The sequence below is a fragment of the Brevibacillus centrosporus genome, assembly GCF_046622605.1.
In the GTDB taxonomy this organism is placed as follows: Bacteria; Bacillota; Bacilli; order Brevibacillales; family Brevibacillaceae; genus Brevibacillus; species Brevibacillus centrosporus.
Genome location: NZ_CP176856.1, coordinates 479,168 through 535,738, shown reverse-complemented (window position 1 = coordinate 535,738; position 56,571 = coordinate 479,168). Strand labels below are relative to the sequence as shown.

Below are 56,571 nucleotides of genomic sequence, written 5' to 3'. Positions count from 1 at the left end.
GCCATTTTCAACAGGTCCCGCTCTACAGAAGGAACAAACTCTCCCTGAACAGTCGGCACTTCTATTACAAGATGCTCCGTTACGATTTTGTTGGGAATGATGCCGATGACATGCGCCTTTTCGTTTCGAACGGGTATGGCAAACCTTTCTTTGGTCAGTGGCTGGATCCGAACGCTTCCGGTCAGCTCCTCTGCTTTGGCAGCCACTTCAGCCGACTGCGGAGGAAGCATGTCTTCTACTACTCTTCCTCGATCCGCTACGAGTCTGCCGTTTTTAAAAACCTGATGGATCGCGACCTGCTCCAGATCGTCCAGCAGGAGAAAGTCGGCTGCAAAACCTGGCGCAATCGCTCCCTTGTCATACAGCCTGAAGCATTCCGCCGCGTTCAGTGACGCCATCTGAATCGCAGTAATCGCCGACAAACCTCGCTCGATTACCATCCGCACATGATGATCGATGCTTCCTTCCCGGAGAAGCTCATCCAAATGCTTGTCATCCGTGACGAACAGGCATCTGCGCGAGTTGCGTTCGGTGACAACCGGCAGCAATGCCTCCAGGTCCTTGGCAGCTGTTCCCTGACGCAGCATCACGTACATACCGCGCTGCAGCCGATCTTTCGCCTCCTGGACAGTGACGCACTCGTGATCCGTTTTGATTTGTGCGGTCCGGTATACATTGATCGCCTGCACATCAAGTCCCGCTGCATGCCCATCAATCTGCTTATTTTGTGCCATCGTCGCGGTCAGCTTATCCAGCATGCCCTCGTCCGCATTCATAACGGAAGGGTAGTCCATGACCTCTGCCAATCCCAGTACACGCGGATGGGACAGAAACGGGTCAAGATCTGCCTGCGTAAGTACCGCACCCGCATTCTCAAAGGAAGTCGCCGGAACACAAGAAGGAAGCATCACATGCACATCAAAGGGAAGGCCCTCCGAAGCTGCCAGCATAAACTCGATTCCACGCGCTCCCGCCACATTGGCGATTTCATGCGGATCCGTAATAACCGTTGTGACGCCGTGCGGCAATAGCACTCGCGCAAATTCAGCAGGAACCACCATCGAGGACTCGATATGCACATGTCCGTCAATAAAGGCAGGCGAGATGTACTTGCCTGCCGCGTCGATTACCGTATGTCCTTCGTACGCTCCGATCCCAACAAAGACACCGTCCGCAATCGCTACATCCCCTTGCAGCAGCTCCCCGTTGAAAACATCAATTATGGTTCCGTCTTTTATGACGATGTCGGCTTTTTCCCTGCCAGCCGCAACAGCAATACGTTTTCGAAGATGTTCCTTGGAGACAGTCACGGATGCCACACCCTCTTCCTCGCGATATTTTTAATCCACTACCCTGACGTAGTTTTTCCCATTAAACAATATCCGCTACCGAAAAGGAAGACATCATTCCCGGTTGATCTCAAAAGTCACATCAAACACCGCTTTCGGAATGGCAAACTTCGCCGTTTTCAAGGGATTTACCATCTGGGATACACGCAAGTCACCGCTGATCCCCATCAAGCAGACTATTTCATTCGCCTCATAGCCTTCAAGCCTTTCCCGCAAAAATTCAAACATGTACTCCGTTGCAAGCTGGCAGGCCTCATCCATCGTCGTGGCGGAAGCGACCACATAAAATTGCTCCCGATCCTCCACTACAGGTGTCACGAAGCATTGCCCCTTCACCACTTCAACCTTTACCCGGACGCGACCGCCGATCTCCACTCCGCAAACGGGAGCTTCCCCATCCCCCATGAGTGCGTGCAAATCCCCGATCGCCAAATTGGCGCCATCGACAGATACCGGCAAGTAGACGACTGCCCCTTCGACAATTTCCTTGGTGTCCATATTGCCGCCATGCGTCCCAGGAGAGTAGGTAGTGATATCCCCACTCTTCGGGGAAACGCCAATGACTCCAATCATCGGTTTGACTGCGAGTGCATGCTTTTCATTAAAATGCACCTTGCCGCCTTCGACTCGAAACTTTTTCACTTCAGGTTCAGCTACATACTTACGCAGAATACCGGCACCCGGCCGCAGATACATAGTTCCTTCCTCATCCAGGTCGATCGAAATCACGGTGATCTTCAGAGTATCGCCCGGAACAACGCCGTGAACGGCAACCGGTCCCGTAGCCGGATTCAATCCCTGCAGGGCAACCATCTGATTTCTGGAGGGCGCTTTCAACTGCTCCCGATAGCAATCGTACGTTTCAAACACGACTTCATCCCCGGAGGCTACCGTAAGCACTGGTTTGAGATCAGGGGAAAATGAATAGATATGATGCGTTTTCGCGACGACTTTCATGTCAAGCCTCCTTTTTTATCTGTGAAAGCTGCGTTTTCTCTCTTTAAATAAAATCCTGCATGCATGTCCTTCCATTTTGACTATAACAAGAACGAAAAAGCCCCACCAGTAGATTTTGGGACTGACCCCATAAGGTCAGTCCCTCTCCTACTGCTGGAGCTTTTGCTGTATCGGGCTTATTATTCTGTGACGGTTGTTTTTTCAGCGTTATCCTGCTCTTTTTCTTTTCGTGGGAAGGCTACTTTTTCAAAGGTTCCTTCCACTACTTTTTGGGCGATCGTCGCAAATTCTTCGCTGCGCTTGTCCGCTTCTTCCTGTGTAAGCTTGCCCGCTTTCACTGCTTCTGCCAGCTGCTCTTTTTGTTTGCTCACGAGCAGGTCAATGACGTCCTGCTTGTCAACGCCTTGAGCCTCTGCAATTTCCGCCAAGGATTTGCCTGCAGTCAGCTCTTCTTTGAATTTGGTTTCATCCAGCTTCAGCAGGGTGAGGAGCTCCTCATTTTTGCCGAAGCCAAATCCAAACATCATTTTCCCGTGACCGCGATCTTGATGTGTGTTTTCCACCATGGCTTTTACGCGCTCTGCGGAGTTCTCCGTCATTTTATCTGCTTGCTCCTGCGTCAGCTTGCCAGCTTTCACCGCTTCTGCGAGCTTTGCTTCCTCTTGTTTAACCAGGAGAGCGATTACGTCGTCTTCATCGACTCCCTGCGCTTCTGCGATCGCTGCCAGCGTCTTGTCTGCTTTGAGCTCCTCTTGCAGCTTGGTGGCATCCAGCTTCAACAGGGTGAGCAGCTCTTCGTTGCTGTCAAAGCCAAAGCCTTTGCCAAATCCGCGCTCAGGGCGAGTGTTTTCGACTTGTTCTTTCACACGGTCGGCTGCGTTTTCAGTCATTTTGTCTGCTTGCTCTTGTGTGAGCTTGCCAGCCTTTACTGCCTCGGCCAGTTTCTCTTCCTGCTGCTTCACCAGAAGCGCGATCACGTCGTCTTCCTCCACGCCCTGTGCCTCAGCGATCGCTGCCAGCGTTTTTCCGGCTTTCAGCTCTTCGGAAAGCTTCGTCGCATCCAGCTTCAGCAAGGCCAGCAGCTCTTCGTTTTTCTCATAGCCGAAGCCAAATCCGATGCCGCCGCGATGCCCCATGTTGCCTTTGAAATTCACTTCTGCAGGTTTATTCAAATCTTTAGCTTGCGTTTGCGTTTGTGTCGTGTCGGCTGCCATTGCGCTTCCCAGACTTCCGATACTCAGCACGGCTGCCATTGCTCCCAAGAGCATTCCCATTTTTGCTTTGCTAAACATATATTCTCCATCCTTTCAACGCTTGGTTTCTTGTTTTGTGTACATTCTTCTCTTGTACAAGACCTAGTTTACTTGTACTTTCTTAGATTCCCGTTTGAGAAAAATGGAAAACTGAAGGGAAAGTTAATTTTGTTTTTCCATATTTCCACCTTGGGCAAAGGTACCCTCTACCATGCTTTTCACTCTTGCTTCCAGATCGGCACCGCGTTTGTCTGCTTCCTCTTGAGACAGTTTGCCGGAAGCTACCTCAGCGGCCAGCTGGTCCTTTTGCTGCTTGGTCAGCAGTGCCACTACTTCTTCTTTTGCCACTCCCTGCGCACTCGCCACATCCGCCAGCGTTTTGCCCGACTTGAGCTGCTCTTGCAGCTTGTCTGCATCCAGCTTGAGCAGGCTGGCGAGCTCAGCGTTCGAGTGAAGATTCACCACGAAGCCCATGCCCCCTCGCGCCTGTGTGGTGCGTTCGATCTGCTCCTTGATCCTCTCGCTCGCGTTCCCTTTCATGCTGTCTACCTGCTCTTGTGTCAGCTTGCCCGCCGATACGGCTTCTTTCCATTTCGCTTCCTGCTGCTTTACAAGCAGATCGATCACGCTACTTTCATCCACGCCTTGTGCTTTGGCCACCTCTGCCAGCGTAAGTCCCGCTTTGAGCTGTTCATCCAGCTTGGCCCCATCGAGCTTCAAAAGGGTCTGCAAGTCGGCATTATCCTTGTAGGTGATGCCGCCACCAAATCCGCCTCGCTCCATTCTGCCTGCTCCTGGTCCTCCTCCGCTCCTGTCTCCCCCGTGCTTGCCTGCTGCGGCAGCCTGATCATTCTGGCCTGTTTCGGTGCCGCTCGCACTGTTCGAGCAACCGATTGTTCCTAACGTGCACATTGCCACCACTGTTCCGAGCAGCATTCCCTTTTTCATATGACTGAGCATACGTCGTCCATCCTTCCATTGCCTCATTTCATTTGATCTTCCCGGCATTCGATACGTTACCGCGATTTTTTTAGATTTTCGTTTGAGCCAGATGGAAATTTGGAGGAAAAACAGACAGAAAGAAAAAAGCAGAAGCTGATTTGCTCCTGCCTTTTCGTATTTTTGATTATTCTGCTGTCGTCTTCTCAGCCTTTGGTTGATGCTTGCTTTCTACCATTTTTTTCGCGAATACCTCCAGCTCTTCGCTGCGCTTGTCCGCGTTTTCTTGCGTCAGCTTGCCTGCCTCTACTGCCTGTGCCAATTTATCTTTTTGCTGTTTGACGAGAAGCGCGACTACCTCATCCTCCGAAACTCCTTGCGCTTGTGCTACTTCCGCCAGTGATTTCCCAGCTTTCAGCTCTTCTGTCAGCTTCGCTTCGTCTAGCTTCAGCAGCGCGAGCAGGTCTTCGTTTTTACCGATCCCGAAGCCCAACCCTTTGCCGTGTCCACGATCCTGATGGGTGCTTTCTACCATTGCTTTTACTCGCTCGGATGCTTTTTCGTTCATTTGATCCGCTTGCTCCTGTGTCAGCTTGCCCGCTTTCACAGCCTCTGCCAGCTTTTCTTCCTGCTGTTTGACCAAGAGAGCCACAACGTCATCCACAGCTACTCCCTGTGCTTCTGCTACGGCAGCCAGCGATTTATCTGCTTTCAGCTGTTCCGAAAGCTTATCTGCATCCAGCTTCAAAAGGGACAGCAGCTCTTCGTTTTTGTCATAGGCAAATCCGAAGCCTTTAGCAAATCCCCGTGCTGGATGCGTGCTTTCGATTTGCTTTTTCACACGGTCTGCTGTGTTTTCATTCAGTTTGTCCGCTTGCTCCTGCGTGAGCTTCCCTGCTTTCACTGCTTCGGACAGGTTCTCCTCATGCTGTTTCACCAAGAGAGCAATCACGTCGTCTTCATCCACGCCCTGCGCTTCTGCGATCGCTGCCAGTGTTTTGCCCGCTTTGAGCTCTTCCGAAAGCTTGGCTGCATCCAATTTCAAGATGGACAGCAGCTCTTCATTTTTGTCATAGCCGCCAAACCCAAACCCACCTTTGTCCTTATGGGTGTTCTCGAGCTGTGCTTTCACACGATCCGCGGCGTTTTCATTCATTTTATCCGCTTGCTCCTGTGTCAGCTTCCCTGCTTTCACAGCCTCTGTGAGCTTCTCTTGCTGTTGTTTGACCAGCAGTGCGATGACATCGGCTTCGTCCACGCCCTGTGCTTCCGCGATCTGCGCCAGTGTTTTGCCTGCCTTCAGCTCTTCGGAAAGCTTATCTGCATCCAGCTTCAAGAGGGACAGCAGCTCCGTGTTTTCCTTGAAGGAAGCCCCGAAGCCAACGCGGTGGTGCCCCATTTTGTCTCCAAATTTCACATCTGCTGGTTTATTCAAATTTTGTGTTTGCGTTTGTGTTTGTGTCGCATCGGCTGCAAAAGCACTTCCGAAGCTTCCGATGCTAAGTACAGCTGCCATCGTTCCTAAAAGCATACCCATTTTCGCTTTGCTAAACATATCGTCAATCCACCCTTTCATCGCTCGGTAAGTTTCTTGCACCTCTTTCGGTACAAGGCTAGTTTACTTGGGCTTTTTTAGATTTCCGTTTGAGAAAAGTGGAAATGTGACGGGAAAGTCATGGCGAGTATGTAGAAACGAGATCCATAAGAAAACCTCTATCGATGCCTGTTCAAGGAGGAGCGACCGCGTTTTAGCGGATAGTTTTACCGAAGTAATGCCAGAAGCGGACGCTGAGGCACTTCGTCATGCGCTCCGGAATTCATAAGCGTAAACACTTATAAATTCCTATCGTTCAGAAAAAAGCAAAGAGGACGGCAGTGACCGTCCCCTCTCCCCAGCTTATTTGCCGCCGATGCCGTACGTAGACTGGGCGACTTTCACCATCTCTTCTTCTGGCAGGTCTCCCGCCATCATAAACTCTACGCCGTCCAGCTCCCATGTGAGGTAGCGGCGATTGTCGTTCGTCTGTGCCAGGACGCCGATCGTAAAGCCCAGATCAATCGGCATGCCCTGCTCATAGGATACAGAAGCTTCTGTCGGACGCGCCTCGGTCAGCTTGTAGTTATAGGCTCCTTGGTAGCTGAGGACGACTGTCCGCACACCGTCTCTCGTCACAGGCTCGATGTCGCCTTGCTGTACGCCCTCTGGAACGTAGGTCGGTACGATGACACCGAACTGACTGGACGGCACCTGTGCGACTTGCCCATTCGGCTGTGCCATAGTTGGGATCGAAGGCAGCGAGCTGGTCGTCATATTGCGGTCTTTGTCAAACGCGTCCTTGTCGAAGGATGGATTGAATACAAACTCAGAAAAGTCAATCTTCACCAGCGGATTCATGCTCGAGTCCATAATTTCAGCGTGCGTAGGTTTGAAATCTTCCGTCAGCCAGATTTTTTGCTTGGTCAGGGAGCGATTGCCGCTGTAGTTTGCTTTGACCTCAAACACATACTGCTTGTCATCCATTTTCATCTGACGCTCAGCATCGTCAATGATGCTGCGGATGAGCGTTTCGTACAGGTAGAGCGGTCCGTTGTTTTCAGGCCAGCCGCTTTGGAAACGGAAGCTCTTGTTCAGATGTGGCGTGAGGACGAATACCCCTTCACTGTTCCGCAGGATAATCTGGGTGATGCCACGCTGCTTGGAGGTCAGTGCTACCCGATAATTGGTCGGTTTCTCGTACCATACCTGAACATCGTACTCCATGGGAGTCGAGCCAGTTTGCATGGTCAGCACTGCTTGAGACTTGTAGCCAGCCATTTTGTCCAGCGTACCGCTCAAGTCACTCACCACATCTTCGGGTGTTTTTTGACCAAAGCAGCCGCCGAGCAGCAGGGTGAAGACCAACAATAACACCAGTGGAAAAGCTGCCCGTTTCATTCAATGAACTCCTCCTTGTCAACTTTTTCGACAAAGAAGGGCATCCCTGTCTATTTCCTGGGAAATCTGTCAGTCTTTCGCCTCTTGGAGCGCACATCTTGTCATGGACAGGCACATTCTTCTAGGTGAGGATGTGATATCGCTTGGATCGGCTTCAAGACTTACCCTTCCTGTGTAAGAGCAGGTAGTCCCTCCTGATCTACGCGATATAAATGTATGTCCATCCTCGTCCCAATATGCAGACAAGTTTACAGCTTTTCCAATACAACCTGTGCAACCGCATGTGACTGGCTGTGGGTAATACTCAAATGGACTCTCACCTGTGCTGCGTCTAATCCCACTCTGCTGTAAACGGCTGCGTCAAACGTCATCTCAGGCTTGCCGCCCGGGGCTGGCAATACCTCCATGTCGAGAAAGCTGACTCCCTCTCCGATCCCGGTACCTAATGCTTTCGCACCTGCTTCTTTCGCTGCATACCGTCCTGCGACGAATTCCGTTTGTCTCGTCAGCGATTTACCCGCAAGCAGCTCTTTCTCGCGAGGGGTGAGAAAACGGCTTAACGCTTTCGGCTGTCTTTTTAGCAGCTTGTCTATACGTTCGATTTCAATCATATCCAGTCCGATTCCTATAATCATTGTTCCATAACGCTCCTGTCTTCTTCTACTGCAGTCAACGTACCACTCCCCATCATTGTTGGCAAGCCACTTTGATGCCAACCCTTATTTACCTGAGTAACGAAAACAACCCCCGCATATCGCGAGGGTTGATTGCCGTGAGCTACTACTCAGTAGCTTGGCCAGCTTGTTGACCAGATTTCGCAGCGGATTGTTGGTTCTGACGGCGAACCTCAGACACGTTAGTCTCGCTTGCGAATTCAGTAGCTGTATTTTGCGCTGCTTGCGCGTTTTTCGCTTGATTCATACCAGCTTGTTTGTTTTGTTTAGGCATCGTTCCATTCACCTCCTCGACGTCACTGAATATAATTTGTACCGCTCCCCCCTCAGGTATCCGCCCCTGTTTTTTCCAGTTTACAGGCAAAAAAAGAACGAATATGTGCAAGCTAAGTGTACAGGACATCTGTGGAAGTGCCGACGCAGGCAGGAATTGTCCCGTAAAAGGCGAAAGAATGTTTTCGATTTCGATTCTACACGTTGGAAAGGAGTGTCGTCCCATGGCGAACACCGTTATCATTTACACACAAACTACCTGCGGACCATGTCAGGAGGAAAAGATGTGGCTCACCAGCCAGCAGGTTGCCTTCGAAGACAGAGACATTCGGAAAAACGATGCCTATTTTCAAGAAGCCATTAGCCTCGGTGCCAGCATGACGCCTGTTACTCTGATAAAAAAAGAGGATGGTGAGGATATCATCATTCACGGCTTCGACAAGGAAGCACTGAAAGAAGCTTTATCGTTGTAATTTCTAAAGGGGAGCGACCACACTCGGTGGTTTGCTCCTCTTTTACGTTCGCCTGTAAATTCTTCCTCAGTCCTTTGTTGATAAATAAAAAAAGCGCAGGATCGGGTAGATCCAACGCTTTCCAAAAAAGACCGATCAGCCGAAAGAAGGCTCGTTCTCGACTGATTTTTGTTTGATGACAGGCGACATGTCCGGTAGATGAGAAAGAATCTGCTGAACTGCTGGAGCGCACTCCGTATTAACTGAGTAGAAAACCCACGGTCCTTTACGGCGTTCTTTTACCAAACCATGTGTTTTTAACTTCGCTAAGTGCTGAGAAACAGAGGGTTGGGAGGTTTGCAGAATCTCCACGAGATCACGGACACACAAGGACTGAACTTGCAGGAGAGCCATGATCGTCAGTCGCGTCTTGTCACCAAGCAGCTTATAAACCTCGGACAAAAACAGTACCTGCATTAAATCCATTTCCATACTAACCCACCTTTGCCTTGCTTATCTGTTTCCCAGTATACAATATGTTTTGTTCGGTGGGGAAGATATGAACGTAAAAGTTCCGTGAAAGCTCATGAAAGATCCTGCCTTTTCATGGCCTCAATCAGCTTGTCCGCAGTGCGTGCAGCCAGCGCCATTACTGTGTTTGTCGGGTTGCTTGCCCCCGATGTTACGAAGGTCGATGCCCCCGCTATGAAAAGGTTGGAAATGTCGTGAGCTTGTCCAAATTCGTTGACGACCGAGCTCGCCGGGTCATTCCCCATCCGGCACCCCCCCATTAGATGAGCCGTATCTGAGACGACATGCTCCGGGGTTCCCCCCATCGCTTCCACAATCTGTTTCATTTGCCCAATCGCATGTTGATAGAGCAGACGGTCATTTTCCTGGTAGCTGAATGTAACCTTGGGAATCGGCATGCCGTACTCGTCTTTTTCCCCGCTTAGCGTAACCGCATTGCCTGGATGAGGCAGCACTTCCCCTACCAGTGTCACACGTGCGTACATGTTGTAATCCAGCATGGTTTCCCGCAGCTGTTTCCCCCATAAAAACGATCCATCCTCGCGCTCCGCCGCAATCGCCCCAGCCATCCCCACCGGCCTCGCACCGTGTGCATTCAGTGTATAGCCACGGGCAAAGCCTCTGTCGCGATCTGTTTCATAGAAATGCTGGGTCAACGCTAGAACAGGTGTCCCTTTGTACGGCCGAACCTCTTTGGGCAATCTGCCATACACATCGTGACTGGAGTGAGGCATAATCGCTTTTCCTACCCAGCCGCTGGAATTAGCCAACCCGTTTGGAAAACGCGAGGTCGCAGAGTTCAGCAGCAGCCGCGGCGTCTCGATCACGAACCCGGCCAAAATGACGACACGTGCCATTTGGCGGTGCGTCAAACCATCGTGGTTGAAAAGAACACCACTCACCCGGTCTCCAGCCATCAAAATTTCCGTCACCATACAGTCAGACAGAACCTCTGCCCCCTCTGCAATAGCTTTGGGAATATGGTGAACCAACCCGCTGTATTTGGCATTCGGCATACAGCCTTGGTTGCAGAAGCCGCGGTTAATGCAGGGCGGTCGCCCATCAAATGGGGCAGACAGGATCGCAAGCGGCGCCACTACGCTCTCGTACCCCAGCTTTTCACAGGCTTCCCGGAATAGCTGGGAGTTGGCACTGATCGGCTCGCGCACCGGGTACGGATACGGCCCCTGAAAAGCGCCCCACGGAAAATAGGACGGGCCGGATACCGCGATTTCCCGCTCGATTTTGTCGTAATACGAAGCGAGATCGTGGTAGGTAATCGGCCAATCCTCTCCTACCCCGTCCACCGTCTTGGTCTTAAAATCACTTTCATGAAAACGGAGGAACACACCGGTAAAATGCACGGTCCCCCCTCCCACTCCACGGCCTGAATTGTTATGCCCAAGCCTGAGAGGATCCTTTCCCGTTACGAGCCGGGTCTCTTGCCAAGCCAGCCTGCGCATGGAAAGCTCATCACTGGCAAAATCGCTCTGCGGGTCCCAGAATGGCCCAGCCTCGATGACGACGACGCGCAATCCCGCTTTCGCCAGCTCATGGGCAAGTACGCCTCCTGCCGCTCCTGCGCCGACAATGCACACATCGCATTCCTCTGCATATTTGCGGTTATCCAAGCTGCTCGAGCGATATCCGTCGTAATGATCGCTGTGGTGCATGACCCGGTCGTCACTTGCCATTTGCCTTCGCCTCCCATGGATCAGTCAAACCTTTCTCCACCCGGACGTACCCGCGTGGATACGCTGGACCGCCATAGCCGATATCGGACCAGACCAACGGGTGAGAATAATAAGCGGATACCGTATCGTGCAGAAGTTGTTTGAAAAAATCAGAGGGGACTACTCCCGCCCACGCTTGTGGATCCTTGGCCTGTCCTTTGGAAACAGCTTGCAAAACAGCCTGCTGCTCCTCGTGCCCAGCTCCCATGAAGCCTTTCCCATACATCGCGTGACTCTCCGCATCTACCCCTGCCAAGCCGAGTCGATACAGCTGTTTTTTCGGCGGTACCCCGACTTTTCGTTGTGACTCTCCGATGGGACTCGCTGCCGAATCATCCAGATGCTGCGTCACGAAGGTCAACACTTCCAGCCGATGCTCGTTGACCAGTACGCCGACAAGGGTTTGCAGGAGGAACGCTTCCTCTTTGGTAAAAAACTGATGGGCCACCTGCGGCGTTTTTCGGGAGCCTACGATTTTCTTGGTGTGACCGTCCCATTCCGTGTGCTGATCCCACACGTCATATGTCGGGTAGCGACTTTCCTCAGCCATTTACTGTCACCCCCAATACAGGGCAATAAGCCCCAGTGCTGCAACTGCCGTCATCAAGAGCGGCAAGATAATCGGCGGACCCACCTGGAAATTCTGCCCTTGCGAAAATCCGCCGACGCGCTGCCCGACACCGACCGTATGCAAATAGGCTCCAAAGACTCCCCCTGCCATCCCTACGACCATCATGAATGCAAACAGCCACCGCAGCCATCCGGCATTTTGGAACGATAGAATAATAGCTGTCACCGCAAACAGCGGCAGCTCAATGACGGGCAGCCACATGGCCCAATGGCGGAAATTTTGACGGGAGTGAAACAGCGTGACTTGAACAGCAATCATGGCAAAAGCAAGTCCTGTAAACAAAATGAGGACACGTTCGATTGGCCAACCATGCCACATGGAAACTTCCTCCTTTACTGAGTTGTGCCTATTTTTTCCTTGGGTTGTGTTTCCTATTCTTGGGGGCGGGGGAGGAAAAAGAAGAAAAAAACTGCGGCTAGTAGGGATACTGCATAGGGGATTCACTGGCCGGTTCCGTTCAAAAGAGGAACCGCGTCCAAAAGCAGCCTGCTCTGGACGCGTTCGCACGTTGGACGCTGACTGTTCCTCTTTTGGCACTTCACCTCGGGGGTGTCCCTAATGCCTCCGTTTTTTTCTTCTTTTTCCTGGCGTACTTATCGTTTTGTGGGTGTCTCATAGTAGAGAAAGGACAAAAAAACTGCGGCTAGTACGGACACTGCTTGGAAGATTCACTGGCCGGTTCCGTTCAAAAGAGGAACCGCGTCCAAAAGCAGCCTGCTCTGGACGCGTTCGCACGTTGGACGCTGACTGTTCCTCTTTTGGCACTTCACCTCCGACAAACAAAAACCCGCTGACTCGTTTCGCCAGCGGGTTTGCTCCTAGTAAAACCATTTCAATGTCAAGTACAGCCCAAGCAGGGTGATCAATAGAGTCGGCACGGTGAGGACGACTCCTGTTTTGAAATACTGCCACCACGTGATTTTGACATCTTTTCTGCCGAGGACGTGGAGCCAGAGCAGGGTGGCCAGCGAACCGATCGGGGTGATTTTGGGGCCAAGGTCGCTGCCGATCACATTTGCGTATATCATCGCTTCGCGCATCACGCCTTCTGCTCCTGTAGATCCGATCGCGAGGGCATGAAACATGACCGTCGGCAGGTTGTTCATCACAGAGGATAGGATCGCTGAAATGAAGCCCGCCCCGACCGTTACAGCTAATAGACCATGATCCATAAGCACATCCAGCAAATCCTTGACCAGATCCGTCAGCTTCGCATTGTGCAATCCCCAGACAACCACGTACATGCCAATCGAGAATATGACGACGACCCACGGCGCTTCTTTGACGATGCGGCGCATTTGGATCACCGGACTGTTTTTGGCAGCCAGACAAAAGATGAGCGCGGCTCCCGTGATAATAAAGGACACAGGTACGTGAATCGTCTCGCTGAAAAAAAATCCGACCAGCAGCATAGCGAGAATTGGCCAGGACAATCGAAACAGCTTGAAGTCGCGAATCGCTTCTCTCGGACTTTTTAGCAGGTTCAAATCCACCTGAGCGGGAATGCTCTTGCGAAAGAAAAGAAACAGAACAGCAAGACTCGCACCTGCTGAAAACAGCGTTGGCAAAACCATCCGTGACGCGTATTCGGCAAAGCCGATCCCAAAATAATCGGCGGACACGATGTTGACCAGGTTGCTCACTACGAATGGCAGCGAGCTCGTATCCGCAATAAAGCCACTCGCCATCACAAAAGCCAGCACCATCTTCGGATTGAGCTGCAGGGCTCGCACCTGCGCCAGTACGATTGGCGTCAAAATCAGTGCCGTCCCATCATTGGTAAACAGGGCGGAAACGATGGTGCCCAATAAAATCACGTAGACGAACATCAGGCGTCCGTTGCCTTTTGCCAATCTGGCCATGTGCAGAGCCGCCCACTCGAAGAACCCGATCTCATCTAAGATAAGAGAAATGATGATGATTCCAACCAGGGCGAAGGTTGCGTTCCAGACAATCGAGGTAACTTCCCCGACATCCGCAAATGACACCACTCCCGTCGCAAGAGCCAGGATCGCTCCCCCGACAGCAGGATAACCAATCGACATTCCGCGCGGCTGCCAAATGACTAAAGTCAGCGTTGCTAAAAAGATAAGAATTGAGATCCAGACCACTTACTATTTCCCCTCTGTTTCACTCTCTCGTTTCATTTCGGCCATACCATTAGAAAACTTGGCTATACCAAGCCTTCTGGCGGGTCCTTAGTTGCCCTTATACTGAAAAAGAGCAGGCCTCAAAGAGCCCACTCTTCCTACCTTACTACAATTCACATTTATCCGAAACGTCCAGTAATGTAATCCTCTGTACGTTTATCGCACGGATTTTGGAAAATCACAGGCGTCGCGTCAAACTCGACCAGCTCTCCATTGAGGAAAAAGGCCGTCCTGTCAGAGATGCGTGCCGCCTGCTGCATGTTGTGCGTCACGATGACGATCGTGTAGATGCTCTTCAGCTCTTCCAGCAGCTCTTCGATTTTCGCCGTCGAGATGGGGTCGAGTGCCGATGTCGGTTCGTCCATCAGCAAAATTTGCGGCTGCACAGCCAAAGCGCGTGCAATGCACAGACGCTGCTGCTGCCCACCTGAAAGACCTGTCGCAGGTTTTTTCAGCACGTCTTTGACTTCATCCCACAGAGCGGAGGCCCGCAGACTGTTTTCCACGATTTCATCAAGCTTATACCGATCGGTCAGCCCATGCAGCTTGGGACCGTACGTGATGTTGTCATAAATGCTTTTCGGGAACGGGTTTGGGTGCTGAAACACCATCCCGATGTTTTTACGCAAGCGTTCTACCTCGACACCCGAGCTGTAGATGTCCTCGTCAAACACTTTTACGCTACCTGTAATCTTTGTATTGGCAACCGAATCGTTCATCCGGTTCAACGTCCTCAAAAAAGTGGATTTCCCACAGCCAGATGGACCAATCAAGGCAGTGATGGAGTTTGGTTCCACATCGAGATTTATATCGTAGAGGGCCTGCTTATTACCGTAGAAGAGGTTTAACTCTCGAACTGCAATCACACTCATACGGTCTTCGCTCCTTCGTCAATGGCGTCATTCGTTACTCATTCACTATAGCTTGCCTTTGTTATGGCTATGTAAGGTCTGTATTAAGTTTTCTTAAAGATTTCAGCCCAGGTAAAGATCTGGTAAATATTACTGCCAAACCATATACGCTCTACCCGGCAAATCCTACAATAAGGCTGAACGTTTTGTCATATAAGGGGAGAGCACGTGATGCTGAGAAAAAAACGTAACGGCAATTCGTCTATTCATTACCGCTCCATCTTCACTCGGCTGTTTTTCGGAACAATGGCAATGGTCGTCGGCATGATGGCCATCGCAGCATTTTTTATCAGTTCTCAATCCGAAGCCATGCTGAATGAAAAAACTCGCCAGCAGTTGCTAGACGCCACCAACACCGCCATGCAGAAAGCCAGCAGTCGCGTTCATACCATCGAATCTGCCCTGCAATCCTTTGGTTCCTCGTACAAAAACAGCAAGCTGTCAAACGGCCAGATGTTTGGTATCCTGACCGACATCGTCACGGCCAACCCAACGATATCAGAAATCCAGGTAGCAAAAACCGATGGAAGTTACTTAACGTTTCCCGGATCCCCACTGTCGAGTGATTACGACCCGCGCAAAACGGACTGGTTTGCGGGAGCACTAGAAAAGAAATCGACCTTTGTTTCAGACGTCTTTCAGTTTTCCCAAACGGAGTTTCCCAAGATCGCCGTCTCCCTCCCACTGCTTAACGAGAATGAAGAGTCTGTCGGTGTGATTGTCGCGTTCCTCTCCGTTCCCAAGCTAAGTGAGTTCATCGGGGAGATCAGACTAGGTGACACCGGCTATGCCATGATCGTGGATCGACTGGGCAAGCTCGTTGCCCATCCGGACAAGACTTACGCACTCAAGCGACCCGCGATGGACCAGCTCAGCATCGTCAAAGATATGCTTTCCGGTCAAGCGGGCTTCGAACAAGTGACCCTGCAAGGAGCCGAGTACTACGGCGCCTACCAATTCGACAGCTCCCTCAAATGGGGAATGATCGTCGTCCAATCGGTCGCAGAGATAAAGCGTGAGGTCCACACTCTGCAGCTGACGATACTCGCTGTCTCAATCGTCGGAATCGCGGCACTGGCTGCCCTCCTCTACGTATTCGTCCGCAAGATTGTCACACCGGTGAAAGAAGTTCAACAAAAAATGTCGTCTTTCAGTAAGGGAGAACTATTCCAAACGATGCAAGTGCAGACCAATGATGAGATCCGCCAGCTTGCCGACAGCTTTAACAGCATGAGCAGCCAGATCCGGTCGATCATCGGCAAAATCCAGCACGTCATCGTAGACGTCAAACAGGTGGCTCATCATGTCGGCAACGGTTCTCGCCATTCCCACGCGATGCAGAGCGAAGTCGTGGCTGTCTCGGAGCGCCTTTCACAGGAAATGGATCAACAGCAGCTGCAGATAGAGGGTATCCATACGACCATGTCCGGCATCACAGCGGAAATATCCCGGATCACGGAATCGATGGAAGCGGCCGTCCTGCAAAACCACGAATCCCGCAAGCAAAGCGTCAAAGCCTCTTCTTCTATCGATGCTTTAAAGGAAAACATGCAGAAGATTTCAGACGACATGAAATCCTCGCTGCATGCGATGTCTGCCATGAAGGATAGCATGGTGGATATCCGAGACATTCTCCACTTGATTTCGCAAATCTCCAAAAGAACCAAGCTGCTGTCCTTCAATGCTCGGATTGAAGCATCGCGTGCGGGTCAAGCCGGTTTGGGCTTTGGAGTCGTAGCAGATGAAATCCGACAGCTGTCCGAGCAAACGGAAGAAGCAACCGCACGTATTGAGCAAGTCATCCAATCCGGAGAATCACGCATGGAGCGCGTCTCGGATTGCTTGGAAATAACGGATCAGGCGACGATCAGCGGCATTCACACACTCCACCAGGCGACAGACATCTTTCAGCAAACGGTTCGGATCAGCGAAGCCATCACCACCCAATTTGAAACGATCCGTGAGCTCTCTGCTTCCATACACGTACAGAGTCAATCCATCCAGGAGAGAGTAGACACTCTTTCCTTGTCGGCACAGGAAGTCGTCTCTGGCACACAGCAGGCCGTTGCCTCCAATCAGGAGAGCCTGTCACTGTCCGAGCAGTTCCTGCATGATTCGGAACGACTGGCGGGCATCATCGAAGATCTGGAACAGGAAATCCGCTTCTTCCGCACAGAGGAAAAAGCAACTGCCTGAGTATAGGAAAAACAGTATAGAAAAAACAGCTCCATCCACGAGCAAAAGATCGCTTGGGATGGAGCTGTTTTCTTGACTCGGCGGGCATTCTTTGTCAATTCCGAGGGCTGCATAGGTGTGGAAGTGTTCCCTATCCACGAAAAATGGCTTCTCACTAGAAAGACCAGTGAAAAGCCATTTGATTCTCATCCAAAACGTCCGCTGATGTACGCTTCCGTTTTTTCATTTTCAGGTGAAGTGAATATTTTCGAAGTCTCATTCATTTCTACGAGCTCCCCTAGCAGGAAGAAAGCCGTTTTCTCGGAGATACGAGCTGCCTGGTGCAGGTTGTGCGTCACGATCACGATCGTGTACTCTTCCTTCAGCTGCATGACCAGCTCCTCGATCTTCATGGTGGAAATCGGATCGAGTGCTGAGGCTGGCTCATCCAATAGCAGGATCGTTGGCTGCATCGCGATCGCACGTGCGATGCACAGTCGCTGCTGCTGCCCACCAGACAGGGAGAGTGCCGAGTCCTTCAGCCGGTCCTTCACTTCATCCCACAAGGCTGCCTTGCGAAGGCTGCTTTCTACCAGGTCATCCAGCTCGCGTTTGTCTCTCATGCCGTGAAAGCGAGGAGCAAAGGCAATGTTCTCATAGATGGATTTGAAAAAAGGATTGGCGCGCTGGAAAACCATTCCAACCACCTGACGCAGCCCTTCGATATTGACCTGCTCGCTATTTATGTCGATGCCGTCTACCACAATCGAGCCTGTCACACGGCAAGACGGTACGAGGTCGTTCATTCGGTTCAAGCTGCGCAAAAGCGTCGACTTCCCGCATCCGGACGGACCGATAAAAGCTGTCACCGAGTTGCGCTCAATATCCATGTTAATATTGTTAACCGCACGCTTTTCTCCATAATAAACGGAAACATCGCGAGTTTGAATAATCGTATCTTGCATGGTGAGTACGGACATAGCTTCACCCTCCTTAGTTGGATCCCGACGTCATCTTTTTGTACACCCACGTGCCAAACCAACGCGCGGACAGGTTAAAGAGCAGGACCGCAATAATCAGAACGGCAGCAGCACCATCAGCAACATCACGCGCATCTGGCGTCAAGCCCTCGCTGTTTACTTTCCAAATATGCACCGCCAAAGTTTCTGCCGGACGGAAAGGATTCAGCGGCGAAGTTGGGCTGTTCCACGAAAAGTCGGTGAAATTCAAGTTAGGTGAAGACATCCCCGCTGTAAAGAGCAGGGCAGCTGCTTCCCCGAACACGCGGCCGGAAGCAAGGATCGCACCGGTGAGGATTCCTGGAAGTGCTGCTGGTAAAATAACGGATACGATCGTGCGCCATTTGGTAATCCCTAAAGCCAGACTCGCTTCCTTTTGGCTGCGAGGTACGTTGCGCAGGGCGTCCTCTGTCACGCGAACCAATAGCGGCAAGTTAAACACCGTCAGCGCCAATGCGCCGGAAAACAGGGTGTAGCCCCAGCCCGTCATGTTTACGAAAACGAGCAAGCCAAACAAACCAACAACAATAGACGGAAGCGACGACAATACTTCTATGCTCATCCGGATAAACTGGGTAAACTTGTTATCCGGTGCGTATTCAGCCATATAGATACCTGCCCCGATCCCGATCGGCAATGCGATCAGCATCGTCAAAACCAGCAAGTACAAGGAATTGAACAACTGTGGTCCAATCCCGCCCCCTGCATTCACAATGTCAGGAGGAGACGTGAGGAAGTCCAGATTGAGCTTGTGCCAGCCCTGGGTCAAAATAAAACCGAGCAGGCCAATCAGCGTACCGATGATCAAGATCGCAATCAGGGTGAGAATGACCGTAGCAGCACGGTCCATGACTCTTGCTCTCATTTTATTTCACCGCCCTTTTTCTACCGAGAAGTCTGAGGATCATGATGAAGATAAAGGACATCGCGAGAAGCAGCAAAGCCATTGACCAGAGCGCGTTGTTGTAAGGAGTTCCTTGGATCGTGTTCCCCATGTTCAGCGTAATTCCACTTGTCAGTGTGCTGATTGGGTCCAGGAGACCTCCTGGGAGCTTTGTCGTATTACCAATGACCATCTGTACGGCCAGCGCTTCCCCAAAAGCACGAGCCATCCCCAATACCACCGCAGTCAAGCAGCCAGGCAGGGAGGAATGCAAAACTACATTCCAAATCGTTTGCCAACGAGTAGCTCCCAAAGCCAAGGACGCATTCCGCAAATCCTGTGGTACTGCCTCGATCGCATCAGTCGCTACACTCGTAATCGTAGGAAGAATCATCAATGCCAGTACCAGTCCCCCCGCCAGAAGGCTGAAGCCCAGTACGTCAAACTGTTCTCGAATGAATGGGACAAGCAAGCTAAGTCCAACATAACCGTAGACAACGGAAGGAATACCTACCAGAAGCTCGATAACAGGCTTCAGCACCTTTTTACCGAAGTTCGGGAAAATCTCTGTCATGAAAATTGCGGCTCCGATACCCAGTGGAGCAGCGATAATCGCCGCAAGCGTAGTAACCAGGAACGAGCCTAAGATGAAAGGAAACACTCCGAATATGGCCGGTTCGCCCTCTGGATCCCATTTTACTTTTGTCAAAAATTCACTGATGCTTACTCCATTCACAAAGAACGTGGAAAGTCCTTTGGAAGCAATGAAATAGGTGATCGACAAGACAACAATGACCAGCAAAGCCGCACATACCATAGCCACGGTCCTACCGGTTACATTCTCTGTAAGCTGGCGTTTGTTGTACGTCAGCATTTTTCTCGCTATCAGAGATTGACGCTCGCTGTCAGACTTTTTGCCATTCACGACCTTTTTATCTACGATGATCGTTGACCCTTCACTACGACGGTTCATAATCTCCCTCCCTAGAAAAACCACTTTAGAAAACTTGGCTCCTCCAAGCTTTGTGGTGGAGCCTTAGTTGCAGTTAAATTGTAAAAATTTTACTGTACAAGCAAAATGAGGGGTAAGCGCCCCCCCACCCCTCTATTTTGCTTTTATCATGCGGTCATGAAGCTTATTTTTGTGTTACTTTACCTTCTGCAGCACGTTCTACTTTCATGTCAGTGATTGGCAGGAAGCCCAGATCGGTAATGGTTTTCTTTTGAACTTCATCAGACAGGATGTACTCGAGGAAAGCTTTTGCATTGCCAGTTGGTTCGCCTTTCGTGTACATGTGCTCATAAGCCCATACTGGATACTTGTTTGTCGCAATGTTTTCTGCATTTGCCTCTACGCCATCGAGTTTCAAAGCTTTTACCGTGTCATTGAAGTAGGAGAGTGCCAGGTAGCCGATTGCGCCAGGTGTTTCCGCAATGATTTTGCGTACTGTACCCGAAGAATCCTCGGTAATGCCTTCAGCTTCTTCTTTTCCGTCCATAGCAAACTTGTTGAAGGTCGCACGAGTACCGGAGGATTTCGGACGATTTACCAGGGTGATTTTCATGTCATCCCCGCCAACTTCTTTCCAGTTGGTGATTTTGCCTGTGAAGATGTCGATCAACTGTTGCTTCGTCAAGTTGTCTACTTTCACTTTTGGGCTAACAGCTGCAGCCATACCTACAACTGCCACTTTATGGTCGACCAGCTCGTTTGCTGGAATTCCTGATTTTTCTTCCGCGAAGATGTCGGAGTTACCGATCGTTGCAGCACCGCTTGCCACTTGGCTCAGACCTGTACCGCTGCCTCCGCCTTGTACTTGAATTTGTACGCCTTGATTCTTCGCCATATAGTCCTTGGCCGTTTGCTCAACCAAAGGCTGCAAAGCGGTAGAACCGACAGCTGTTACCGGTTCACCGGGAGATGTTGTAGTAGAACCCGAGTTAGCATCCGGTGCTGGTGTAGCTGGTTGTTCTGCAGCCGGTTGTTGTGCTGGAGCTGGAGCTGGTGCAGCATTGTTACTTCCACAGCCTGCGAGCAGCGCGCCCACAAATGTGAATGCCATAAACATTTTGCTGAGTTTTTTCATTGGATGAAAATCCTCCTTAAAGGGATCTGTTTGTTTTTTTCTCTCTTACAAGTACAAACTATACAGGTCGAATGTTGTTGTTTTGTGTTGCGATTGTTAAGCTTTTTTAAAGATGAAGCCTTCTTGGACAAATGACATTTTTACTGGAGGTAGACCGAGTATGAACAAATTTGTCTTGCTGCTTGTCATAATCGGCGCACTCAATTGGGGGATCTTCGGTCTTTTTCAAATCGATCTGATAGCCACGCTCTTCGGCGGTGCAAGTACACTGCCGAGCCGTATCGTCTACACCCTCGTTGGACTGGCGGGGATCTACGCCATCAGGTACTTGGTCGGCGATCGCGAAACTACCTGATCGCCTGCTCGCATAACAAAAAGCGGCACAGCCCGATGAAAATGGCTGTGCCGCTTTGCTATGCGTCTTCTATTTAGTGATCCCGAGTCAGCGGTTCGGTAACATCCACATGACCCATCAAGGAATCCACCTTTTTTCCGTCTTCCAAAATCACGATGCGCTCGACTTCATCGAATTGAAACAAAGCTTGCTTCAAAGCATCGAGTGCCATGGATTCGCCGCTCGAGCCCAGATTGTACTGGTTCTTGCTGTCCGCATCGATCGTCAAGGTTCCCTTATCAAAGGTAACCGAGTGATAGTGGAAGTCAGACCAGAGCGAGACATGCTCGTCCGGTTTTTGAGGCTTTGCCAACAGCTCGATCGTTTTTTTATACTTCTCGATATCTTCGGCAAAGGTAATTTCCTGCTTCTCCTCTTGCAATTCCATCAAATTATTATCGGAATAGTAAGCGGAAATACTTTGTTTGGTCAGCTTCGGCTCGTTAGTCGTTGGCGTTTGATTCGAGCCGGAGGACTGTTCGGCGCCAGTTGGCTGTGGCGCTGGCTCCGCCTTTTGACCGCAACCTGCGACGAGCGCAGTGGCCAGAACTGCCACCCAAATCATATGACGACGTTTCATCGAAAGCCTCCCTTACTGGTAAGACAAATAATATTCTCGAATAGCTGCTACAAGTGCCTGCGCAATCTTATCCTGGAAGGCAGGGTTGGTCAGCTTCGCATTTTCTGTTGGGTTGGAGAGGAAGCCTGTCTCTGTCAAAACAGCGGGCATCTTCGTATTTTTAATCACGTAATAGCCTGATGGCTTGTACCCCCGGTCAGTAAACCCGGTTGCCCCCTGCAGATGCTTGTGCACGACTTGGGCAAAGGTCTTGCTGTTCGCATTATAGTAGAAAGTCTCCGTACCACCTGCCGTCGGTTTTGGGAAAGCATTAGCGTGGATCGACAGGAACAGGTCGGCATTTTGCTCGTTTGCGATAGCGACACGCTCAGACAGCTCGTAAAAAACATCTGTCGTACGAACGGGAACCACTTGAAATTCCTTATACTGCTTGAGAAGCTCTACGACCTTATTGGAGACGGACAATGTATAATCCTTCTCGTGGTTGCCGTATGTGCCCAATGAGCCGGGGTCTTTACCGCCGTGCCCCGCATCGACGACAATCAGGAAGCCCGTTTTTTGCGGCTTCGCTGTCAGCTTCACCTCAAGGCCGTCATCCGTATACGTTACATTATACTGACTCTTCTGGTTCAGCTCAATGACGACCCGAACGGTGTCAGGCGATTGGCTGTACTGACTGTACCGAACGGAGGCGATCAACGGCTTTTCTTCAGGCTCGTCCGAAGCGGCAGCTTGTTCTGACTCGGTAAACTGCTCAGAATCTTCATCCAATGCTTCATCCTGATCTTCATCCGCGTCTGCATCTTCATCTACAGATGCAGCTGTGTCGCGGTCTTCCACTTTTCCTACTGTCACAACTCCATCATCACTTTGACGGCTCAAATCCTGCAAATCGTCATCGAGCGTCGTTTGTGGCAGGTCGAGTACGATCCGGTTCGGGCCTTCCAGCACAAAGGATTGTGCCCGAATAGGCTTTGACGTGCCGATTCGCACCAGGTCGCCATCCAGGGAGACTTCCGTCATCTGGTTTTGGCGTTTGATCTCCAGTGAATTTTTGTTCTCATTCCAGGTAAAAGAGCCTCCCAGCTCTTTCTCCAGCTGCTCTACAGGAAGGACTAGCTGGTCATCAACGGTTTTTCCGCGCTCAGGTCTTTCCCATTGAAAGCCTTTCAGCCCCAATTGATCAGCAACCGCTTGTGCAGAGGCGTACAGCGTGCCGTCCATCTGGTACAGACTAATCGCTTGCTCTGGTTTGTTGCCGTTGATTTCGACTTGTGGGGTTTCATTGGCAATGACCGTGCGAGTGCTGTTGTCCCATCCTACGGTAACTCCCAGTGACTCGCCTACAAAACGCAAGGGCAAAAGCATGCGCTGCTTGGAAATGACGGGTGCCGTATCCAGCTTCACTTGTTTGCCGTTTACTTGCGCCGTTTTGGAGTCGAGAGTGAGGGTGAGTTTTTGGCTTCCCCTCGTAATCGTTGCCTTTCGAGCAGCTGCGTCCCAGTCTACATCCGCACCAAGCCCTTCAGCGATGACACGGACGGGAACGAGAGTCCGACCGTTTTTAATCTCAGGCGGAACCTCTGGGGAAACAGCTTGTCCACCGATCATGAGGTTGACGGTCTCCTCCCCGGCACTGCTTGCCGCAGCCCACCCTGGGATGCACAGCAAAAGCAGCAGTGAAAGCAGCAGAGGGTACAATCGTCTTTTCATCCTGACCTCCTCCGTGATGTCGTTTGGTTTCGTTGGCTTCAGGAATTGAGCAACGTTCACCATTCTATTAGACGCTACTTGATCTGTAAAGTTTATAGGCTAATGGAACCAAAATCGTCACAAAATGAGAAAGACCGTCTTCACTCGACAGCGAGACAGTCTTCCACGACTCTGTTTCTCCCTTTTCGACAAGGCTTTGGCTTACCAGAACAAACCGCGTCTTTCCCTTCTACTGACCGTTTCCACCTGCTTGTTGCCCGTCAGCATGCTCAGACCACCATTTTGCAGGAATTGCTGGATCATGGACATCACGGCAGGGTTGGAGAGCACCTTGATCGAATCCGCGACCTTCGGGTTTTTTAGTTGTGGGAATGTGCTGCTCAGATGCGGCAAAAGAGGAAGCAGATCTTCTAGAGCAAATACGGGCTTCGCTTTTTCCGCTGCCTTTGGAGTAGTGACCGTCCTGCGCGGTCCGAACAGGATACTCCCCCGTCTTTGGCCGCCGCTTGGGCGTGAACTCAGCTTTCCCAGCGTGCTCTTCATTTCCTGTAGCTCTTGTCGCACCTGATTCATCTCGCGCATCATTTGCTCGTTGGTGCTGCTGTGCTCACGAGCCAGCTTGTTCATCGTCTCTAGCAGATGGTTTTGGGAGACGCCGGGCTTCTGTCTCTTTTTCGACTTGACTGCGATAGTCCCACCTCCCTCCCAGTTTTCTAACCGTTACTTGAAGCGTTTTTTCAGGTTGTTCAGATCATTTGCGTCGAATCCCTTTTTGGACAGCTTGTTCATCAGGCTACCTACGTTTTCGGTCTTCGCCATCGAACGGAATTGGGCAACGTAGCGGTTCAGCTCTTGGTCCGTAAAATTTTTGCCCGACTTCTTGCCCAGATCACGAATCACTTCCTTCAGGCCAGCATCGGTCTTCAGCTTATCCTTTGGGATGGACTTCACAAAACTGAGCAGTTTTCCAATATCCATAGCGAATCCCCCTTAAATGACAGTTTGTTCCCTTTCACTCTATGTCAGGAGCCTTCTAATGGATTGGTCATCTGTCCATGAATCTGTAAAAAAACCTATAAAAAAAAACAAAGCCCCGCTTGTAGGCAGGGCTTTGTCCTTACGTTTCTTATTGAGTGATGTCAGCGTTTTTGTAGTCGATAGAACCGAGACCATCGATAACAATACCGGTAACTTTATCGTTTTGTACCCAGGAATCTGTGTAGAAGTAGATTGGCATGATCGGCATATCATCCATCAGGATCTGTTCAGCCTGAGCCAGGATTGCTTTACGCTTTTCTGGATCTTGCTCCAGAGCGGATTGGTTCAAGAGCTCTTTGTACTTCGGATTTTCCCAGTTGGTGTCGTTGTTGCCACCTTTTTTGTCTTTGTACAGCTCCAGGAAGTTGATTGGGTCGTTGAAGTCACCCAACCAGCCCATACGACCGATTTGGAAGTTGCCTTGGTGCAGGTCTTCCAGGTAAACTTTCCACTCTTTGTTTTCGAGCTTCACGTCTACGCCGAGATTTTTCTTCCATTGGTCTTGGATGGCTTCTGCGATCTTTTTGTGCGCTTCGGAAGTGTTGTAGGACAGAGTGATAGTAGGCAGCTTGGTGATGCCTTCTTCTTTCATACCTTCTTCCAGCAGCTTTTTCGCTGTTTCCAGATCGTTGTCTTTGAAGTAGCCGTCTGCTTTCAGTGCCATGGATGGTGGTACAGCACCAGTTGCAGGGATTTGACCTGTTTGCAGTACGTTGTCGATCAGAGATTGACGGTCGATTGCAAAAGTAAACGCTTTACGGATTTTCACGTTGTTGAATGGAGCTTTTTCGGTGTTGAATTTGTACCAGTAAGTACCCGCGATCGGTTGGGTTTTCATCTTACCGGAATCTTTCAGAGCTGGGATCGCATCTGTTGGCAATGCGCTGGTAGGTGCACCTGCCCAGTCGAGTTCGCCGTTGTCAAACATGGAAAGCTCGGTATTCTCGTCCTCTACCATGGAGAATTCGATCTTGTCCATTTTTACATTGTCTTTATCCCAGTAGTTGTCGTTTTTCGCCAGAACCAGCTTGTTTTTGTGCTCCCAAGCTTCCAGTTTGAAAGGACCGTTACCTACGTGAGTAGCTGCTTCAGCTGCCCATTTTTCGTTGCCTTCCACTACTTTTTGGTTCACTGGGTAGTACGTATAGAAAGCAGTCAGCTCCGTGAAGAATGGAGTTGGGTTTTCCAGGGTAACTTCCAATGTTTTGTCGTCTACCGCTTTTACGCCAACATCTTCAATCTTCGCTTCGCCTTTGTTGAATTTCTCACCATTTTTGATGTAGTACAGCTGGTAAGCATAGTTGGAAGCTGTTTTTGGATCCAGAGCGCGTTTCCATGCGAATTCGAAATCTTTCGCTGTTACAGGATCGCCGTTGCTCCATTTTGCATCACGCAGCTTGAACGTATATGTTTTGCCGTCTTCGGAAACGGTGTAGCTTTCCGCAGCGGCTTCGTGTACTTTACCGTCTCCACCAGCACGAGTCAAACCTTCAAATGCAGCACGAACGATTGTACCGGAAGTGGAATCTTCCGCGATACCAGGGTCAGCTGTAGGCGGCTCAGAGTGCAGGTTGATTTTCAATACTTTAGGACCAGCTGCAGGTGCTTCTGCTGCAGGTGCGCTTCCTTGGTTAGCGTTGTCCGCTGGTTTTGCTTCGTTGCTGCTGCCGCAACCTGCGAGCGCTGCACCAAGTACGAGGATGGAACTCATTGCTACGAAAACATTCTTTTTCATGCCATTTATCCCCCTTTTCTAAATCTTTTATCAATATACATCCTTTTATATTATTTTTAAACATGTTTTAGATTGATTTAATAAATTTTTATTTATTTATAAAGATAGTTAATCAATTATAAAAAATAATTTATCGAAAAAATAAAACGGAAAGAAATTCCTACTGGATAAAAACCGTAATAAACGCTGATTTCATGCGGTTTTTCTGCTGTATTCGATTTTCGTCAGACCCCTTGCAACTATTTACCACGCTAAGTATTCTTTTATAAAGAATAATCAACAATATATTCTGTCTACTCTGACCATTTATTGATTGCAAATGGTCACGGCAGCAAAAAGTTGAATTATAAACAAAAAAGAGCGCTCATGGCCCTTTACGCCCCTTTATCACCCATGCTTCCGAGACCGTCCACACCGAAAAACGCACTGGCGGCAGCAAAAAGCGCATGGTGTATAATGGAAGAGAAAAGAAACGCGGCTTCCTGCTAAATCGGTTGCCGCTTTGTGGTACCCTATAACGAAAAATATGTGCTGCTCATGAAAGGTGATGGCTATGGCACGCGTATTATTTATTAACGGAGGTTCCGAGGGGCACATCAACCCAACCCTCGGTGTCGTCCAAGAGCTGATCCGACGCGGCGAAGAGGTGGTTTATTTTACAGCGGAACCCTTTCGCGATCTCGTGGAGCCAACTGGCGCAAAAGTGATCACGTTTGATGTGAGTAAATTCATAGAAGCGTTCGTTGCCGGAGGGCGAAGCTTTTGGGGTCGAATAGGTGGCCTGCTGCGTACCGCCGATCTCATCATCCCCAGTGTTCTGGAGCAAACGCGCGGGCAACAGTTTGATTACCTCATTCATGACTCGATGTTTGGATGTGGACGTCTGCTTGCACAAATCCTGAACCTGCCGGCAATCAATTCGTGTACAAGCTTTGCCATGCAGCCAGAGGTCTTTGACGGTATGCGAGAGTCCCTCTCACGCCATGTTTCGGCAGAAGAAAATGAACGTGCGAGACAAGAATTCCTCCAGCTGGTCGATGATGTGCAGGCGAAGTACAACGTGCAAGTCGGTTCCCCGTTCGATATATTTTGCAATCCTGCCCCGATGACAATCGTCTACACGGCAAAAGATTTTCAGCCCTATGGCGAGAGCTTCAATGAGTCGTACAAATTTATTGGCCCTTCTCTTGCTTCTCGTCCGCACGAGCCCTTTGATTTCTCTCATGTGAACAGCGATCATCTGATTTACATATCACTCGGTACTGTGCTCAATCAAGCCGTAGACTTTTACAAGCTCTGTTTTGCAGCATTCAGCGATACCAAGTACACCGTCCTGCTATCTATCGGAAAACAAACGCAGCTGGAGCAATTAGGAGACATTCCTGCGAATTTTATCGTTTGGGACTACGTACCTCAGCTCGAGGTTCTGCAGCACGCCAAACTGTTTATTACACACGGCGGCATGAATAGCGCCAACGAAGGATTGTACTACGGCGTGCCGCTGATTGTCATTCCTCTTGGCTCCGACCAACCGATTGTGGCCGGGCGCGTGACTGAAGTAGGGGCAGGTATTCAGTTAAATATGGAGGACCTGACTGCGGAGAACCTCAGAGAAGCTGCGGATCGCGTGCTTCAGGATACCTCCATTCGAAGAGCCAGTGCAGAAATAGGCAAGTCGTTCCGTGAAGCAGGCGGGTATGAGAGAGCCGTCGAGGAGATTTTTGCGTATAAGCGCAGTCTCGGTATCGAGTGAGAAATAACAGCAGAAAATGATCAGCGGCGCGTCTGGGGCTTGATTTTCTAAGTCTTGACGCGCCGTTTTTTCGCGTTAGAAAACTTGGCTCCGCCATGCTTTTGGTGGAGCCTTAGTTGCACTTATACTGGCTAAGAATCTTATAAGTTCTTACTGTACAAAAAAAGAGAAGAGCCTCTCAGCCCTTCTCTCGCTTGCGCCATGCGCCAGTATGCTCTTATTGAATGTCTGCCCATTTCCAGTCGATGAAGCCCAGACCGTCCACAACGACTCCTTTTACATTGTCGTTCTTCACAAAGGAGTGTGTATAGAAGTAGATTGGTGCAGCAGGCATTTCGTCCATGAACAGTGTTTCTGCTTCTGCCAGGATTTGCTTGCGTTTTTCTGGATCTTTTTCCAGAGCGGATTTGTTGAGAAGCTCCTGGTACTTTGGATTTTCCCAGTTGGTGTCGTTGTTTCCGCCTTTTTTGTATTTGAACAGCTCCAGGAAGTTGATCGGGTCATTGAAGTCACCCGTCCAGCTGGAACGTGCGATCTGGAAGTTACCTTGGTGCATGTCGTCCAGGAATACTTTCCACTCTTTGTTCTCCAGCTTCACATCAACACCGAATGCTTTTTTCCATTGGTCTTGGATCGCTTCTGCAATTTTCTTGTGGCCTTCAGAAGTATTGTAGGAAAGAGTCAGGGTAGGCAGCTTGGTGATGCCTTCTTCTTTCATACCTTCTTCCAGCAATTTTTTCGCAGCCTCTACATCGTTGTCTTTGAAGTAAGGCTTGTCAGTAACCGCCATGGTTGGAGGTACGATCCCCATCGCTGGCTGTTGGTTTGCTTGTGTTACGTTGTCAATGATGGTTTGACGGTTGATCGCATAAGCAAATGCTTTACGGATTTTAGCATTATTGAACGGTGCTTTTTCCGTATTGAATTTGTACATATACGTACCCGCAATCGGAACGGTTTGCATTTTACCGGAATCTTTCAGAGCCGGAATGGCATCAGTAGGAAGTGCGCTCAGTGGAGCACCTGCCCAATCCAGATCACCGTTGTCGAACATGGACAGCTCTGTATTTTCATCCTCTACCATAGAGAAATCGATTTTGTCCAGTTTTACTGTATCTTTATCCCAGTAGTTTTCGTTTTTCACGAGAACCACTTTGCTTTTATGCTCCCACGTTTCCATTTTGAATGGTCCGTTGGCTACGTGTGTTTTTGCTTCGCCAGCCCAGTTTGGAGTGGATTCCACTACCTTTTGGTTCACTGGGTAGTATGTGTAGAACGCAGTCAGCTCGAGGAAAAATGGCGTTGGGTTTTTCAGCTTCACTTCCAACGTTTTTTCGTCTACTGCTTTTACGCCTACGTCTTCTGCTTTTGCTTTGCCCAGGTTGTATTCCTCAGCATTTTTCAGATAGTAGAGCTGGTACGCGTAGTTGGATGCTGTTTTCGGATCCAGAGCGCGTTTCCAGGCAAATTCAAAGTCTTTTGCAGTGACAGGATCGCCATTGCTCCATTTGGAATCACGCAGGTGGAAGGTGTAGGTCAGGCCATCTTCGGATACGTCGATTTTTTCAGCAACGGATTCGTGTGGTTTGCCATCTTCACCAATGCGAGTCAGACCGTCAAAAGTCGCGCGCAGCAGTGCGCCGGAAGTAGAATCCTCCGCCAGTGCTGGGTCCGCTGTAGGTGGTTCACTGTGCAGGTTCATACGGAGTACTTTTGGACCTGTTTTTTCTTCATTGGCAGCTTGTCCGCCTTGTTCGCCGGCTTTGTTATCTCCGCCGCCACAACCAGCCAAAGCTGCACTCAATACGAGAATCGAGCTCATTGCTGCGAATACACTTTTATTCATAGTTTTTTGACCCCCTCTAATGTACGTAAAAAAACCTCAACTGAGGCATGCTCAAAGGTGAGCGACCGCATCCTGCGTTTCGAAAGCGGTTTCGCTTTAGAGTTCCTACGCGGTAAAACCAGAAGAAAAATTCGGGCGACCGCAAGCTACAAAAACAATATACAATATTTTTAGTCATATTAAATTGAATTTAACTTTGTTTAATTATGTTTTATTCGATCATCAAATTATGTAAAGGGAAATAAATAATGTCTTTGCCATTTTCAGTATCCCTCCCAGCAAAAAATCTATGCAAACCGCTCTCCTTGCTCTAAACTAACAGCAATACATATGGAAAGTATTGGTTGCCGGGAAGGAGTGGCAGCATGGGCCATCGGCAAAAGCCAGAAATTTTCATCGGTTCCTCCGTAGAAGGTCTCCCCGTCGCTTACGAAATTCAAAACGCACTGGAGCACGATGCCGACTGTATCGTATGGCCGCAGGGAGTATTCGAGCCAGGCAGTGTCACGTTGCACGATCTCATCGGCATGACCAGACAAGTGGATTTCGCCATCTTTGCCTTTACACCCGACGACCTGACACGCTATTGAAGCTTTTCCCTGCGAAAATCGGTTCTGCGTGCCATCTCATTCGCCGTCAGCTGCAAAAGCTGGGGCCGATCCAGCAGGGTGTGTCGGAAAAAGAACGCGAGCGATACGTACTGACATTGGAATCTCATGCCCGCTTCATGCTCTCGGCGATTGAGTCCAGCGAGCGGATGATTCCCCGGATTCATTCGGTACTGGGTGCGCTCCACAATGAATTTAGTCCCCTCGCTGATTTTCGCGTAAAGGGGACAACCCTATTCCAGCTGACTGAGGACGGAAAAGCTCTCGTGCAAATTGGCTGCTCGGGTGCCATAAAAGACCATGCAAAAACGTACCTTTTGGAATACAATGGTAGTAACCCACAAGATCGCAGTTATGTTGTAGACTCATTCTTAAGCAATCAAAAAGTGATTTCGTACACCGGAAAAAAGTACGGACATGAAAAAGAGCTGATTCTCAGCTTTACGGTTGCGAAAATTTTCGTCTTTACGATTCATCTGCTGGCCAAAGACATCTCGCTTGCGCTGCCTGAAATCGCAGACGAGCTGATTCGCATCAATGAAGATCTCTTTTATTACTTTGAAACCATTCTCGAAAGGGGAACCCTGCCATGAACTCTCGAAAAGCGCATGCACACATGACAGTAGCCGGCCGAGTCAGACCCGTTTCCAGACACGTCTCTCGCCAAGTATGGCGTTCGCTTTTGGCACAGCGCGCGAGAAAAGTTCACGGACAAATTCCTCCTCTCCAAGGTGTGATTTATCACAATGGACCTTCTGTGCTGGATCCGGAGGAAGGCATCGTGGTCATCGCGACGAAGGAAGCTGGTTTCAAGCGCCCCCGCTACATCGGTTAATGATTTTGCTCGCAAAAAAATAAAGCAAGGCCTTCCCCAGGAGATTTGCTCCTTCAGGAAAGCCCTGCTTTTTTTTCTGCCTCGCCTATGTGCTTGGCGTAGTAAGATTTTCTCGTTGTTGTCTATACTCCTCAGGCGACATTCCCACGACGGACTTGAAGTCGCGGATGAAATGCGAGTGATCGTAATACCCCAGCTCCGTTGAAAGATCCAGCCAATCGGCAAGTTCCCCCTGATCAATGCGAAGTGCTGCTTCGTGCAGCCGATACCGCTTGATGACAGATTTGGGACTCACCCCTACGTATCGATCAAACAGTCGTTGCAAAGCACGCTTATTCATTCCCGTTACCCGAACGGCATCCTCTACCCTGATCACGCTCCGGTCATCTCGAAAGGCCATGACCATCTCGTGAACGAGGGAGACATTCGGATCTTTTTCTGGCAGGCGTTCCGACAAAAATGCTTCTGTCCGGCTCAACATAGACTGATCATCGGGCGCGGATAAAATAGATCGCTCCCAGCTCCTTCTTTCGCTCCCAAAGACATCCTCCAATGAGGCAGAACGATCAGTCAGGCTCGACACCGGGGCACCCAGAAACGGATAAAAGCCGCCGGGCTTGAATTTGATGCCGATCACCCATCCATGATCCTGCACCACACGTACCGACGTAGACTTTCCTACGCCATAGATGCGCGTACTGCTCTCCTCGAATACCAAATTGACGTTCGGGTGTGCAATAACCGTCTGGTGGTACGGCTCCTTCCCCCGTAAATCCCAACGGACAATCCAATAATGCTGAACGAAATACTCCGTCTCCGCCGAAGGAACGTACCTCATGAGAGAAAATTTAGAGTCATTACCAGCCAAATGAAGGACACCTTTTGGCAGTTCATTCACGGCTTCATTCACTGGGAGCACCTCCTGGCGGCGTCTTTTCTTTTCCAAAACATTCTGCCTTCCTTAAGAATAGTCGTTGGCAGAAATGATGACAATTCTGTTTTGGAAACCGCACAAGAGGTGCGCCGTTCAGTGTCCCGTAATCATGTCTTTACGGCAGCATTTCTGCCCACTTCAAATCGATGAAGCCGAGGCCATCTACCTGCACGCCTTTCACTTTCTCGCTCTGTACCCATACGTCCACGTCTGTGAAAAGAGGAATCAATGGCATCTCATCCATGAAAATGTGCTCTGCCTCAGCGAACAGCTTGGTGCGCTCTGCCGGATCTTTTGCGACCGCCGATTGCTGCAGCAGTTGTTTGTATTTCTCGTTTTCCCAGCCGGTATCGTTGTTGCCTGTATTTTGGTCGCGGAACATTTCCATGTAGTTGATTGGGTCGTTAAAGTCAGCATTCCAACCGATTCGCCCGATATCGTAGTTCAGCTCGTGCATATCCTGCAGGTGTACCTTGAATTCTTTGTTTGCCAGCTTCACATCAATTCCCAAGCCCTTTTTCCACTGATCCTGCAAAGCCTCCGCGATCTTCTTGTGGCGATCTGTCGTGTTGTACGAAAGTGTGATCGGAGGGAGCGAGGTCATCCCCAGCTCTTGCAGTCCCTCTGCCAGCAGTTGTTTTGCTGTCGCGACGTCATTGTCCTTGAAGTAGCCGTCTTTTTTGATGATCATCGATTGCGGCAGCATGCCCATCGTCGGCACTTGCCCGACCTGCGTGATGTTATCGACGATCTCTTGACGGTTCACTGCATAGGATAGCGCCTTGCGAATCTTGGCGTTGTTCAGTGGCGGCTTCGTCGTATTCAGCTTAAACCAGTACATGGTCGCTTTTGGATGTACCACCAGCTTGCCGGATTCCTTCAAAGACGGAATGGCATCGGTAGGAAGTCCCCCGAGCGGTTGACCCGCCCAATCGAGCTCTCCATTTTCAAACATGGACAGGGCCGTGCTGTCGTCCTCGATCATCGCGAATTCAATCTTGCTCAGCTTCACGACGTCCTTTTCCCAGTAATTTTCGTTTTTCTCCAGGACGATCTTGCTCTTGTGCTCCCAGCTCGTCATTTTGAAAGGTCCATTCCCCACATGCGTCGCCGCTTCATTCGCCCAGTTCGGATTGGCTTCCACTACCTTTTTGTCAACCGGATAGTAGGTGTAGAATGCCGTCAGCTCGAGGAAAAACGGAGTCGGATTCTCGAGGGTGACCTCCAGCGTCTTGTCATCCAGTGCCTTCACGCCCAATTCCTCAGGCTTCGCTTTTGCGGTATGCACTTTTTCTGCATTCTTGATGTAGTACAGCTGATAGGCGTATTCCGCCCCCAGCTTCGGGTCCAGCACGCGCTTCCAAGCGAATTCAAAATCGTGCGCCGTCACCGGGTCGCCATTGCTCCATTTCGCATCCCGGATGGTGAACGTATAGACGCGGTTGTCGTCAGATACCTTGATGTCAGACGCCATAGATTTCATCGGCTTTGAATCTTTGTCCAGACGCGTCAGTCCGTCAAATGTGGCACGCACGACCGCACCTGAAGTCGCATCCTTTGCCAAACCGGGGTCAGCAGTGGAAGGCTCACTCGTCAAATTCGCGCGGAAAACTTGCGATGCCGGATCTGCTGCCGGTGTCGCGGGTGCCCCCGACTCCTGCTGGGATGGTTGCACAGCAGACGGCTGCGCACCTCCAGAACAGCCAGCTACCAACGTCCCGACAAGAAAAAGCAGACCAGCCAGCTTATTCATTTTCTTTTTCATGTGAATGTTCCCCCTTCTCTAACAATTTCCTAATTCCACCAAAATATACTTTACTGACGGAGGATTTGAGAATGGGGTTTGGATAGATTTCATTTAATTTTATGAATATTTATACAATTATTAAAAAATTAAACCCAACCAGTCACTAGGGACCAATTGGGCTTTTGTTTATCCTTCAATTAAAGCATCCTTTAAAATGCTGGTACGATCGCACCTTTGTACTTCTCTTCGATGAACTGCTTCACTTCAGGAGAGTTCAGTTCTTTTGCCAGCTTTTGCATCGCTTCGGAATCCTTGTTGTCAGGACGAGCTACCAGGTAGTTCGCGTATGGAGATTCTTTATCTTCCAGAATCAGAGCGTCAGTCGTTGGAACCAGTTTTGCTTCCAACGCGTAGTTGGTGTTGATCAGCGCCAGGTCTACTTCTTCCAGTACACGTGGCAGCATAGCAGCTTCTACTTCTTTGAACTTCAGGTTTTTCTTGTTTTCTACGATGTCTTTTACGGTACCGCTGATCCCTACGCCCTCTTTCAGCTTGATCACGCCGTTTTTCTCCAGAAGAGCCAGCGCGCGGCCGTTATTGGTTGGGTCGTTTGGCAGAGCGATTGTTGCGCCATCAGCCAATTCGTCGGTTTTCTTGATCTTTTTGGAGTAGCCGCCGAATGGCTCGATGTGAACCGCTACTACCGGCTGGAGATCCATTCCTTGGTCTTTATTGAACTGTTCCAGGTACGGCTTATGCTGGAAGAAGTTTGCATCCAGTTGTTTTTCGTTTACTTGCACGTTTGGTTGCACGTAATCGGTGAATTCCTTGATTTCCAGGTTTACACCTTGGTCTTTCAGTTTTGGTTGGATGTATTTCAGGATTTCCGCATGTGGAACTGGAGTTGCTCCGATGTTCAAGGTTACTTCTTGTCCACCTTGGGAACCCTGTGCGCCACCTTCAGCCGGTGCTGGAGTTGCTTCTGGTTTGCTTCCGCAAGCTGCCAGAGAGAATGCCAATACAGTAGACAGTACGGATACTACTAATTTCTTCACGGAAAAATCCCCCTTTTTTTGTCTGTGCTTTTTCAAAATGTATATGGAAAGATCTTACTTGCGGCTGAATTTCAAAACCAACCGATCCCCAAAGGACTGCAAGATCTGAACCAACACGAGCAGGATAACAACGGTGACGATCATGACGTCAGTCTGGAAGCGTTGGTAGCCGTAGCGGATCGCCAGGTCACCCAGACCGCCCCCACCGATAACACCCGACATCGCCGTGTAGGATACGAGAGTTACTGTCGTAATGGTAATAGCTGCGATCAAGCCGGAGCGTGCTTCTGGAAGCAATACATTCCAGACGATTTGCCAGTTGGAAGCTCCCATCGACTGAGCAGCCTCGATCACTCCACGATCCACCTCACGCAGCGACGTCTCAACCAGTCTGGCAAAGAAAGGCGCTGCCCCGATGACCAGTGGCGGGATCGCGCCAAGGACACCCAGGGATGTTCCTACGATCGCCTTTGTTACTGGAATCAACAGGATCATCAAAATGATAAAGGGCACGGAGCGCAGGATGTTGACCACAATCGATGCGAACGAGTAAAACGCCCGATTCTCCAGAAGCTGGCCTCGCGATGTGAGAAACAGGATCACACCAATCGGCAAACCGATTAATACGGCGAACAGCGTCGAGAAGCCCAGCATGGTTAGTGTTGCCCCGGTTCCTTCCGCTATTTCAGACCAGTCCACATTTTCCAGTGTCAATCCCATTTAAATCACCTCCACTTCAAGACCACGCTTGCGCAGGGTTTCAATCGCATGCATGCTTTGCTTTTCGTCGCCTTCCAGCTCGACAACAAGCTGGCCATACGGCGTATCCTTCATCCGTGAAATCGTTCCTTGCAGGATGCTGAAGACTGTCCCCGTTTCCTGCATGGTTTGGAACAGGATCGGCTGATACGTCTGCTCTCCGAGGAAAGTCACGCGGGCAATCGTCCGGCTTCCGGTTGCTTTTTCGTGAGCAACGGCTTCACGCAGCTCGGTGGAATCGGCCACCTGCTCTACAAATTCCTGCGTAGTCGGATGCTTCGGCTTGAGGAAGACCTCCAGCACTTTTCCCGACTCCACGATGCGGCCTCCGTCGATGACGCCTACGCGGTCGCAAATCGAACGGATCACGTGCATTTCATGGGTGATCAAGACGATGGTCAAGCCCAGCTTGCGGTTGATATCCAGCAGCAAAGCCAGAATGGAGTTGGTTGTCTGCGGATCAAGTGCAGAGGTAGCCTCGTCGCACAGAAGCACCTTCGGATCATTCGCCAAGGCACGGGCAATCCCGACGCGCTGCTTTTGACCGCCGGACAGCTGAGACGGAAATTTGTCTCGATGAGCTTCCAGGCCCACCAGCTTCAAGAGCTCGTCCACTTTTTTGCGGATTTCCGCTTTAGGACGCTTCGCCAGCTTCAGTGGAAACGCTACATTATCGCCAACGGTTGCAGAGGACAGCAGATTGAAGTGCTGAAAGATCATTCCTACCTGACGTCGCTGCTCCTGCAGCTTCTGATCATCCAGCTTGGTCAGCTCTACACCATCAACAATGACTTCTCCGGATGTCGGACGCTCCAACAGGTTGATACAACGAATCAGCGTACTTTTCCCCGCACCGGAGTGTCCGATGATCCCGTAAATTTCTCCCTTTTCTATCTTCAAATCAATCCCGTGCAGTGCAGGAATCGTCTTTCCCTGTACTAGATAGTTTTTTTTCAGATCGCGCAATTGAATCAACGAATCCACCTCCCTCTTCCTTACTCCTTACTTCTATTACGGAAAAATAAACGACCCCTTTTTCACAAACGAAAAAGGGGCTGCAACGTCTATCACGTTCGCATCCACCCTTCTCATCTATCAAGATCCATGCAATCTTGTAGGAATTGGCACCGCGACTTCCATGTACGACATGGGCCGGTTGCCGGGCTTCATAGGGCCTGTCCCTCCGCCTCTCTTGATAAGAAAGATTTCCACGTATATTATGTTCATATTTTGCATTTCAATGATTTGCGAATACAAATCGGATTATATCCCTTTTGAAAAACATACGTCAATAGAAATAGGAGGAAAAAAGTTTTTTTATAACACAACGCCGTTGCAGACTAGTTCATTACACCGTTACGGATGATGGTAGCGTCTACCTGAAAGCGAAAAGTGGCCTGCTTGAACATCTTGCGCCATTCCTCCACGGTCATTTCCTCCATCCCACGGCGGTTCGCACGATAGATGATCCCAAATCCAGCCGTGTCTACATTCATATCCTGCATTTTTTTCACGACCTGAAGTAGCTTCTCCTCCAGCTCTTTTTCCAGTTCTCGTTCCATGATCTGCAACACGTCACTTTTGTCTACTTTCAACGGCATGGTCAGTTCTAAAATCCGTGTATCCAATTTAATGCTGACATCAAAATGAGCGGGTGATGCATTCGTTAATTTGATCGTGGATTTAGAAGAAATCGTGTCAAAAACAAGATGTACCTCTTTTTTTCTGTCCTTTTCGTGCAGGGTGTACTTCCCGAACACTTTAGCAGGCACTGCCGTGTCGTAGCTTCCGATTCTAAAGTTGCCGTGGATCAACTTGATCAGGAATGCTTCCTTGGGCGTGATCCAGCCCACGTAGCGATCACCCTGAAACAGCGCTACTCCTTTGATTTCAATCTCGTTTCCTTTTCGTACAACGTAAGGGAGCTGCGGGTCAATCCCGTGGTCATAGTAAGCACGAAAAAATTCATGCATCGTGGTCGAGGGGATTTTCTCGCCTTTTACATTTTGTTCGATCATACGGTACATGTAGATACCGATGTTCCCCAGTTCCTTGTATGGATACGTTAACAAATCGTAGGTCGAGCCTTCGTACACACATAGGTACAGCCTACTGGAGATGGACGGGTCCCGATAGAGAGTGTCGACGATGTTTCCCAATCCCTGTTTCGCCAGGGCTTCATTATAGAGTGCCACACGCAGCTGTCCACCTAGCACCCGCTTATCCGACTGTAAATTTGCTTTGTCTCGAATCCCTTTGCTCGTCTTCCCTACCGTGGAAATCAACTGGATTTTTTCCTTTGCCTCCGGATTGATGGAGGGCATGACGATCGTCCCACGGATATTTCCATCTTTCTCTAGATCATAGCCTACTACTGTCACCAAGCCTGTCTCGTCGAAAATTTGTCTGTCGGAACAGCCCGTGACCAGCAGGATTACGGAACAGCATAGCTTCAGAAGCCTTCTCCTGCTTGCCCCGGTCGGACTATTTTGGAACGTTCGCATCTGCAGCCCCCTCCTTGATGCGCCTTCTTCGCTGCTTCCATTTGACGAGTACAAACAGAAAGAGTGGGTACACATAGGCTGCGTACAAGCCTATCTTGGAATAGAGGTCATTGAGTTGATTAATCTGATTCCGGCTTACCAGGAGCAAGCATATGACGTAAATGACTGGCAGGATCATTACCACCGTTTTCCTCAGACTCCAGCCAAAGAGACGCTTGAAGCCGCGTGCCGATGACCAGATATACACCATAATGTTAGGGAGAATCACGAGCAGCCAAACAGAGATGGCGATCAGCTCAAACCTCTCCAGAATAGGAAAATAGACCATTTTCTTCAAATTGAGGGTTGCCCAGATCGTCCTCATGAGCTGCCCTTGGCTAAAAAACACCAGGGATACGATCATCACGAACGTATAGATAAGATTGGTGACGAGTACTCCCGTCTGGACGCTTCGAGATAGCCTCTCCTTATTCTGAACATACGGATAGATGACGTACAGAATCTCAAAACCGATGCTGCTCAATGTCATACCGAGCATACCCCTGAATAATTGCTCTGCATTCACCTCCAGAATCGGGAACAAATACTCCCACTGTGCATACTGCAACGGATAATACAAGTCACAGACGAGCCAGATGGTCGCACTTACAGAAAAGAAGGTGTACCCTGCCACCACCCTGATTCCACCCATGATCGTGTAGATCGCGAGGAACAAAATAATCGCAGTCAACACCCAGATCGGCAGATTAGGGAACATCCAGGTTTGGACGACCTCAACATAGGTCCGAAGTATGATCGTAGCGGACAAGAAAAAATAAATCGCGTACATCACTCCCAAAGCGGTACCTAGCCACTTTCCAAATATATCGACCTGAATGCCATAAATATCTGCATTTGGGTAACTCTTCAGCGTGTGGGTCATCGCCAAAACGATCAAATGGGTAGCGAGTCCTGCCAGCACGACAGCAATCCAGGCATCGTGTCCGGCTTCCTTAGCAATGATCCGTTGATAACCTAATACGCCAACACCGATCTGCGTCGCATGAACGAGAAATCCCGCCAAGTACGCCGATATGGTATTCGTCGGTTTTATCGTTTCGTTTATGTTCATGTAGACCTCGCTCACTCGTCGATGTCTTTCTTCATTTGGCCCTGCTCCCGATTAAAGCGTTTTTTCTGCTGCGGATTGAAAAACTTGAAGCGCAGCCATAGAGAAGACAGTGGGGCTCGAATGAATCCATCCTTCCAATCTTCAAAGCGAACCGGATAAAGGGGATACATGTAAGGACGCCCCAAACTGGTCTGACGGAGCAAATGACTGGCAAGAAAGCTGAAGCCAGCCACAATTCCCATCGCACCAAGCAGCCCGGCCAATAAAATCATCGGGAAGCGAATCACCCGAATCGTTGAGCCAATCATGTAGCTGGGCGCAATAAAGGAAGATAGAGCCCCAAGCGCTACAATGATAATGAGAATGTTGCTGGTAAACCCTGCTTGAACGATCGCCTGGCCGATTACGATACCTCCCACGATACCAATCGTCTGGCCGACCTTCGTTGGCAGCCTCGCTCCGGCTTCGCGCAGCAGTTCAATAATGATTTCCATCAAGAGCGCCTCCCAGAGAGGGGGAAATGGTACGCGCGATCGGGACTGTGCCAGCGAGAGGAGCAGGTCGGCAGGTATCATTTCGTAATGATAGGTGAGAGTAGCTACATAGACGGGCGTAAGCAATAAGGAAAGGATCATAGCAAACATCCGCATGATCCGGTTAAAGGTAGCCAGAACCCAACGCAGGTAGTAATCATCCGGGGACTGAAAAAACTGTAACAAGGTAGTCGGCCCCAGCAGGACAAACGGGCTTCCCTCTACCAAAATCGCTACCTGGCCTTGACGCAAGCCATGGATAACCCGGTCTGGCCGTTCTGTCTGCTGCAGCGTGGGAAAAAGAGAGCGCTCATTATCTGCAATATATTGTGCCAGGATACTGGAATCCAGGTGACTGTCAACGTTCAACTCCTGTATGCGCTGGCGTACGGTATTCACATTTTCCGGATCTACAATGTTCTCGAGGTACAGGACAGAAATATCGACCGGTATTTCTGTCCCTGCCACCAACCGCTCATGAAACAGATGTGTAGTCGGCATGTACTTTCGAATGATGCATAGATTGACATTGAGCTCTTCGACAAATGCAATCTGGGGACCCAGGACGACAGATTCCACCTCGGGAGCCTGGATGCTCCGCCCGACCGTGCCGTCACTCGGTATGGCAAGCCCGAATGCTGCCCCCTCTACGTGTACATAGATAGCGTTATGGATCATCCGGCTAACGGCTTCCTGGACTTCGTAAACCCGGTTGCTGCTTGCCACTCCCAGCTGTTTCTCCACTTCGTCTATCCCGACTGTTTCCAGCGGAAGTAGACGGAGCTTCGGGATCAACTCGTTGTATACAATACTCGCATCTGCCAAGGTGGACAGATAGTACAGACGCACACGGCCATTCGGCTTATCAATGTGCTCTACGACCAGGTCTCCTGTATTGGACAACCACCTGCGCGCCATTTCCTGATCCATCCATGTTCACCCCCATGCCTAGCAAATCATGGTTAGTCTTCCCCCAAAAATCCATTTTGGTTCAAAAAAAAACAGCACGCTCATTGTGGCGTGCTGCTCGTAGTGGAATCTTCCACAGTTGTATTGGTTTGGGTGGATGGTGGCTCAAGCGTTTCTTGGATGAAGGCTTGGACCTGATCTACATCCGGTACGAGGACAGAGCCTGCTCGGTGGGATTCTCGAAACATCCCCATCGGTGGCAGCTGGTACTGCCCTGGATTTTGCGTATTCAGATTGAGTCCCAGCGCAGATAGCTTCAACATATCCATCGTGCTGATATTCGTTTGTACGTAAGGTGTCACTTCTTTTAAGATCGAAGGCAATTGCAGCAGCGTAGTCCCTTTTTTCATCTGATCAGCTACTGCGGCCAGCAATTTACGCTGACGTTCGGTACGGGTATAATCGGAAGTGGCATCATGACGGAAACGGACGTATTGCAACGCCTTGTTTCCATCCAGCTGTTGGAGGCCCTTCTTCAGATTGATGTCATAGACACCTTTGTCCGTTGGATCATGGTAATACATGTTTTTCTCTACATCCAGCTCGACACCGCCTACCGCATCGATTAAGGCTTTAAAGCCTTCAAAGTCGGTAATGACATAGCGATCTACAGGCAGGCCTGTGAATTGACTGACCGTTTTCATGGCCAGCTCCGGCCCACCATCCACGATGGCAGCATTGATCCGGGAACTGCCGTTGCCCGGGATGTCTACATACGTATCACGCAAAATCGAGAACAAGTCAAACCGCTTCGTAACAGGATCGACGCTGACCAGCATCATAGAGTCCGAGCGTGGCAGTCCATTGTTCTTCATCCCTCGACGGTCTACACCCATCAAGAGAATATTGATGCGATCGTTGCCGTCCCACTGCGGGATCTCAGCCGCCTTCGTCGCGGCTCCACCATCTGGCGGCGGGGTGATGACATTCGGCTCTTGGATATCTTGTGCAAACTGATAAAAGGAATACCCGTAGTATCCTGCCGATACGGCAACTACTACAAGCACGATTAACAACATTCGTTTCCATATTCGCATATAGAATAACTCCACCTTTAATCTCTGTATCGATAGTAATTCGACTCTCCGCTTTGTTTAGTATACTCGAAACCACGGAAAGTGGAGCAGCCTTTATTTGGTTTGATAGGCAAGGTTATTTACTAAACATTATTATTTACAATGTATTTAATAATAGTTATACTATTCCATATCTTACCGCAAAGGATGAGTCCCATGTTCTCTCCTCCCTCACTCTTACAACGCTACCCGCGAGAAGCTTTGCTGTTTTTGGTGGCTAGCTTTATCAACGCTTCCGGAAGCGCTTTCATGTGGCCGTTGAACACGCTGTATGTACATACGGTCCTGCAGCGCTCCATGACAGAAGCAGGCTTTGCTCTCATGCTGCAGTCACTTGCCGGAATCATCGGTCAATTTATAGGAGGCTCCCTGTTTCATCGACTCGGTGCCAAGCGACTCATCGTAGGCGCTTTGCTATTGCAGGGCTGTATTCAGCTGGCGATTCCCTTTTCCCAAAGCTGGACAATCTACTTGGCTCTGATGATCGGCCTGGGCTTTACCTTTAACCTCTCCTCTCCGGCGATTCAAGCCTTTATCGGATTTCGCTGGAAAGAGCAGCGCCGTGAGTTGTTCAATATTGTGTATGTGAGCAACAACTTGGGAATGGCCATTGGTACATCGCTTGCTGGCGTAGTGGCTGCCTTCTCCTTTCAGCTGACATTTCTGTTGAACAGTGCCAGTACCTTGCTGTTTGCCCTTTTCTTTTTCATTTTCATGAAGCATATTTCGCATAAGGAACTCGTTGGCGATTCGGCAGCACAAGCAGAAAAGAGAAGTGGGAAAGAAACGCTGCAGCTCTTGTACCGGTACCAGCTGTACCTGTTCATGGCGCTGGGTGCTGGCTTTATCTTCTTTTCTACCACCGTTTGGAATACGGGGGTCGCTCCGTACTTGACGGGCTTGGGTATGCCGCTTGCCGCCTACAGCTGGCTGTGGACGATCAACGGGATCATCATTTTCGCCGGTCAGCCAGTAACTACCCAAATCAAACGGCTGCTGAAACAAAGTCTGTCCGCCCAATTGGTGACGAGCGCCGTGCTTTATGGTGCAGGATTTGGTTTCATGCTGCTCTTCCATAATAGTTACGTTGCGTTTATTTTCGGTATGATTATTACTACCTTTGGCGAGATGCTGATTTCTCCGACAATCCCTACCTTTATCACGGAGAAAACTGCGGAAACAGCTCCGTTTTACCTGGGAGTGGTGGGCGGGATCACAGCCCTCGGGCGGCTGCTCGGCCCACTCGCGATGGGGTACATGTACGATCACGGTGGTGTAGCGCCAACACTGCTGCTCGCCACAGTCGTATCCTTTACATCGGTACTGCTTTGCTTGATGCATGCTTCCCTACATCGGGCGAAGCGCGGGTCTGCGTCGCATTAGCGGTGAGATGGTTTTTCTGGGATTGAAAAGAACTGTGCATTTTTAAGTTCCAGATCAGACGAAGCTTTTCAAACGGGGGCGGAAAAAGGAGAAAACACTACGGTAGTAGGGCCACTTGCGAGGAGGTCATTCCTGCACGGCTCCTTTCCAAAAGCGGAACCCGCGTCCAAAGTGGTCGGCTCTGGGAAGCCTTCTCAGAGGTGGACGCTAAAGGCAGGTTCTGCTTTTTCCATTCCGCCTGGGTTGTGTCCCTAATACCTCCGTTAATTTCTCCTTTTTCCTGGGTAGCTGATTTCGTTGATCGGACTTTAAAGGATTTTTTCTTCCAAGAAAGATCTCTGCTCGCCAGAAAAGCATGTTTCCGGGCGGAGCGCCTGTGGAGTCCTACCTAGCGGAGCCATGAAGACCGAGGCATCAGAATCGCTACCCATGAATACTCTGCTAAGCGACTCCACGTTTAGCGATTCCCTCGGGATCATGGCGCAGCGGACAGTCTTCGCTTCCCCGTGGACGTAGCCCGGAGCGCAGCATGGAAACAGGCTTTTCCCAACCGCAGCCACATCCTAAAACAGCAAAAAAGCCCATCAAAATCGATGGGCTTTTCCACTTTGTATCTACCACTTCAACGCAGGCAGCTGATACCATTCGCCTGCCATCCACTCGCGGGCTTTCCAGCGGAGGACATCCGGTCGGACAAGCGGCATGATTTCCTGAAATAGCTCTACCCGTTCGATGTCGTTCATCGGAACAAAACGCTCAGCTTCGGCGAGATCAGCCTCCAGCTCGTCCATTTTGCTCACACCCAATATCGAGGTCGTCACTGGCAGACTCCAAGTGTAGCGCAGAGCTTGTTCAGTCCATGGAGCCAGCTTGCCAAGCCCCATCACCTTCATTCCGATTACGGCGACACCCTGTTCGACGGCTTGCGGAACGAAATCGTGCGCGAAGCTGTAGATGAAGTGATCCAGTGCAGACAAGGCGACAAGCGCGCTGTCAAAGGGGTAGCGGCGAATGGCCTGCGCCAAGAGGCGTGGATCCGTATGGCCGCTGATGCTGATTTTGCGGATCAGTCCTTGTTCCTTTGCTTCGATCATTGCCTCGAGTGCGCCACCCTTGGCAAAGATCGCTTCCAGGTCGTGGGGCTGCATGATGTTGTGCATTCGCCATTCGTTGACATAGTCGGTCTGGAGACGCTTAAGGCTACCTTCCAGATCCTTGAGGGCCAAATCGCGGGTACGCCCGCCCGTTTTAGTCGCGATCCACACCTTGTCGCGCAGTCCTTTCAGCCCTATACCGACGCGTGTTTCAGACTGCCCATCGCTATAGCTGGGAGCTGTATCGAAATAGTTGACCCCTGCCTCCACTGCGCGGCGAATGATCGCGATGGCTTCCTCTTCCGTGCAGTCATGCTCATCCACAATGCGTTGTGCCCCAAAGCCCAGCAGCGATACCTGGTGTGGGTCTCGTCCAAACGAACGGGTCTGCATCCTACAATTTCCCCTTTCCACTAATTCAAAACAAGACGCCCGTTAGCGAGCGTCTTAGGTATCTAGCATTTGGTTTTGCCTTCGCTTAGTTGCCGTAGGTTTCGTACGCGTTTGTCAGCAAGTTTGCGATGGTTTGCAGATCGTTGTTTTCGATCTGATGACGCTCGATCATGGTCATGATTTTACCGTCTTTCAGGATTGCAAAGGACGGGGAAGATGGCGGATAGCCTTCGAAGTATTCGCGAGCTTTCGCAGTCGCTTCCTTATCTTGGCCCGCAAATACAGTGAAGATGTTGTCTGGCTTAGTAGAGTGCTTCAACGAATGAACAACTGCCGGGCGAGCCAGTCCAGCCGCACAACCGCAAACAGAATTAACGGCTACGAGTGTCAGACCTTTTGCGTTTGGCAGTGCCTGTTCTACTTCTTCCGGTGTGCGGAGCTCTTGAAAACCATTGCGAGTCAGCTCATCGCGCATAGGTTGGATTACTTGGCTCATATATGCTTCATAAGACATCATGGGGCAACCTCTCCTTTACATATCATGTTATTCCCTTACTTACTATTATACCCGGTTCATCACCGTTGGAGAATCAAGAAGTGCAGGCGAGCTACACTTCCATCAAAATGGTAAGAATCATCGGGTTGCGGCCCGTTTTTTCGTAAATGAACGGCTTGATTACTTCGTTGATTTGCGCCTTCAGCTCTGACCACTCTTTGATTTTCTTTTCCAATGCTTCCTGCAGACGTTGGCGTACGAGCATCGTCGCTTCCTGGATGAGCGATTCGGAACCGCGAACGTACACAAAGCCGCGGCTCACGATGTCAGGACCAGTCAGGATTTTGAAGTTCTTCATATCCAGGCTGACGACGACAACCATCAGACCATCCTCGGCCAAATGCTTGCGGTCGCGCAGAACGATGTTGCCCACATCTCCAACGCCGCTGCCATCAATCAGGACGATTCCTGCATGCACCTTGCTCAGCCATGCTTTTTCACGCGAGCAATTCAGCACATCGCCGTTGTCCATGATAAAGATGTTGCTGTCCTCAATCCCCACCTGCTGTGCAAGCTTAGAGTGAGTTTTCAGCATCCGATACTCCCCGTGAATCGGGATAAAGTACTTCGGACGAATGAAGTTCAGCATGAGCTTCAGTTCTTCGCTGCTGCCGTGACCGGAGGCGTGGATGTCGAAATCCTGATTGAGCACGACAATCGCTCCTGCGCGGTACAGTTTGTCGATCGTGCGACTCACATTGATCGTGTTGCCAGGAATCGGAGAAGCCGAGATGATCACCGTGTCTTCCGGATAAATGGAGACTGTACGGTGTGAGCCGGAAGCGATGCGCGTCAAAGCCGCCATCGGTTCCCCTTGGCTGCCGGTACAAATGATCAGCACCTGATTGTCCGCATAGTTGTCGATGTGCTTGATATCAATCAGCATACCCTCTGGCATTTGGATATAGCCCAGTTCTTGTCCAATCAAAAATACTTTCTCCATGCTGCGGCCAATCACCGCTACTTTGCGGTTGCATTGTTCGGCAGCATCGACTACTTGCTGCAAACGGTGCACGTTGGAAGCAAACGTCGCCAGGATAATCCGTCCACGCGCTTTACGGACGACATCCAGAATCCCTTCGCCAACTGTACGCTCCGACATGGTAAAGCCATAGCGCTCACTGTTGGTACTATCAGACAGCAATGCCAACACATCACCACTCGCACCGATGCGGGCAATTTTGCCGTATTCCGTCGTTTGTCCAACAGGAGTCATGTCAAACTTGAAGTCGCCTGTATGAATGACCATTCCTTCTGGCGTGTGGATTACGACCCCAAAGGAATCTGGGATACTGTGGTTGGTACGGAAAAATGTCGCCTTCAACCGGTCGAAGGGAATCTCCGTATCTTCGGAAATAGGAATCAGTTTGACATCGTTTTGCATGCGGTGCTCTTCCAGCTTCGCCTTGACCAAGCCCAGGGTCAGACGACCACCGTAAATCGGCACCTTGATTTGCCTCATAATATAAGGAATCGCCCCGATGTGGTCTTCGTGTCCGTGCGTCAGCAAAAGTGCCTTGATTTTGTGCTGGTTGTCCACCAGATAAGAAACATCAGGGATGACCAGATCGATCCCGAACATCTCGTTTTCAGGGAATTTCACCCCGCAGTCAATCATAATGATTTCATCTTCATACTCGACGCAGTACATATTTTTTCCGATCTCGCCGAGGCCGCCCATTGCGAAAATCTTAACGTCGCTCAATATCTTTCCTCCTAACTTCATCGTGCATGATTTTGGGAACCCGAACCAAGCATGCCATTCTTATTGTAACACAACGCGAGGCGTTCGTTTCATCCAGTCTGTTAACCGTGCAATAGAAAACACATTTGCCTACTCATTCGCTCATTGGAAAATTGTACAAAATCCATAGGGTAGAAAGCAAGGAAACCGGCTGTCCAGTCAAGAAATTGGACAAAATACCGCACATAAAGATCTATTTTCCCATAAAGGGGGCGTTTTCTATGCGAGCCAAGGCTATCTCCATTTTCTCTGCCCTGTTGCTTTCGCTCTCTCTGACCTGGACGATGCCCGCTGCCGCCGAGCCGCCTTACGCCAAGTGGGGACGACTCGCGATGCAGCAAACCATGCAGACCTACCCGCAAGCCAAGATTGTCGATTACCTTCATGTCGGCCGAAAAACGAAAACGCCCACCACGTCAGAAGAGACGTTTAAGCTTTTGCTCCAGGAGGGCAATCGCGTGTGGGCGTTACTGGTTCATATTGAATTTGAAACGAAAACCGAAAAGGTCATCGCCATCCGATTCGAAGAGACACGCTAAGCTAGTCAGCCAGTTGTACCATCTCTTTCATCATTTGGTCCATATCCATCTCGGCTGCCATCCCGTACGCGCGACGCATGTTTCCGTCCTCATCCACGAGGAACATGCGTGCCGTATGGGCAAAGGAACCGTCCGGCTGCTTCATCACAGCGATTCCGAAGTCTTTTGTCACTTTTTCGATCGCCTGGGCATCGCCTCGCAGGAATTTCCAGCCGCTTTGATCAGCCTTGAATTTCTCAGCATACGCCTTCAGGACTTCCGGGGTGTCAAAATCAGGGTCAAACGTGATGCTCACGAACTCGACCTTATCCCCAAACAGCCCCTTTTCCTTCAACTGATCCTGCAGCTTGGACATGTTGTACGTAGTCGCAGGGCAAATATCCGGGCAGTTGGTAAACATGAATTCAACCAAGCGGACTTTCCCCTTCCCCTCAGAGAAAGTGTAGGTCGAACCGTTGATGTTATCCAAGGAAAAGTCGTTTAATGCTTTCATGACAGGAATCTGCTCTTTGGTCATGTAGTTGTAGCCAAACACACCGACAATCGCCAAAATCAAAACGCCTGCAAGCACGGTAAACCAATGACGCTGCAGAGCCCCTCCCTGCTGCTGTTGCGCATCTCCACTCACGATTTCTTTCCTCCCCTAGAAACCTTACAGTTCTTTCTCTCCTGGCCAGGCGAGCATGCCGCCCACCATGTTTGCTACATCAAAGCCTTGCGCTGCCAAATATTCCGTGGCCATGTTGCTGCGAGCACCACTGCGGCAAACCATCACAAGAGGAATGTCTTTGTCCAGCTCATCGATGCGATGCGGCAAAAATCCGAGCGGGATCAGCTTCGCCTGCTTAATGTGACCAGCGTTCCACTCATCGACCTCACGTACGTCAATCACTTGGACCTGCTCATTTGCCTCCAGTTTTGCCAGCAATTCTTCCGGTGTTATTTCCTTTACGCCGTTACTCATCGTACAAATACCCCCTGCTATGTAAGTGAAATTATCCGCATGTATTCTATCAAATCATATCATACGAACTACTGCATTTCTAACGCCCCTGCTATGTCTAAATAGCGACAGTTATGAAAACGAATCCTGCCCAAATCAGCATAAGCTTATTACTATTCGTAATCAAGTTGTATTTAATCAGTGTATTTTCTATAATAAATATTAAGAATACCAAAGGAGGGGAAGAGAATGGGAACCTGTAGATGCGGTCAAACCAAAAATGCAGAAGGAAACTGCGACGGAACACACGCAACCATTAAAAAGGACTAATTCCTTTCGTACAGAAGAGGGCACAGCATGTGCTCTTTTTTGTTTGCCTCCGATCCCGATTTCCTTCCCTTTACAGCTTTCCTTTTTTAATCCAGTACACGATGCGAAATGTCCCGAAAACCGACACCATGAACATCACGATCAACATAAACAGCCATATTCCCAATCGATTGATTTCCTCCAGTCCCTCCGCATTCTTCCCTACAAATACCCCTATATAAATAAGAAGAAAGTAGCAAAGCACGTTTGGAACGATCCACGCTGCTCGCAATGCCATGCTCTTTTTTCCGGCAGACTGTTGATGATTCTCTGATATTCCCATTTAATCCTCCCTGATAACTGAATTATTGAATATTGACAGTAAAGTGGACTTTTTCATACAATTAAGACAACAACAGATTTCCATTTTTCATCAAGAGTGGTGGAGGGACAGGCCCGACGAAGCCCGGCAACCTGCATGTAACGATGCGAGGTGCCAATTCCTGCAGAATCCATAGATTCTGAGAGATGAACGAGAGTCCGTGTATGACCGGAGCTTCTTCTACTCAGAGGATAGCTCCGTTTTTTTATACCTTATCATACCCACAGAAAAAAAAGGAGAGATGATCATGTCTGAACAGCAACACTGGAAGCCAGAAACCATCGCCATCCACGGAGGCCAGGAGCCTGATCCGGTAACAGGTTCCCGCGCCGTCCCGATCTACCAAACCAGCTCCTATGTCTTCCGCGATACGGATCATGCGGCTAACTTGTTCGCGCTAAAAGAATTGGGCAACATCTACACCCGCATCATGAACCCAACTCAGGATGTATTTGAAAAGCGCGTGGCTCTGCTCGAGGGCGGCGTTGGTGCGCTGGCGACAGCTTCCGGTCAAGCTGCCATTACGTTCTCCATCCTCAACATTGCACAGGCTGGCGACGAAATCATCGCGTCCAGCAGCTTGTACGGCGGTACCTACAACCTCTTTGCGCACACCCTGCCACGCCTGGGTATCAAAGTACATTTCGTGGATCACGCCAACCCAGAAAACTTCCGTGCTTACGTCAACGACAATACCAAGGCCTTTTTCTGCGAAACGATCGGCAACCCGCGCATCGACGTAGCCGACCTGCAATCCATCGCGGACATCGCGCATGAAAATGGCGTGCCGTTGATCGTCGACAACACGTTCGCTACTCCGATCCTCTGCCGTCCTTTCGAGCATGGTGCAGACATCGTGATCCACTCTACGACCAAGTTCATCGGCGGTCACGGAACAGCTATCGGCGGAATCATCGTAGACTCCGGCAAATTCAACTGGAACAACGGCAAATTCCCTGGCCTGACCACACCAGATCCTAGCTACCACGGCGTAGTGTTCACGGAAGCAGTCGGACCACTCGCCTATATCATCAAAGCTCGCGTTCAGCTGCAGCGCGACATCGGAGCAGCCGTTGCTCCTTTCAACTCCTTCCTATTCCTGCAAGGTCTGGAAACACTGCACCTGCGCATGGAGCGTCACAGCCAAAACGCGCAGGCCGTTGCAGAATACCTCGCTTCTCACCCAGCCGTTGAATGGGTCAGCTATCCAGGGCTGGAAAGCGATCCGAATTACGAGCTCGCGCAAAAATACTTGCCAAAAGGTGCCGGTGCCATCCTCACCTTCGGCATCCGCGGCGGCGTAAATGAAGGCAAAAAGCTGATCGAATCCGTGAAGCTGTTCTCCCACCTGGCAAACGTAGGCGATTCCAAGTCACTCGTCATTCATCCAGCGAGCACCACTCATCAGCAAATGAATGAAGCCGAGCAAGCAGCAGCAGGTGTCACACCAGGCATGATCCGCCTGTCGATCGGAACGGAATCGATCGCGGATATTATTGGAGATTTGGAGCAGGCGTTGAAAGCTGCGGTAGCACAGGCAGTCAATTAATGTCGCGCACCCGCACCTTCTGATGGGATATTCCTGAGACAAGAAAAACCCGAGGCCGCCATGTCTCGGGTTTTCTCCTATTCTATTTCAGTAGCTGATTTGTCATATGTATGTAAACATGGCAATCCCCTGTGTTTCCATCCATAGCCCAGCGAAATGGGCTTACGTCGGAAGTGTCACACAGGGGATTGTTTGTTACGTACTAATTGTTTTTCACTTGTTCAAACTTGTTAACGAATCCGAAATCTACAGTCGTTCCGCGAATGTCATTGTTTTTGAAGGATTGACCAGCGTCATCGAGGAAAGTAACCGTATAAGATAATTGCATGGTTTGACCAGCCGGGAGAATCAGATTTGGCACCTTGGTATCTTGCCCACTGCCGCCATTGTACAGATCTTTCAAGGAACCGATAAAGATATCCGAGATGCCTACCGTTACGGATTCACCATTACTGTTTACGCGGTAAGTCCAATCAAGCAGTTCTTCTCTTACCTCTGCTGTAGCGGCTTGAAGTCCAACTGCCTGCAGTTTTTGCCAGAAGTTTCCGTTCAGCAGTTTTTTGAATTCTTTGTCTACTTCTTCGTTCAATTTCGCGGCAGCTGTCGTATCCAGAGCTTTGTTGTTGGATGTTTTAAAAGAAGCTACCGTTACCATCGCCTGTTCCCCAAACTTCAGAGCGTCCGTTTCATTCCCAGCTGGAACAGCCGTAATGTGAGTGAGCTTCGCATCCAGGGAGCCTGTATTTTTGATGAACATGGCGCGAGTGTGAGAATCTTTTGGTGCCCAGTAGCCTGTCCCCATTCTTCCATCAGCGGAATCATTTTGATAGAACATCGGGCCATCGACCGGCACGTCATTGCGATGTGTGCTCAAGGATAATGTACCGGATTTGAACGAGTTGTTAGTATTTTGCGCCTCGCTCGTAAACAGTGCGTAGGTTGCGCTTCCGATCGATCCGCCAACTGCCAGTACAGCGGCGACCGCCAAAACAGCGATTTTCTTCACAATAATACCCTCCTATTATAAGGGGGTGACCCTAGAGCCACCCCTTTTCATTTGATGTAAGACACTACTTGCGTGATTAGTTGTTTTTTGTTTGTTCAGCCAGTACTTGCAGGCCGAGCGTTGCTGCTTTGCCTTGATATTCGTTCCCTGCTTCTTTTGGCAGTGTGTAGGTTACTTTCAGTTCCTCAGAAGCTCCTGCGGCCAGAACTCGGTTACCATCTGGTCCAGGTGCGATTTCATTGCCATTTTTGTCAGTAACCTTAACAGTCAGTCCATTAGGAGCTGCGGCCAAATCGCCTGTTAAATCAACTCCAAGATCGTAGCGCAGTTCAAGTGTTCCGCTGTTTTTCACAGTTACCGTTTTGGTTTCGCTATCGCCAGGTGCGATATTTTCTACATTAAAGTAAGTGGTTCCATCTGGTTTATCCAGGCTCACTTCCACGCTACCCGCTGCGAACGTGTTGCCCGTGTTTTGCGCTTCGGACGTGAAGAGTGCGAAGGTTCCGCCACCGATCAGTGCAGCACCCAATCCTACAGATGCCAAAGTTACTGCGAATTGTTTTTTCAAGCTCATTTACAATTCCTCCCGATAAATGGTTTTTATTAGATCGTGGCACCCGTTTAGGTGGTGTGCCTTACATTTCTCATGTTACTGATTTCTGAAGAATCTAACTTCCTGCACGAGGGTGATCTTTCTTGCACGGCATGGATGAATTGCGTCTAGAACTCTTCGTTTCATGAGCTCATACTGAAGGATGATAGACACTGCTACCCATAGAAGCATAGAAAAAACCCAATCGCTATGATCGGGTCTTCTGCATAATGAGCCGCTAGTTTGCAGCTGCTTCCTTTTCTTTTATCATACGCAACAGCTTCCAAATCTGGCTTACGATCAAATATAGTCCCGGCACTCCTAGGAATACCACCATACCCACTTTGGATTTCACGAACTCTATGAGGTAACCAACCAACGGAACAGAAAACTGAACTTCACCGATGACACGGTCTTTTGTTACGAGAGCTGTATCCTTCGCGTCATTGGCGTCTCCTTTCGTGACCAAACCGTTCTCTGTTATTTCCAAAACGCGGTGAGTGATTGTACGCCCTTCTGGGTCCTTAAAGGTGATAATATCACCCTGCTTAATTTGCTCATAAGATACTGGGCCGACCCCTACGATACTACCCGTATTGAAAGTTGGAGACATTGATCCACTAAGAACCACCATTATCTCGTTGCCAAGTAACACGGTCTTCCCGCCATTCATTTTCCCTATAAACAAAAATGCACAAAGAGCAATCACCAGAACAAGTAATAGAGACGTTGCGATAGAAACGATTTTCTTCAAAATGGCCACTCTTTCATTCCCCGCTTTCCCTTAAACAGATGTCTATGTCCATTTTACGAGTTTCCTCTGATCCGGGCTTCCTTCCTCAGTTTAGAATGGAATCATCCTAAAGTATGAGTCGCGTCTCATCCTTTTTTACATGCTCGCAGAAGCATAAAAAAGACCCAACGGGCGCAGAGGCTCGCTGGGCAAGTTTGGGGTATTTTGTGCGGCCCTTCGTTCCTTCATCCTCAAAGAGGGGGCGTTTCTCCCGCAGGAGTTTCCTTCGGGGTACTTGGGGAACCGGGTGGCGAGGACTCCTGCAGGTCCGAGTCAGGAGAAACTGTCCCCGACTCTTCTGAAGATGGCGGTGCTGGGCCGCTTGGATCTGTCGATGGTTCCGTGGGTGTTTCTACACCAGAAGAAGGCGGCTGCGCAGGCAGGGTTGAGTCTCCTTCAGTAGCAGGTGTGTCCGGTGCATTTGGCGTATCGGGCGCCGTCGGGTTTGTCGGCTGACCTGGTTGACTTGGCTGACTCGGGACTGCTTCCTCCGATACGTCCGTCGACTCGCGATAAGAGGTACTGATTGTGAGCGGGAGCTTCAACGTATAGAACCCGCCGAGTGCCGTTACTTGCAGCTCGCCTCGCTCGGTTTCGCTCTTTCTCTTGCCATACGCCTTTTGATAGGTATGAGTTATTTCAAATACGATTGCCTTGTCGTCCTTCTCATCGTAGACACGTTGTATCGTTACTTCTCCTGCTGCGTCTCCCGTCACGGTTAAATTGGCTAGCTCCAAATCCAATGACTCGCGTTGCGGAACGAACACGACACGCTGTACGCCGTTGAAGACGGCAAGTCTGCTGTCCTTTGTCTCAGAGGAGGAGCCATCGGCGTTTACCGTGCGCTTGATCTTGGTGCGTTTTTCGACCTTTGATTTCAAAACGATCTGTTTGGTTTCTGTCACGAAAACGTCCTCGTTTGTGCCAGTTGAAACGGGGGATACCTGCTTCTTCTCACTGGTCAAAAAGGAAAACGTTCCATCCATGGGTACGGCGTTCAAGATCAGTGCTGCCGCCATCAACCCCACTGCCAGCCTCTTCAAGTGGCTCCCCCCTTACTCTGCGTATATCGCATCCGATGTTGCCTGCTTTGCCAAAAAGCGCAGCTCCAGCTCTCCTCCGAGAGACTGGTAGGTATGATCGACGCCTTCTTCTGGCAGATATACCGTGATGAAAAATGTCTTATTCCCCTCGCTTGCCCGAAACTCGCTCTCCGTCCCATTGGAACGGGAAATTCCCGGCTGATCCTGATGAAGATCTCTGACGAGGCCGTCATATACTTCCTGCTGTCCCTCCGTAATGCGTACGCGAAGCACTTCCTCCAGCTTTTGAGCCGCACCTGTCCCCGGGCTGCCGATATCTTTTACTCGTGCAACGATCTTATAAGAAAAGTCCAAGTCGCTCGAGCCTTTAGAAAGGGTCGCTTTGATCTGTCGGGCATCTCCCGGAATCATTTTCGACAAGTCGACGACCTGGTTGCCTCCCCGAAGGACATGCCATTCGCTGCCGAAGCTGCTGTCCGAAATATCAAGAATCCCGACCGCAAACTCGTGTCCCGCATCCTGGACCTCCTGCCACATCCAGCTGTAGGTAGTGGCCATTGGTCCCCATAAAGACAGCGCGACTCCCAGAAAAAAGACGCTGCCCATAATCTGTACACGTATAGGCGCCAAACGTGCTTTTGATCTCGACCGCGAGTGCGTCCTCGAACGCCCCGCTTTATCTTCCATACTTGTTGTTTTCCAGGTACAAGTCTGCCTTGTACAAATGGAGAGCCAGCTTCTTCGTCCCGACGACTTCTCCCTCGATCTCCTTAAATCCGTCAATGCCATCACCTACCCGCACTCCATCGCTTTCCACCGCGTATTGGCTGACTTTGGTGAAATCATTATCGACGATCTGGACTTGTGATTCTTTGTCATTGGCGATCACGACGGCGTGCTTTCCACCGTTAAAGGTGTTACCCGCAATCAAGACGGCCTTGATGGTCTGATTCAGCACGATCCCTTCTCCGCCACCTTCAAAGATGCTGTCTTTCACCGTCAATCCTTCCAGGAATTTTCCGCCTTCTGCTGACTCATCCGATTGCTTGTCCTCAGCACCTGCTGTACGAATGGCTTCCTCAAATCCGCTGCCAAACACACAATTGCGGAAGCTCACATTGGAGCCGACCAGAAGACCGGTTCCCCGCCCCTCAAAACGGATACCGTCAAAGGACGCTTCCTGAACCGCTAGCTCATCGGCCCGAATGATGACCTTTCCTTCCTGTCCAGGAGCAGCCTTCCACGTTATGTGTTTGGGCAACTCCAAACCACTCAGATCATACGAACCTTCTGCCAGTACAAAGGTCATGCCTTTCGCAGCCGATTCATCCTTTTGCTTGGCGCTCTCCTCTTCTCCAACACGTTTCGCGAGCTTCATCGTGTCGAGCAGCTGACTGCCGCTCAAGTCCTGTGGCGTAAAGGTCATCACTGGCCCGCTTTGCGCAAAGTAATCTCCGTTCTCCTGCTGCGTAGCTAGGAAGCCGAAAATGACATCTGCCGTCTTTTGCTGGACCTCGTTCCCTGTGCTTTCTGGCAAATAAACGGTAAAGCTCAGATCGTCAGCCTCCCCTTTATCCAACTCAGGAATGACGACGTTGGCTTTTGTCAAACTGCTGACGCGTCCATGATATAGCAGTGTATCGTCACTGCTCCGAATCTCGGCTACCAGCTGATCGTATAGGATATCGTCCCCGTCAGCCTTCTTTGCAAGCAAGGCATATTTCACAGGAACGTCGCTTTTGTTTTCGACACTCATTGTTTTTTGAACGCGGACACCTGGTAAAAATTTCTGATCCCCTTCTGCCCGAAAGCTTGCACTCGAAACGCCCCCCAAGCTGATCTCCAGTTTCCCGGCAGCAAAGGTCGATGCATCATCTACTTGACTCGTGAAATACGCATAGGTCCCAAAGCTGGTGCTCGCGGCAATGGATGAAATAAATGCCGTGCCTATAACAATCCGCTTCCATGGCCAGTTTTTCACCTGTTCCCACTTCATGTAAGATCCCCCTCCAACTTCTCGGTTTGTATCGATGCTTGTTTGTTGTCCTTTTTGCTGCCAGATCGACGCTGGGTATGAATGAGATAGCCAATAAATCCAGCGAG

56 protein-coding genes and 2 riboswitches (2 of these 58 only partly in view) are annotated in these 56,571 nt (G+C 50.0%); of the genes, 10 read left to right on the top strand and 46 right to left on the bottom strand.

What is annotated here, in order from left to right:
• The 8 genes from ade to ACLIN2_RS02840 all read right to left on the bottom strand — a co-directional run.
• Positions 1 to 1,310, bottom strand: the 5' portion of a protein-coding gene (gene ade, locus ACLIN2_RS02875; RefSeq protein WP_411504509.1) for an adenine deaminase. It extends 439 nt beyond the left edge of the window; 1,310 of the gene's 1,749 nt are visible here — the first part of the coding sequence; the start codon lies at positions 1,308 to 1,310; its stop codon lies off the left edge, out of view.
• Positions 1,311 to 1,403: 93 nt separating this feature from the next.
• Positions 1,404 to 2,306 carry an acetamidase/formamidase family protein gene (locus ACLIN2_RS02870; protein ID WP_411503186.1) on the bottom strand — a complete coding sequence of 301 codons (903 nt, stop codon included), beginning with the start codon at positions 2,304 to 2,306 and terminating at the stop codon, positions 1,404 to 1,406.
• Between the two features lie 179 nt (positions 2,307 to 2,485).
• Complete coding sequence (locus tag ACLIN2_RS02865) at positions 2,486 to 3,598, bottom strand: hypothetical protein (RefSeq protein ID WP_411503185.1); 1,113 nt, start codon at positions 3,596 to 3,598, stop codon at positions 2,486 to 2,488.
• Positions 3,599 to 3,721: 123 nt separating this feature from the next.
• Entirely contained in the window at positions 3,722 to 4,546 is an 825-nt protein-coding gene (locus ACLIN2_RS02860) for a hypothetical protein (protein ID WP_411503184.1), read from the bottom strand.
• Positions 4,547 to 4,685: 139 nt separating this feature from the next.
• Positions 4,686 to 6,053, bottom strand: coding sequence for a hypothetical protein (locus ACLIN2_RS02855; protein ID WP_411503183.1), 1,368 nt, complete (start codon positions 6,051 to 6,053; stop codon positions 4,686 to 4,688).
• A 342-nt stretch (positions 6,054 to 6,395) separates the two neighbouring features.
• Positions 6,396 to 7,433 carry a DUF4367 domain-containing protein gene (locus ACLIN2_RS02850; protein WP_122925717.1) on the bottom strand — a complete coding sequence of 346 codons (1,038 nt, stop codon included), beginning with the start codon at positions 7,431 to 7,433 and terminating at the stop codon, positions 6,396 to 6,398.
• A 248-nt stretch (positions 7,434 to 7,681) separates the two neighbouring features.
• On the bottom strand, positions 7,682 to 8,068 hold the full coding sequence (gene acpS / locus ACLIN2_RS02845) for a holo-ACP synthase (RefSeq protein WP_411503182.1): 387 nt from the start codon (positions 8,066 to 8,068) through the stop codon (positions 7,682 to 7,684).
• A gap of 145 nt (positions 8,069 to 8,213) precedes the next feature.
• Positions 8,214 to 8,381, bottom strand: coding sequence for a gamma-type small acid-soluble spore protein (locus ACLIN2_RS02840; protein ID WP_092270910.1), 168 nt, complete (start codon positions 8,379 to 8,381; stop codon positions 8,214 to 8,216).
• A gap of 223 nt (positions 8,382 to 8,604) precedes the next feature.
• Here ACLIN2_RS02840 and ACLIN2_RS02835 point away from each other — a divergent pair, with 223 nt between their 5' ends.
• Entirely contained in the window at positions 8,605 to 8,853 is a 249-nt protein-coding gene (locus ACLIN2_RS02835) for a glutaredoxin family protein (protein ID WP_092270907.1), read from the top strand.
• Between the two features lie 135 nt (positions 8,854 to 8,988).
• On the opposite strand, the gene ACLIN2_RS02830 is transcribed toward ACLIN2_RS02835, so the two are convergent.
• The 6 genes from ACLIN2_RS02830 to pstB (ACLIN2_RS02805) all read right to left on the bottom strand — a co-directional run bounded on the left by ACLIN2_RS02830 (position 8,989) and on the right by pstB (ACLIN2_RS02805) (position 14,749).
• Entirely contained in the window at positions 8,989 to 9,324 is a 336-nt protein-coding gene (locus tag ACLIN2_RS02830) for an ArsR/SmtB family transcription factor (RefSeq protein ID WP_092270904.1), read from the bottom strand.
• A 92-nt stretch (positions 9,325 to 9,416) separates the two neighbouring features.
• On the bottom strand, positions 9,417 to 11,036 hold the full coding sequence (locus tag ACLIN2_RS02825; RefSeq protein WP_411504508.1) for a GMC family oxidoreductase: 1,620 nt from the start codon (positions 11,034 to 11,036) through the stop codon (positions 9,417 to 9,419).
• A gap of 10 nt (positions 11,037 to 11,046) precedes the next feature.
• Positions 11,047 to 11,646 carry a gluconate 2-dehydrogenase subunit 3 family protein gene (locus tag ACLIN2_RS02820; RefSeq protein ID WP_411503181.1) on the bottom strand — a complete coding sequence of 200 codons (600 nt, stop codon included), beginning with the start codon at positions 11,644 to 11,646 and terminating at the stop codon, positions 11,047 to 11,049.
• Positions 11,647 to 11,652: 6 nt separating this feature from the next.
• On the bottom strand, positions 11,653 to 12,045 hold the full coding sequence (locus ACLIN2_RS02815; RefSeq protein ID WP_092270898.1) for a hypothetical protein: 393 nt from the start codon (positions 12,043 to 12,045) through the stop codon (positions 11,653 to 11,655).
• Positions 12,046 to 12,545: 500 nt separating this feature from the next.
• On the bottom strand, positions 12,546 to 13,838 hold the full coding sequence (locus ACLIN2_RS02810) for an arsenic transporter (RefSeq protein WP_411503180.1): 1,293 nt from the start codon (positions 13,836 to 13,838) through the stop codon (positions 12,546 to 12,548).
• 158 nt (positions 13,839 to 13,996) lie between these two features.
• On the bottom strand, positions 13,997 to 14,749 hold the full coding sequence (pstB, locus tag ACLIN2_RS02805; protein WP_122925711.1) for a phosphate ABC transporter ATP-binding protein PstB: 753 nt from the start codon (positions 14,747 to 14,749) through the stop codon (positions 13,997 to 13,999).
• A 210-nt stretch (positions 14,750 to 14,959) separates the two neighbouring features.
• On the opposite strand from pstB (ACLIN2_RS02805), the gene ACLIN2_RS02800 reads away from it, so the two are divergent.
• Complete coding sequence (locus ACLIN2_RS02800) at positions 14,960 to 16,984, top strand: methyl-accepting chemotaxis protein (RefSeq protein WP_411503179.1); 2,025 nt, start codon at positions 14,960 to 14,962, stop codon at positions 16,982 to 16,984.
• A 185-nt stretch (positions 16,985 to 17,169) separates the two neighbouring features.
• Here the strand turns inward: ACLIN2_RS02800 and pstB (ACLIN2_RS02795) are convergent, their stop codons facing one another.
• The 4 genes from pstB (ACLIN2_RS02795) to ACLIN2_RS02780 all read right to left on the bottom strand — a co-directional run bounded on the left by pstB (ACLIN2_RS02795) (position 17,170) and on the right by ACLIN2_RS02780 (position 20,952).
• Entirely contained in the window at positions 17,170 to 17,943 is a 774-nt protein-coding gene (pstB, locus tag ACLIN2_RS02795; RefSeq protein ID WP_092270886.1) for a phosphate ABC transporter ATP-binding protein PstB, read from the bottom strand.
• 13 nt (positions 17,944 to 17,956) lie between these two features.
• The gene (gene pstA, locus ACLIN2_RS02790; RefSeq protein WP_092270883.1) at positions 17,957 to 18,847 is read right to left on the bottom strand and encodes a phosphate ABC transporter permease PstA; all 891 of its coding nucleotides are present in this window, start codon (positions 18,845 to 18,847) and stop codon (positions 17,957 to 17,959) included.
• A 1-nt stretch (position 18,848) separates the two neighbouring features.
• Positions 18,849 to 19,739 (bottom strand): phosphate ABC transporter permease subunit PstC, encoded by an 891-nt coding sequence (gene pstC, locus ACLIN2_RS02785; RefSeq protein ID WP_092271058.1) that lies wholly within the window; start codon positions 19,737 to 19,739, stop codon positions 18,849 to 18,851.
• 262 nt (positions 19,740 to 20,001) lie between these two features.
• Positions 20,002 to 20,952 (bottom strand): phosphate ABC transporter substrate-binding protein, encoded by a 951-nt coding sequence (locus ACLIN2_RS02780; protein ID WP_411503178.1) that lies wholly within the window; start codon positions 20,950 to 20,952, stop codon positions 20,002 to 20,004.
• Between the two features lie 160 nt (positions 20,953 to 21,112).
• Here ACLIN2_RS02780 and ACLIN2_RS02775 point away from each other — a divergent pair, with 160 nt between their 5' ends.
• Complete coding sequence (locus ACLIN2_RS02775) at positions 21,113 to 21,307, top strand: DUF378 domain-containing protein (protein ID WP_327932412.1); 195 nt, start codon at positions 21,113 to 21,115, stop codon at positions 21,305 to 21,307.
• A 73-nt stretch (positions 21,308 to 21,380) separates the two neighbouring features.
• Here ACLIN2_RS02775 and ACLIN2_RS02770 read toward each other — a convergent pair whose 3' ends face one another.
• The 5 genes from ACLIN2_RS02770 to ACLIN2_RS02750 form a co-directional block, all read right to left on the bottom strand.
• Complete coding sequence (locus ACLIN2_RS02770; protein WP_092270872.1) at positions 21,381 to 21,926, bottom strand: GerMN domain-containing protein; 546 nt, start codon at positions 21,924 to 21,926, stop codon at positions 21,381 to 21,383.
• Positions 21,927 to 21,938: 12 nt separating this feature from the next.
• Positions 21,939 to 23,639: an N-acetylmuramoyl-L-alanine amidase gene (locus ACLIN2_RS02765; protein ID WP_411503177.1), complete on the bottom strand. Its 1,701-nt coding sequence runs from the start codon at positions 23,637 to 23,639 to the stop codon at positions 21,939 to 21,941.
• Positions 23,640 to 23,840: 201 nt separating this feature from the next.
• Positions 23,841 to 24,266, bottom strand: coding sequence for a hypothetical protein (locus tag ACLIN2_RS02760; RefSeq protein WP_092270867.1), 426 nt, complete (start codon positions 24,264 to 24,266; stop codon positions 23,841 to 23,843).
• Positions 24,267 to 24,359: 93 nt separating this feature from the next.
• Positions 24,360 to 24,617: a hypothetical protein gene (locus ACLIN2_RS02755; protein ID WP_122960114.1), complete on the bottom strand. Its 258-nt coding sequence runs from the start codon at positions 24,615 to 24,617 to the stop codon at positions 24,360 to 24,362.
• Between the two features lie 148 nt (positions 24,618 to 24,765).
• Positions 24,766 to 26,412 carry a peptide ABC transporter substrate-binding protein gene (locus tag ACLIN2_RS02750; RefSeq protein WP_400586868.1) on the bottom strand — a complete coding sequence of 549 codons (1,647 nt, stop codon included), beginning with the start codon at positions 26,410 to 26,412 and terminating at the stop codon, positions 24,766 to 24,768.
• 553 nt (positions 26,413 to 26,965) lie between these two features.
• Here ACLIN2_RS02750 and ACLIN2_RS02745 point away from each other — a divergent pair.
• Positions 26,966 to 28,165, top strand: coding sequence for a macrolide family glycosyltransferase (locus ACLIN2_RS02745; RefSeq protein ID WP_411503176.1), 1,200 nt, complete (start codon positions 26,966 to 26,968; stop codon positions 28,163 to 28,165).
• A 217-nt stretch (positions 28,166 to 28,382) separates the two neighbouring features.
• Here ACLIN2_RS02745 and ACLIN2_RS02740 read toward each other — a convergent pair whose 3' ends face one another.
• A complete protein-coding gene (locus ACLIN2_RS02740) occupies positions 28,383 to 30,011 on the bottom strand; it encodes a peptide ABC transporter substrate-binding protein (protein WP_122960111.1) in 1,629 nt (542 codons plus the stop codon).
• 365 nt (positions 30,012 to 30,376) lie between these two features.
• Here ACLIN2_RS02740 and ACLIN2_RS02735 point away from each other — a divergent pair, with 365 nt between their 5' ends.
• From ACLIN2_RS02735 to ACLIN2_RS02725, 3 genes are read left to right on the top strand one after another with little or no spacing between them, the layout of a single operon-like run.
• Complete coding sequence (locus tag ACLIN2_RS02735) at positions 30,377 to 30,601, top strand: TIR domain-containing protein (RefSeq protein ID WP_092270853.1); 225 nt, start codon at positions 30,377 to 30,379, stop codon at positions 30,599 to 30,601.
• The gene (locus ACLIN2_RS02730) at positions 30,598 to 31,212 is read left to right on the top strand and encodes a hypothetical protein (protein ID WP_411503175.1); all 615 of its coding nucleotides are present in this window, start codon (positions 30,598 to 30,600) and stop codon (positions 31,210 to 31,212) included. Before ACLIN2_RS02735 ends, ACLIN2_RS02730 begins: the two co-directional genes overlap by 4 nt.
• Positions 31,209 to 31,454, top strand: a complete 246-nt coding sequence (locus tag ACLIN2_RS02725; RefSeq protein WP_092270847.1) for a hypothetical protein — start codon at positions 31,209 to 31,211, stop codon at positions 31,452 to 31,454. Before ACLIN2_RS02730 ends, ACLIN2_RS02725 begins: the two co-directional genes overlap by 4 nt.
• Positions 31,455 to 31,539: 85 nt before the next feature.
• Here ACLIN2_RS02725 and ACLIN2_RS02720 read toward each other — a convergent pair whose 3' ends face one another.
• The 9 genes from ACLIN2_RS02720 to ACLIN2_RS02680 form a co-directional block, all read right to left on the bottom strand.
• Positions 31,540 to 32,364 carry a DUF6597 domain-containing transcriptional factor gene (locus ACLIN2_RS02720; protein WP_411503174.1) on the bottom strand — a complete coding sequence of 275 codons (825 nt, stop codon included), beginning with the start codon at positions 32,362 to 32,364 and terminating at the stop codon, positions 31,540 to 31,542.
• A 139-nt stretch (positions 32,365 to 32,503) separates the two neighbouring features.
• On the bottom strand, positions 32,504 to 34,153 hold the full coding sequence (locus ACLIN2_RS02715; protein WP_411503173.1) for a peptide ABC transporter substrate-binding protein: 1,650 nt from the start codon (positions 34,151 to 34,153) through the stop codon (positions 32,504 to 32,506).
• A gap of 191 nt (positions 34,154 to 34,344) precedes the next feature.
• Positions 34,345 to 35,190: a MetQ/NlpA family ABC transporter substrate-binding protein gene (locus ACLIN2_RS02710; protein ID WP_411503172.1), complete on the bottom strand. Its 846-nt coding sequence runs from the start codon at positions 35,188 to 35,190 to the stop codon at positions 34,345 to 34,347.
• Positions 35,191 to 35,244: 54 nt separating this feature from the next.
• The gene (locus ACLIN2_RS02705; protein ID WP_092270833.1) at positions 35,245 to 35,910 is read right to left on the bottom strand and encodes a methionine ABC transporter permease; all 666 of its coding nucleotides are present in this window, start codon (positions 35,908 to 35,910) and stop codon (positions 35,245 to 35,247) included.
• Positions 35,911 to 36,924 carry a methionine ABC transporter ATP-binding protein gene (locus ACLIN2_RS02700; RefSeq protein WP_122960108.1) on the bottom strand — a complete coding sequence of 338 codons (1,014 nt, stop codon included), beginning with the start codon at positions 36,922 to 36,924 and terminating at the stop codon, positions 35,911 to 35,913.
• Between the two features lie 110 nt (positions 36,925 to 37,034).
• Positions 37,035 to 37,151, bottom strand: a riboswitch (SAM riboswitch).
• Between the two features lie 138 nt (positions 37,152 to 37,289).
• Complete coding sequence (locus tag ACLIN2_RS02695) at positions 37,290 to 38,453, bottom strand: Ger(x)C family spore germination protein (RefSeq protein ID WP_411503171.1); 1,164 nt, start codon at positions 38,451 to 38,453, stop codon at positions 37,290 to 37,292.
• Complete coding sequence (locus tag ACLIN2_RS02690; protein WP_411503170.1) at positions 38,434 to 39,564, bottom strand: GerAB/ArcD/ProY family transporter; 1,131 nt, start codon at positions 39,562 to 39,564, stop codon at positions 38,434 to 38,436. The genes ACLIN2_RS02695 and ACLIN2_RS02690 overlap by 20 nt, the downstream gene beginning before the upstream one ends.
• Before the next feature lie 11 nt (positions 39,565 to 39,575).
• Positions 39,576 to 41,027, bottom strand: a complete 1,452-nt coding sequence (locus tag ACLIN2_RS02685) for a spore germination protein (RefSeq protein WP_411503169.1) — start codon at positions 41,025 to 41,027, stop codon at positions 39,576 to 39,578.
• Positions 41,028 to 41,107: 80 nt separating this feature from the next.
• Positions 41,108 to 42,103, bottom strand: coding sequence for an LCP family protein (locus tag ACLIN2_RS02680; RefSeq protein ID WP_411503168.1), 996 nt, complete (start codon positions 42,101 to 42,103; stop codon positions 41,108 to 41,110).
• Positions 42,104 to 42,244: 141 nt separating this feature from the next.
• Here ACLIN2_RS02680 and ACLIN2_RS02675 point away from each other — a divergent pair, with 141 nt between their 5' ends.
• A complete protein-coding gene (locus ACLIN2_RS02675) occupies positions 42,245 to 43,525 on the top strand; it encodes an MFS transporter (protein WP_411503167.1) in 1,281 nt (426 codons plus the stop codon).
• 614 nt (positions 43,526 to 44,139) lie between these two features.
• Here the strand turns inward: ACLIN2_RS02675 and ACLIN2_RS02670 are convergent.
• The 3 genes from ACLIN2_RS02670 to rnjA form a co-directional block, all read right to left on the bottom strand.
• Complete coding sequence (locus ACLIN2_RS02670) at positions 44,140 to 45,012, bottom strand: aldo/keto reductase (RefSeq protein ID WP_411503166.1); 873 nt, start codon at positions 45,010 to 45,012, stop codon at positions 44,140 to 44,142.
• Positions 45,013 to 45,097: 85 nt separating this feature from the next.
• Positions 45,098 to 45,529, bottom strand: a complete 432-nt coding sequence (locus ACLIN2_RS02665) for a BrxA/BrxB family bacilliredoxin (RefSeq protein WP_092270811.1) — start codon at positions 45,527 to 45,529, stop codon at positions 45,098 to 45,100.
• A 91-nt stretch (positions 45,530 to 45,620) separates the two neighbouring features.
• Positions 45,621 to 47,294 carry a ribonuclease J1 gene (gene rnjA / locus ACLIN2_RS02660; protein ID WP_170184345.1) on the bottom strand — a complete coding sequence of 558 codons (1,674 nt, stop codon included), beginning with the start codon at positions 47,292 to 47,294 and terminating at the stop codon, positions 45,621 to 45,623.
• A gap of 239 nt (positions 47,295 to 47,533) precedes the next feature.
• Here rnjA and ACLIN2_RS02655 point away from each other — a divergent pair, with 239 nt between their 5' ends.
• Positions 47,534 to 47,851, top strand: a complete 318-nt coding sequence (locus tag ACLIN2_RS02655) for a YqzG/YhdC family protein (RefSeq protein WP_092270806.1) — start codon at positions 47,534 to 47,536, stop codon at positions 47,849 to 47,851.
• A 1-nt stretch (position 47,852) separates the two neighbouring features.
• On the opposite strand, the gene ACLIN2_RS02650 is transcribed toward ACLIN2_RS02655, so the two are convergent.
• From ACLIN2_RS02650 to ACLIN2_RS02640, 3 genes are all read right to left on the bottom strand, one after another.
• Positions 47,853 to 48,479 carry an SCO family protein gene (locus ACLIN2_RS02650; protein ID WP_092270803.1) on the bottom strand — a complete coding sequence of 209 codons (627 nt, stop codon included), beginning with the start codon at positions 48,477 to 48,479 and terminating at the stop codon, positions 47,853 to 47,855.
• Between the two features lie 24 nt (positions 48,480 to 48,503).
• Entirely contained in the window at positions 48,504 to 48,815 is a 312-nt protein-coding gene (locus ACLIN2_RS02645; RefSeq protein WP_092270800.1) for a rhodanese-like domain-containing protein, read from the bottom strand.
• A gap of 379 nt (positions 48,816 to 49,194) precedes the next feature.
• A complete protein-coding gene (locus ACLIN2_RS02640; RefSeq protein ID WP_411503165.1) occupies positions 49,195 to 49,446 on the bottom strand; it encodes a hypothetical protein in 252 nt (83 codons plus the stop codon).
• An 84-nt stretch (positions 49,447 to 49,530) separates the two neighbouring features.
• Positions 49,531 to 49,638, top strand: a riboswitch (SAM riboswitch).
• Between the two features lie 94 nt (positions 49,639 to 49,732).
• Between ACLIN2_RS02640 and ACLIN2_RS02635 the strand changes: the two genes are divergently transcribed.
• On the top strand, positions 49,733 to 51,034 hold the full coding sequence (locus ACLIN2_RS02635; protein ID WP_411503164.1) for a homocysteine synthase: 1,302 nt from the start codon (positions 49,733 to 49,735) through the stop codon (positions 51,032 to 51,034).
• A 202-nt stretch (positions 51,035 to 51,236) separates the two neighbouring features.
• On the opposite strand, the gene ACLIN2_RS02630 is transcribed toward ACLIN2_RS02635, so the two are convergent.
• The 7 genes from ACLIN2_RS02630 to ACLIN2_RS02600 form a co-directional block, all read right to left on the bottom strand.
• Positions 51,237 to 52,040: a SipW-dependent-type signal peptide-containing protein gene (locus ACLIN2_RS02630; RefSeq protein WP_092270789.1), complete on the bottom strand. Its 804-nt coding sequence runs from the start codon at positions 52,038 to 52,040 to the stop codon at positions 51,237 to 51,239.
• Between the two features lie 76 nt (positions 52,041 to 52,116).
• Complete coding sequence (locus tag ACLIN2_RS02625) at positions 52,117 to 52,614, bottom strand: TasA family protein (RefSeq protein WP_092270787.1); 498 nt, start codon at positions 52,612 to 52,614, stop codon at positions 52,117 to 52,119.
• 256 nt (positions 52,615 to 52,870) lie between these two features.
• Positions 52,871 to 53,386: a signal peptidase I gene (locus ACLIN2_RS02620; protein ID WP_411503163.1), complete on the bottom strand. Its 516-nt coding sequence runs from the start codon at positions 53,384 to 53,386 to the stop codon at positions 52,871 to 52,873.
• 230 nt (positions 53,387 to 53,616) lie between these two features.
• Positions 53,617 to 54,468, bottom strand: coding sequence for a hypothetical protein (locus ACLIN2_RS02615; RefSeq protein WP_092270781.1), 852 nt, complete (start codon positions 54,466 to 54,468; stop codon positions 53,617 to 53,619).
• A 12-nt stretch (positions 54,469 to 54,480) separates the two neighbouring features.
• The gene (locus tag ACLIN2_RS02610) at positions 54,481 to 55,155 is read right to left on the bottom strand and encodes a hypothetical protein (RefSeq protein WP_411503162.1); all 675 of its coding nucleotides are present in this window, start codon (positions 55,153 to 55,155) and stop codon (positions 54,481 to 54,483) included.
• Positions 55,145 to 56,464, bottom strand: a complete 1,320-nt coding sequence (locus tag ACLIN2_RS02605; RefSeq protein ID WP_411503161.1) for a right-handed parallel beta-helix repeat-containing protein — start codon at positions 56,462 to 56,464, stop codon at positions 55,145 to 55,147. Before ACLIN2_RS02605 ends, ACLIN2_RS02610 begins: the two co-directional genes overlap by 11 nt.
• Positions 56,461 to 56,571, bottom strand: the final stretch of a protein-coding gene (locus ACLIN2_RS02600) for a signal peptidase I (protein WP_411504507.1). The gene runs 441 nt beyond the window's last position; 111 of the gene's 552 nt are visible here — the last part of the coding sequence; its start codon lies beyond the right edge, outside the window; it ends in the stop codon at positions 56,461 to 56,463. Before ACLIN2_RS02600 ends, ACLIN2_RS02605 begins: the two co-directional genes overlap by 4 nt.

Excerpts from the sequence above, each read along its gene's own strand:
- ACLIN2_RS02870 (WP_411503186.1), bottom strand. The coding sequence starts at position 2,306 with ATGAAAGTCGTCGCGAAAACGCATCATATCTATTCATTTTCCCCTGAT.
- ACLIN2_RS02865 (WP_411503185.1), bottom strand. The coding sequence starts at position 3,598 with ATGTTTAGCAAAGCAAAAATGGGAATGCTCTTGGGAGCAATGGCAGCC.
- ACLIN2_RS02860 (WP_411503184.1), bottom strand. The coding sequence starts at position 4,546 with ATGAGGCAATGGAAGGATGGACGACGTATGCTCAGTCATATGAAAAAG.
- ACLIN2_RS02855 (WP_411503183.1), bottom strand. The coding sequence starts at position 6,053 with ATGTTTAGCAAAGCGAAAATGGGTATGCTTTTAGGAACGATGGCAGCT.
- ACLIN2_RS02850 (WP_122925717.1), bottom strand. The coding sequence starts at position 7,433 with ATGAAACGGGCAGCTTTTCCACTGGTGTTATTGTTGGTCTTCACCCTG.
- acpS (WP_411503182.1), bottom strand. The coding sequence starts at position 8,068 with ATGATTATAGGAATCGGACTGGATATGATTGAAATCGAACGTATAGAC.
- ACLIN2_RS02840 (WP_092270910.1), bottom strand. The coding sequence starts at position 8,381 with ATGCCTAAACAAAACAAACAAGCTGGTATGAATCAAGCGAAAAACGCG.
- ACLIN2_RS02835 (WP_092270907.1), top strand. The coding sequence starts at position 8,605 with ATGGCGAACACCGTTATCATTTACACACAAACTACCTGCGGACCATGT.
- ACLIN2_RS02830 (WP_092270904.1), bottom strand. The coding sequence starts at position 9,324 with ATGGAAATGGATTTAATGCAGGTACTGTTTTTGTCCGAGGTTTATAAG.
- ACLIN2_RS02825 (WP_411504508.1), bottom strand. The coding sequence starts at position 11,036 with ATGCACCACAGCGATCATTACGACGGATATCGCTCGAGCAGCTTGGAT.
- ACLIN2_RS02820 (WP_411503181.1), bottom strand. The coding sequence starts at position 11,646 with ATGGCTGAGGAAAGTCGCTACCCGACATATGACGTGTGGGATCAGCAC.
- ACLIN2_RS02815 (WP_092270898.1), bottom strand. The coding sequence starts at position 12,045 with ATGTGGCATGGTTGGCCAATCGAACGTGTCCTCATTTTGTTTACAGGA.
- pstB (WP_122925711.1), bottom strand. The coding sequence starts at position 14,749 with ATGAGTGTGATTGCAGTTCGAGAGTTAAACCTCTTCTACGGTAATAAG.
- ACLIN2_RS02800 (WP_411503179.1), top strand. The coding sequence starts at position 14,960 with ATGCTGAGAAAAAAACGTAACGGCAATTCGTCTATTCATTACCGCTCC.
- pstB (WP_092270886.1), bottom strand. The coding sequence starts at position 17,943 with ATGTCCGTACTCACCATGCAAGATACGATTATTCAAACTCGCGATGTT.
- pstA (WP_092270883.1), bottom strand. The coding sequence starts at position 18,847 with ATGAGAGCAAGAGTCATGGACCGTGCTGCTACGGTCATTCTCACCCTG.
- pstC (WP_092271058.1), bottom strand. The coding sequence starts at position 19,739 with ATGCTGACGTACAACAAACGCCAGCTTACAGAGAATGTAACCGGTAGG.
- ACLIN2_RS02780 (WP_411503178.1), bottom strand. The coding sequence starts at position 20,952 with ATGAAAAAACTCAGCAAAATGTTTATGGCATTCACATTTGTGGGCGCG.
- ACLIN2_RS02775 (WP_327932412.1), top strand. The coding sequence starts at position 21,113 with ATGAACAAATTTGTCTTGCTGCTTGTCATAATCGGCGCACTCAATTGG.
- ACLIN2_RS02770 (WP_092270872.1), bottom strand. The coding sequence starts at position 21,926 with ATGAAACGTCGTCATATGATTTGGGTGGCAGTTCTGGCCACTGCGCTC.
- ACLIN2_RS02765 (WP_411503177.1), bottom strand. The coding sequence starts at position 23,639 with ATGAAAAGACGATTGTACCCTCTGCTGCTTTCACTGCTGCTTTTGCTG.
- ACLIN2_RS02760 (WP_092270867.1), bottom strand. The coding sequence starts at position 24,266 with ATGAACAAGCTGGCTCGTGAGCACAGCAGCACCAACGAGCAAATGATG.
- ACLIN2_RS02755 (WP_122960114.1), bottom strand. The coding sequence starts at position 24,617 with ATGGATATTGGAAAACTGCTCAGTTTTGTGAAGTCCATCCCAAAGGAT.
- ACLIN2_RS02750 (WP_400586868.1), bottom strand. The coding sequence starts at position 26,412 with ATGAAAAAGAATGTTTTCGTAGCAATGAGTTCCATCCTCGTACTTGGT.
- ACLIN2_RS02745 (WP_411503176.1), top strand. The coding sequence starts at position 26,966 with ATGGCACGCGTATTATTTATTAACGGAGGTTCCGAGGGGCACATCAAC.
- ACLIN2_RS02740 (WP_122960111.1), bottom strand. The coding sequence starts at position 30,011 with ATGAATAAAAGTGTATTCGCAGCAATGAGCTCGATTCTCGTATTGAGT.
- ACLIN2_RS02735 (WP_092270853.1), top strand. The coding sequence starts at position 30,377 with ATGGGCCATCGGCAAAAGCCAGAAATTTTCATCGGTTCCTCCGTAGAA.
- ACLIN2_RS02725 (WP_092270847.1), top strand. The coding sequence starts at position 31,209 with ATGAACTCTCGAAAAGCGCATGCACACATGACAGTAGCCGGCCGAGTC.
- ACLIN2_RS02715 (WP_411503173.1), bottom strand. The coding sequence starts at position 34,153 with ATGAAAAAGAAAATGAATAAGCTGGCTGGTCTGCTTTTTCTTGTCGGG.
- ACLIN2_RS02705 (WP_092270833.1), bottom strand. The coding sequence starts at position 35,910 with ATGGGATTGACACTGGAAAATGTGGACTGGTCTGAAATAGCGGAAGGA.
- ACLIN2_RS02695 (WP_411503171.1), bottom strand. The coding sequence starts at position 38,453 with ATGCGAACGTTCCAAAATAGTCCGACCGGGGCAAGCAGGAGAAGGCTT.
- ACLIN2_RS02690 (WP_411503170.1), bottom strand. The coding sequence starts at position 39,564 with ATGAACATAAACGAAACGATAAAACCGACGAATACCATATCGGCGTAC.
- ACLIN2_RS02685 (WP_411503169.1), bottom strand. The coding sequence starts at position 41,027 with ATGGATCAGGAAATGGCGCGCAGGTGGTTGTCCAATACAGGAGACCTG.
- ACLIN2_RS02680 (WP_411503168.1), bottom strand. The coding sequence starts at position 42,103 with ATGCGAATATGGAAACGAATGTTGTTAATCGTGCTTGTAGTAGTTGCC.
- ACLIN2_RS02675 (WP_411503167.1), top strand. The coding sequence starts at position 42,245 with ATGTATTTAATAATAGTTATACTATTCCATATCTTACCGCAAAGGATG.
- ACLIN2_RS02670 (WP_411503166.1), bottom strand. The coding sequence starts at position 45,012 with ATGCAGACCCGTTCGTTTGGACGAGACCCACACCAGGTATCGCTGCTG.
- ACLIN2_RS02665 (WP_092270811.1), bottom strand. The coding sequence starts at position 45,529 with ATGATGTCTTATGAAGCATATATGAGCCAAGTAATCCAACCTATGCGC.
- rnjA (WP_170184345.1), bottom strand. The coding sequence starts at position 47,294 with ATGAAGTTAGGAGGAAAGATATTGAGCGACGTTAAGATTTTCGCAATG.
- ACLIN2_RS02655 (WP_092270806.1), top strand. The coding sequence starts at position 47,534 with ATGCGAGCCAAGGCTATCTCCATTTTCTCTGCCCTGTTGCTTTCGCTC.
- ACLIN2_RS02645 (WP_092270800.1), bottom strand. The coding sequence starts at position 48,815 with ATGAGTAACGGCGTAAAGGAAATAACACCGGAAGAATTGCTGGCAAAA.
- ACLIN2_RS02640 (WP_411503165.1), bottom strand. The coding sequence starts at position 49,446 with ATGGGAATATCAGAGAATCATCAACAGTCTGCCGGAAAAAAGAGCATG.
- ACLIN2_RS02635 (WP_411503164.1), top strand. The coding sequence starts at position 49,733 with ATGTCTGAACAGCAACACTGGAAGCCAGAAACCATCGCCATCCACGGA.
- ACLIN2_RS02625 (WP_092270787.1), bottom strand. The coding sequence starts at position 52,614 with ATGAGCTTGAAAAAACAATTCGCAGTAACTTTGGCATCTGTAGGATTG.
- ACLIN2_RS02610 (WP_411503162.1), bottom strand. The coding sequence starts at position 55,155 with ATGGAAGATAAAGCGGGGCGTTCGAGGACGCACTCGCGGTCGAGATCA.
- ACLIN2_RS02605 (WP_411503161.1), bottom strand. The coding sequence starts at position 56,464 with ATGAAGTGGGAACAGGTGAAAAACTGGCCATGGAAGCGGATTGTTATA.